The sequence below is a fragment of the Marinobacter sp. R17 genome (genome assembly GCF_003789045.1).
Classification (GTDB): Bacteria; Pseudomonadota; Gammaproteobacteria; order Pseudomonadales; family Oleiphilaceae; genus Marinobacter_A; species Marinobacter_A mangrovi.
In genome coordinates this window covers 1-57,671 of the sequence record NZ_RHGZ01000021.1, presented here as the reverse complement: position 1 = coordinate 57,671, position 57,671 = coordinate 1, and the positions used below count along the sequence as shown (strand labels likewise).

Annotated in this window: 53 protein-coding genes (1 of these 53 running past the window's edge); 31 read left to right on the top strand and 22 right to left on the bottom strand. The window is 62.2% G+C overall.

Translation table 11 applies throughout. The annotated features are described in order from the left end of the window. The 4 genes from EB809_RS14840 to EB809_RS14825 all read right to left on the bottom strand — a co-directional run. Positions 1–665: the 5' portion of a type 1 glutamine amidotransferase domain-containing protein gene (locus tag EB809_RS14840; RefSeq protein ID WP_123635611.1), read on the bottom strand. 16 nt of this gene lie to the left of the window's left edge; the window shows 665 of its 681 coding nt (coding positions 1–665); its start codon is at positions 663–665; its stop codon lies beyond the left edge, outside the window. A 153-nt stretch (positions 666–818) separates the two neighbouring features. After that, positions 819–1,625, bottom strand: a complete 807-nt coding sequence (locus tag EB809_RS14835) for a phosphotransferase (protein ID WP_123635610.1) — start codon at positions 1,623–1,625, stop codon at positions 819–821. Positions 1,626–1,669: 44 nt separating this feature from the next. Continuing rightward, positions 1,670–2,803, bottom strand: a complete 1,134-nt coding sequence (locus EB809_RS14830; protein WP_123635609.1) for an HD-GYP domain-containing protein — start codon at positions 2,801–2,803, stop codon at positions 1,670–1,672. A 140-nt stretch (positions 2,804–2,943) separates the two neighbouring features. After that, positions 2,944–3,390 carry an acyl-CoA thioesterase gene (locus tag EB809_RS14825; protein ID WP_123635608.1) on the bottom strand — a complete coding sequence of 149 codons (447 nt, stop codon included), beginning with the start codon at positions 3,388–3,390 and terminating at the stop codon, positions 2,944–2,946. A 224-nt stretch (positions 3,391–3,614) separates the two neighbouring features. On the opposite strand from EB809_RS14825, the gene EB809_RS14820 reads away from it, so the two are divergent. Next, complete coding sequence (locus EB809_RS14820; protein ID WP_317848726.1) at positions 3,615–4,646, top strand: GGDEF domain-containing protein; 1,032 nt, start codon at positions 3,615–3,617, stop codon at positions 4,644–4,646. On the opposite strand, the gene EB809_RS14815 is transcribed toward EB809_RS14820, so the two are convergent. Next, the gene (locus tag EB809_RS14815; RefSeq protein WP_123635607.1) at positions 4,567–5,967 is read right to left on the bottom strand and encodes an MATE family efflux transporter; all 1,401 of its coding nucleotides are present in this window, start codon (positions 5,965–5,967) and stop codon (positions 4,567–4,569) included. The two genes, EB809_RS14820 and EB809_RS14815, sit on opposite strands and share 80 nt — an antisense overlap. Positions 5,968–6,145: 178 nt before the next feature. On the opposite strand from EB809_RS14815, the gene EB809_RS14810 reads away from it, so the two are divergent. Continuing rightward, the gene (locus EB809_RS14810; RefSeq protein ID WP_123635606.1) at positions 6,146–7,060 is read left to right on the top strand and encodes an alpha/beta fold hydrolase; all 915 of its coding nucleotides are present in this window, start codon (positions 6,146–6,148) and stop codon (positions 7,058–7,060) included. Here EB809_RS14810 and EB809_RS14805 read toward each other — a convergent pair. Next, positions 7,047–8,441, bottom strand: a complete 1,395-nt coding sequence (locus EB809_RS14805) for an ATP-binding protein (RefSeq protein ID WP_123635605.1) — start codon at positions 8,439–8,441, stop codon at positions 7,047–7,049. The genes EB809_RS14810 and EB809_RS14805 overlap by 14 nt on opposite strands. Next, complete coding sequence (locus EB809_RS14800; protein ID WP_123635604.1) at positions 8,441–9,127, bottom strand: response regulator transcription factor; 687 nt, start codon at positions 9,125–9,127, stop codon at positions 8,441–8,443. Before EB809_RS14800 ends, EB809_RS14805 begins: the two co-directional genes overlap by 1 nt. 135 nt (positions 9,128–9,262) lie before the next feature. Here EB809_RS14800 and EB809_RS14795 point away from each other — a divergent pair, with 135 nt between their 5' ends. The 12 genes from EB809_RS14795 (at position 9,263) to EB809_RS14745 (ending at position 21,279) form a co-directional block, all read left to right on the top strand. Beyond that, positions 9,263–9,949 carry a thermostable hemolysin gene (locus EB809_RS14795; RefSeq protein WP_223807983.1) on the top strand — a complete coding sequence of 229 codons (687 nt, stop codon included), beginning with the start codon at positions 9,263–9,265 and terminating at the stop codon, positions 9,947–9,949. Beyond that, positions 9,933–11,438 carry an AMP-binding protein gene (locus EB809_RS14790; protein WP_190294921.1) on the top strand — a complete coding sequence of 502 codons (1,506 nt, stop codon included), beginning with the start codon at positions 9,933–9,935 and terminating at the stop codon, positions 11,436–11,438. The genes EB809_RS14795 and EB809_RS14790 overlap by 17 nt, the downstream gene beginning before the upstream one ends. Positions 11,439–11,461: 23 nt before the next feature. Continuing rightward, positions 11,462–12,145: a TenA family transcriptional regulator gene (locus EB809_RS20975; protein WP_165495774.1), complete on the top strand. Its 684-nt coding sequence runs from the start codon at positions 11,462–11,464 to the stop codon at positions 12,143–12,145. Continuing rightward, positions 12,132–12,917 (top strand): SDR family oxidoreductase, encoded by a 786-nt coding sequence (locus EB809_RS14785; RefSeq protein WP_123635603.1) that lies wholly within the window; start codon positions 12,132–12,134, stop codon positions 12,915–12,917. Before EB809_RS20975 ends, EB809_RS14785 begins: the two co-directional genes overlap by 14 nt. Next, positions 12,914–13,555 carry a hypothetical protein gene (locus EB809_RS14780; RefSeq protein ID WP_223807982.1) on the top strand — a complete coding sequence of 214 codons (642 nt, stop codon included), beginning with the start codon at positions 12,914–12,916 and terminating at the stop codon, positions 13,553–13,555. Before EB809_RS14785 ends, EB809_RS14780 begins: the two co-directional genes overlap by 4 nt. A gap of 268 nt (positions 13,556–13,823) precedes the next feature. Next, a complete protein-coding gene (gene folE, locus EB809_RS14775; protein ID WP_123635602.1) occupies positions 13,824–14,519 on the top strand; it encodes a GTP cyclohydrolase I FolE in 696 nt (231 codons plus the stop codon). A gap of 259 nt (positions 14,520–14,778) precedes the next feature. Then, positions 14,779–15,657 carry a carboxylate/amino acid/amine transporter gene (locus EB809_RS14770; RefSeq protein ID WP_123635601.1) on the top strand — a complete coding sequence of 293 codons (879 nt, stop codon included), beginning with the start codon at positions 14,779–14,781 and terminating at the stop codon, positions 15,655–15,657. A gap of 438 nt (positions 15,658–16,095) precedes the next feature. Beyond that, complete coding sequence (locus EB809_RS14765; RefSeq protein ID WP_123635600.1) at positions 16,096–16,395, top strand: hypothetical protein; 300 nt, start codon at positions 16,096–16,098, stop codon at positions 16,393–16,395. Between the two features lie 75 nt (positions 16,396–16,470). Beyond that, positions 16,471–17,172 carry a response regulator transcription factor gene (locus tag EB809_RS14760; protein ID WP_123635599.1) on the top strand — a complete coding sequence of 234 codons (702 nt, stop codon included), beginning with the start codon at positions 16,471–16,473 and terminating at the stop codon, positions 17,170–17,172. Positions 17,173–17,175: 3 nt separating this feature from the next. After that, positions 17,176–18,681: a sensor histidine kinase gene (locus tag EB809_RS14755; RefSeq protein WP_123635598.1), complete on the top strand. Its 1,506-nt coding sequence runs from the start codon at positions 17,176–17,178 to the stop codon at positions 18,679–18,681. A 76-nt stretch (positions 18,682–18,757) separates the two neighbouring features. Next, positions 18,758–19,948 (top strand): peptide-methionine (R)-S-oxide reductase MsrB, encoded by a 1,191-nt coding sequence (gene msrB / locus EB809_RS14750; protein WP_123635597.1) that lies wholly within the window; start codon positions 18,758–18,760, stop codon positions 19,946–19,948. A 338-nt stretch (positions 19,949–20,286) separates the two neighbouring features. After that, positions 20,287–21,279, top strand: coding sequence for a DctP family TRAP transporter solute-binding subunit (locus tag EB809_RS14745; protein WP_123635596.1), 993 nt, complete (start codon positions 20,287–20,289; stop codon positions 21,277–21,279). Between the two features lie 39 nt (positions 21,280–21,318). Here EB809_RS14745 and EB809_RS14740 read toward each other — a convergent pair whose 3' ends face one another. The 5 genes from EB809_RS14740 to EB809_RS14720 form a co-directional block, all read right to left on the bottom strand. Then, on the bottom strand, positions 21,319–23,178 hold the full coding sequence (locus tag EB809_RS14740) for a methyl-accepting chemotaxis protein (protein WP_123635595.1): 1,860 nt from the start codon (positions 23,176–23,178) through the stop codon (positions 21,319–21,321). Positions 23,179–23,394: 216 nt separating this feature from the next. Further along, on the bottom strand, positions 23,395–24,705 hold the full coding sequence (locus EB809_RS14735) for a TRAP transporter large permease subunit (protein WP_123635594.1): 1,311 nt from the start codon (positions 24,703–24,705) through the stop codon (positions 23,395–23,397). Then, positions 24,702–25,250, bottom strand: coding sequence for a TRAP transporter small permease subunit (locus tag EB809_RS14730; protein WP_123635593.1), 549 nt, complete (start codon positions 25,248–25,250; stop codon positions 24,702–24,704). Before EB809_RS14730 ends, EB809_RS14735 begins: the two co-directional genes overlap by 4 nt. Before the next feature lie 80 nt (positions 25,251–25,330). Next, positions 25,331–26,374 carry a TRAP transporter substrate-binding protein DctP gene (gene dctP, locus EB809_RS14725; protein WP_123635592.1) on the bottom strand — a complete coding sequence of 348 codons (1,044 nt, stop codon included), beginning with the start codon at positions 26,372–26,374 and terminating at the stop codon, positions 25,331–25,333. A gap of 151 nt (positions 26,375–26,525) precedes the next feature. Beyond that, positions 26,526–27,983: an amidase gene (locus EB809_RS14720; protein WP_123635591.1), complete on the bottom strand. Its 1,458-nt coding sequence runs from the start codon at positions 27,981–27,983 to the stop codon at positions 26,526–26,528. Positions 27,984–28,093: 110 nt separating this feature from the next. On the opposite strand from EB809_RS14720, the gene EB809_RS14715 reads away from it, so the two are divergent. Then, complete coding sequence (locus EB809_RS14715) at positions 28,094–28,834, top strand: enoyl-CoA hydratase-related protein (protein ID WP_123635590.1); 741 nt, start codon at positions 28,094–28,096, stop codon at positions 28,832–28,834. Between the two features lie 446 nt (positions 28,835–29,280). On the opposite strand, the gene EB809_RS14710 is transcribed toward EB809_RS14715, so the two are convergent. Beyond that, entirely contained in the window at positions 29,281–30,873 is a 1,593-nt protein-coding gene (locus tag EB809_RS14710) for a class I adenylate-forming enzyme family protein (protein WP_123635589.1), read from the bottom strand. Between the two features lie 184 nt (positions 30,874–31,057). Here EB809_RS14710 and EB809_RS14705 point away from each other — a divergent pair, with 184 nt between their 5' ends. The 12 genes from EB809_RS14705 (at position 31,058) to EB809_RS14650 (ending at position 42,845) form a co-directional block, all read left to right on the top strand. After that, positions 31,058–31,843 (top strand): SDR family NAD(P)-dependent oxidoreductase, encoded by a 786-nt coding sequence (locus EB809_RS14705; protein WP_123635588.1) that lies wholly within the window; start codon positions 31,058–31,060, stop codon positions 31,841–31,843. Further along, complete coding sequence (locus EB809_RS14700) at positions 31,843–32,286, top strand: PaaI family thioesterase (RefSeq protein WP_123635587.1); 444 nt, start codon at positions 31,843–31,845, stop codon at positions 32,284–32,286. Before EB809_RS14705 ends, EB809_RS14700 begins: the two co-directional genes overlap by 1 nt. A gap of 53 nt (positions 32,287–32,339) precedes the next feature. Then, a complete protein-coding gene (locus tag EB809_RS14695) occupies positions 32,340–33,551 on the top strand; it encodes an acyl-CoA dehydrogenase family protein (protein ID WP_123635586.1) in 1,212 nt (403 codons plus the stop codon). Between the two features lie 15 nt (positions 33,552–33,566). Further along, complete coding sequence (locus EB809_RS14690) at positions 33,567–34,334, top strand: SDR family NAD(P)-dependent oxidoreductase (RefSeq protein WP_123635585.1); 768 nt, start codon at positions 33,567–33,569, stop codon at positions 34,332–34,334. Positions 34,335–34,341: 7 nt separating this feature from the next. Beyond that, entirely contained in the window at positions 34,342–35,427 is a 1,086-nt protein-coding gene (locus EB809_RS14685) for a phosphotransferase (protein WP_123635584.1), read from the top strand. Further along, positions 35,424–36,206 (top strand): 5'/3'-nucleotidase SurE, encoded by a 783-nt coding sequence (gene surE / locus EB809_RS14680; protein ID WP_123635583.1) that lies wholly within the window; start codon positions 35,424–35,426, stop codon positions 36,204–36,206. The genes EB809_RS14685 and surE overlap by 4 nt, the downstream gene beginning before the upstream one ends. A gap of 49 nt (positions 36,207–36,255) precedes the next feature. Then, entirely contained in the window at positions 36,256–37,920 is a 1,665-nt protein-coding gene (locus EB809_RS14675; RefSeq protein WP_123635582.1) for a long-chain fatty acid--CoA ligase, read from the top strand. Between the two features lie 340 nt (positions 37,921–38,260). Continuing rightward, entirely contained in the window at positions 38,261–39,124 is an 864-nt protein-coding gene (locus EB809_RS14670) for a branched-chain amino acid ABC transporter permease (RefSeq protein WP_123635581.1), read from the top strand. A gap of 23 nt (positions 39,125–39,147) precedes the next feature. Continuing rightward, positions 39,148–40,155, top strand: coding sequence for a branched-chain amino acid ABC transporter permease (locus tag EB809_RS14665; protein ID WP_223807981.1), 1,008 nt, complete (start codon positions 39,148–39,150; stop codon positions 40,153–40,155). Beyond that, positions 40,148–40,915 carry an ABC transporter ATP-binding protein gene (locus EB809_RS14660; protein ID WP_123635579.1) on the top strand — a complete coding sequence of 256 codons (768 nt, stop codon included), beginning with the start codon at positions 40,148–40,150 and terminating at the stop codon, positions 40,913–40,915. Before EB809_RS14665 ends, EB809_RS14660 begins: the two co-directional genes overlap by 8 nt. Beyond that, positions 40,902–41,609: an ABC transporter ATP-binding protein gene (locus tag EB809_RS14655; RefSeq protein ID WP_123635578.1), complete on the top strand. Its 708-nt coding sequence runs from the start codon at positions 40,902–40,904 to the stop codon at positions 41,607–41,609. Before EB809_RS14660 ends, EB809_RS14655 begins: the two co-directional genes overlap by 14 nt. A gap of 81 nt (positions 41,610–41,690) precedes the next feature. Next, positions 41,691–42,845, top strand: coding sequence for an ABC transporter substrate-binding protein (locus EB809_RS14650; RefSeq protein ID WP_123635577.1), 1,155 nt, complete (start codon positions 41,691–41,693; stop codon positions 42,843–42,845). 340 nt (positions 42,846–43,185) lie between these two features. On the opposite strand, the gene EB809_RS14645 is transcribed toward EB809_RS14650, so the two are convergent. Beyond that, entirely contained in the window at positions 43,186–43,641 is a 456-nt protein-coding gene (locus tag EB809_RS14645; RefSeq protein WP_123635576.1) for a MaoC family dehydratase, read from the bottom strand. A 121-nt stretch (positions 43,642–43,762) separates the two neighbouring features. Between EB809_RS14645 and EB809_RS14640 the strand changes: the two genes are divergently transcribed. Next, the gene (locus EB809_RS14640; RefSeq protein WP_123635575.1) at positions 43,763–44,797 is read left to right on the top strand and encodes an NADP-dependent oxidoreductase; all 1,035 of its coding nucleotides are present in this window, start codon (positions 43,763–43,765) and stop codon (positions 44,795–44,797) included. Between the two features lie 119 nt (positions 44,798–44,916). On the opposite strand, the gene EB809_RS14635 is transcribed toward EB809_RS14640, so the two are convergent. From EB809_RS14635 to EB809_RS14625, 3 genes are all read right to left on the bottom strand, one after another. Further along, the gene (locus EB809_RS14635) at positions 44,917–45,678 is read right to left on the bottom strand and encodes a class II aldolase/adducin family protein (RefSeq protein ID WP_123635574.1); all 762 of its coding nucleotides are present in this window, start codon (positions 45,676–45,678) and stop codon (positions 44,917–44,919) included. Positions 45,679–45,991: 313 nt separating this feature from the next. Continuing rightward, positions 45,992–47,134 carry an acyl-CoA dehydrogenase family protein gene (locus tag EB809_RS14630; protein WP_123635573.1) on the bottom strand — a complete coding sequence of 381 codons (1,143 nt, stop codon included), beginning with the start codon at positions 47,132–47,134 and terminating at the stop codon, positions 45,992–45,994. Positions 47,135–47,144: 10 nt separating this feature from the next. Next, positions 47,145–48,341: an acyl-CoA dehydrogenase family protein gene (locus tag EB809_RS14625; RefSeq protein WP_123635572.1), complete on the bottom strand. Its 1,197-nt coding sequence runs from the start codon at positions 48,339–48,341 to the stop codon at positions 47,145–47,147. 444 nt (positions 48,342–48,785) lie between these two features. Between EB809_RS14625 and EB809_RS14620 the strand changes: the two genes are divergently transcribed. Next, entirely contained in the window at positions 48,786–50,117 is a 1,332-nt protein-coding gene (locus tag EB809_RS14620; RefSeq protein WP_223807980.1) for a DcaP family trimeric outer membrane transporter, read from the top strand. A gap of 157 nt (positions 50,118–50,274) precedes the next feature. Here the strand turns inward: EB809_RS14620 and modC are convergent, their stop codons facing one another. From modC to EB809_RS14595, 5 genes are all read right to left on the bottom strand, one after another. Next, a complete protein-coding gene (gene modC / locus EB809_RS14615) occupies positions 50,275–51,378 on the bottom strand; it encodes a molybdenum ABC transporter ATP-binding protein (protein ID WP_123635571.1) in 1,104 nt (367 codons plus the stop codon). After that, positions 51,368–52,069, bottom strand: coding sequence for a molybdate ABC transporter permease subunit (modB, locus tag EB809_RS14610; RefSeq protein ID WP_123635570.1), 702 nt, complete (start codon positions 52,067–52,069; stop codon positions 51,368–51,370). Before modB ends, modC begins: the two co-directional genes overlap by 11 nt. A gap of 6 nt (positions 52,070–52,075) precedes the next feature. Next, entirely contained in the window at positions 52,076–52,852 is a 777-nt protein-coding gene (modA, locus tag EB809_RS14605; RefSeq protein WP_123635569.1) for a molybdate ABC transporter substrate-binding protein, read from the bottom strand. Positions 52,853–52,926: 74 nt separating this feature from the next. Continuing rightward, a complete protein-coding gene (locus EB809_RS14600) occupies positions 52,927–53,304 on the bottom strand; it encodes a winged helix-turn-helix domain-containing protein (protein ID WP_123635568.1) in 378 nt (125 codons plus the stop codon). Between the two features lie 264 nt (positions 53,305–53,568). Further along, positions 53,569–54,774 (bottom strand): 3-oxoadipyl-CoA thiolase, encoded by a 1,206-nt coding sequence (locus EB809_RS14595; RefSeq protein WP_123635567.1) that lies wholly within the window; start codon positions 54,772–54,774, stop codon positions 53,569–53,571. Positions 54,775–54,956: 182 nt separating this feature from the next. Here EB809_RS14595 and EB809_RS14590 point away from each other — a divergent pair, with 182 nt between their 5' ends. Both EB809_RS14590 and EB809_RS14585 read left to right on the top strand, forming a co-directional pair. After that, positions 54,957–56,303, top strand: a complete 1,347-nt coding sequence (locus EB809_RS14590; RefSeq protein ID WP_123635566.1) for a hypothetical protein — start codon at positions 54,957–54,959, stop codon at positions 56,301–56,303. A 368-nt stretch (positions 56,304–56,671) separates the two neighbouring features. After that, positions 56,672–57,487 (top strand): IclR family transcriptional regulator, encoded by an 816-nt coding sequence (locus EB809_RS14585; RefSeq protein WP_123635565.1) that lies wholly within the window; start codon positions 56,672–56,674, stop codon positions 57,485–57,487. The last annotated feature ends 184 nt before the right edge of the window (positions 57,488–57,671 follow it).

Sequence of the window (57,671 nt, the reverse complement as noted above, 5' to 3'; positions counted from 1 at the left end):
TTGATGACCGCTTTTGCGGCGTCTTCCGACGATGCCGGGTTCTGGCCGGTAATCAGGTTGCCGTCGACCACCACGTGAGAGCCCCAGTCGTCGGTCCGACTGTAATCACCACCGCTCTCCTTGAGCATGTCTTCCACCAGGAACGGAACCACATCGGTCAGCTGAACCGCCGCTTCCTCGCTGTTGGTGAACCCGGTCACCTTGCGGCCTTTGACCAGGGCTTCGCCGTTGGGCCCCTTGACGTGACGGAAGACACCGGGGGCGTGACACACCGCGCCGATCACCGTGCTGTTGCCCGCCGCTGCTTCCAGCAGCGTGATGGACGTCGGGTCCTCGGCAAGATCCCACAGCGGACCGTGACCGCCCGGATAGAAAATGGCGTCGAAATCGGATGAGCTGACGCTGTCCAGCTTCAACGTATTGGCCAGCGCCTTGCGGGCTTCGGTGTCCTGTTTGAAGCGGCGCGTGGCGTCGGTCTGGGCGTCTTCGGCGTCGCTGTTGGGGTCAACCGGAGGCTGGCCGCCGGCAGGGGATGCCAGGGTGACGTCGATGCCGGCGTCCACGAAGGCGTAATAGGGGGAGGCAAATTCCTCGAGCCAGAAGCCGGTCTTGTGCCCGGTGTCGCCCATCTGGTCGTGCGAGGTCAGTACCATCAGTACTTTCATGTTGTTCCTCCTGAGTGCGTCATTGAATACCGTGGTTCAACGCTAACGTATATTAGACCGGTCGTCTAATAGCTGGTTGCCGGTATATTTCTGCCTCTATAGAAGTATATAGGGACCGATACCGCCGTTATTCAACCCGTCACGTCGGGATGATCAGTTCGCCTCGATCCATTGTCGCAGGCGGAGATAAGCGTCATCCGTCAGGGTCGGGTTGGCGGCAAACCAGAGCCGTTCCAGTGCGGTCATGATCGCGCTGGCCCGTTTCAGTTCCGATACGCCGAACCCGGTCATACGGCTCAGTGTGGTGATCTGATCACTGTTCAGTGCGAAACCGTTGATGGCGCCGCCCACATCCAGGCGCGGATCGCCGGCGCCGGCGAACTCCCAATCCAGCAGCGTCCAGCCGCCGCGACCGATCAGCAGGTTCCCCGGATGCCAGTCGTGGTGGCAGAGGACCCGGCAGTTGGGCGGCTGGTAGTGAGTCAACAGGGCATCGACACGCCGTTGTGCAGCGGACGCATCAGGGCCGCAGCGCCGTGCCAGTCGGGTCATCTGCTCCGGAATATCGATGACAGGCAGCGGCGTCGTGATGGTGTGGACGCTTTCCAGGGCGTGAGCCAGCCAGTGGAGCCGGGTCGATGCGCCACCCAGGGGCGCTTCGCCGTGCATCCATTCGCTCAGCATGCTGTTGGCATCGTGGTGATGGACGATGGGCGCCCAGGGCTGTCCGGCGATGGTGTTGAGCACCTGCCGTTCCCGGGCAGTATCGATCCCCAGCGCATCCGGGTGCGGATGGTTCAGGCGCAGTGCAAACACGCCTTCGTCGGCGGTGAGCCGATACACCTCATTGCACAGACCCGCATTGACGCGAGCGGCGTGGGCATGGCGCAACCGGCGTTGCCAGTCCTCCGGCAGAGGGGCAAGCAAACGGTCGATGTCGGGGGGAGGCGGTGACGTCATGGCGGATCCGGCAGAAAGCTCTGGCCGGTGTTATCGCACAGCAGTCAGTGACGATCAAATGACCAGAGTTGGCCGTAGTCCATGGACGGCAGCATTTCCGGGACTTCCACCTGCTGAATTTCGTATTCCGGGCGGGAGCAGTCGCGCCTGAAGGCGCCGATGTAGCGGTTGCCGGTGGGGCTCATGATGGCCTGGGCCTGGGTGCCCTGCAGGCCGGAGGCGCGATGGGTCACCACCGCCACTTCGCCGTTGGCCAGCCGCACCAGTGAGCCCGGCGGATAAGCCGTAATGGCCTTGAGCAGGGCGTCGTGGATACTGCGGTCGTGCAACCCGTGGCTGGCTTCGGCCAGTTCGGACCGGGCCTGGGTGATGCTGAAACGGTCGCGGTAGGCGCGCCGGGTGATCATCGCGGTGTAACGCTCGGCCAGCGCCAGCATACGCGCTTCCGGCAGGATGTCCCGGCCGCTGAGGCCCTCGGGATAACCGGAACCGTCCGGCTGTTCATGGTGCTGGCTCACGATTTTCAGCAGCAGACGGTTGTCGATCCCCGCCCGTTCCAGGGCGGCAACGCTCAGGATGGGGTGCTTGCGGATGATAGCGCGCTGGTCGTCGCTCAGCCGGCGCCGGGACTGGTTGAGCTTGTCGAGGATCGGCAGCAGGGCGAGGTTGGCGGTCAGGGCGGCGCCCAGCAGAACCAGTACCCGTTTGTCGTCCATTCCCAACTGCTGGGCCGTGAAATAGCAAATGATGGCGTAGAACAGGGTTTGTTCGTAGGCGGTTGGCTCCACAGAATACAGGTGCACCAGCGCCAGGCACGGATCCGGTGCTTCCCGGCAGCAGCGGACCACCAGGTTGGCCAGGCCAATCACCCGGCGCTGGGCATCCGGTGACTGGTTCTGCACCGACTGCAGCGTCACTTCCAGGGTCCGCAGGAGTTCCGGGTAGTCGCTGAAGGGGTTGCGGGGCCGGATGTCTTCCTCGGGTTCCGGCTCCGGTTCGGGGGCATCGCTGCGGCGGGGATAGAACAGGCCGCGCTCGAACAGCTGCTCCAGCTGGACGTCGGTCTGGATGACGTATCCCTGGGTCAGCAGTACATTGCCGTCCGCGTCATAGACGGTCCACGGCAGTGGCTTGCCGATAATCAGGGCGCCAGGGGCGATTCGGACTAGGTTTGGCACAACGCGCACGCTTTCCGGAGCTTATTATAATTGAGGCCTTCCAGAGGCCCATCCGACCAATTTAGCCTATTTCTTTCCGGGTTGTAATAGACCGGACGCGCGAAAGACGCCCTGTAACAAGTTTTTGCTTTCCGGAGGGCTCAGCCGGTCTCACCGGCGTGGCTGATCACCGTCTCGGGGGCGCCGTCGGCCAGCTGGCGGCGGATGGCCTCGGGGATGGGCGTCTTGCCGCCGACCCGGGCGTCGATCAGGACGTAAGTGATGTCGGCGGTCATGACGAGGCGCTGCTCGCGGTATTCCACAAACGCGATGTGCAGGCCGAACGACGTGTTGCCGATCCGGCCCGGCTCGATGCGGGCGCAGAGGACGTCATCGAAGTGGGCGGGGGCGTGCCAGTTCTGGTTCAGGTTGACCACCTGGATATCCACCCCCTGGTCCAGCAGGCGCTGGTAGTCGCCGAACAGCGTGCGGATGTACTCGTTCATGGCGATATCGACATAGTCGCCGTAGCGGGCGTTGAACACCACGCCCTGAGTGTCGCATTCGCCATAGCGCACCCGCAGGCGGTATTCAAAAGGCTCAGGCATGCGGTCATGCTCCTTTCAATTATGGGATCTGCTTCGTAACATTTGGTACAAGAGGCTACCCTTTTTTCCGGAACCGACTACGCTGTTGACAGATTCCGGGCGGATCACGGAAGGACTGTGCGCCGTGTCATGGCGCAAGGTCGGGTCGCCCACCGACAATAACCAATAATAATCGGGACACCGCCGTCCCCGCTTTGGCTGGCTTGCGCACCATGTTCTATCGATTGAGACACGACTTTCAACTGTCGATCATTACCCTGCTCGGTGCCTGTGCGGTTTTTGGCATTACCCCGTTTGCCGTGTTCCGTTTCCTGACCGGGAACGTCACCGCCGGCATTACCGACCTGCTGATCCTGGCTTCCATCTGCGCCGCCGTGGCGTACGCCTGGCTGACCGGCGACAATCGCCGCGCCGGCTTATGTCTGGCGGTGTTCACCTGCACGGGTGGCGTGATGGTGGCCTCGTTGCTGGGAGATGAAGGGCTGTTCTGGCTGTTCCCCGCCCTGGTCACCAGCTTCTTCCTGGCCACACCGATCGTGGCGGTGGTAGTGAACAGCATGGCCCTGGCGGCGTTGATGATTGACGGTTCCGCCTTTGATTCCCATGAACAGATGCTGTCTTTCGTCACCACCTGCATCGTGGTCAGCAGTTGCGCCTACATCTTTGCCCGGCGCAACGAGCATCAGCGCGAGCGCCTCGAACGACTGGCGACCCACGACCCACTTACCGGCGTGAAGAATCGTCGGGCCATGGAGGAGGAGATGCAGGCAGCGGTGGCCAACCACATCCGCAATGACATGCCCTACGCCCTGATCATCTTCGATCTCGATCACTTCAAGCGCATCAACGATGCCTACGGACACGCCCGGGGGGATGAGGCGCTGGTGGAGTGCACCGACCTGGTCCGGCGCTGTACCCGCCGCAGCGATCAGCTGTTCCGGTTTGGTGGAGAAGAATTCGTCCTGTTGATGCCCGGTGTACAGGCCAGCGGCATCCAGGCGGTGGCGGAAAACCTGCGGCACAAAGTGGCCAGCGAACTGCAGACGCCCACCGGTCCGATCACCGCGTCATTCGGTGTCTCCTGCCTGCAGCCGGGGGACGATGCCGAATCCTGGCTGGCCCGCGCCGACGACGCCCTCTACGAAGCCAAGAGCCGCGGTCGCAACCAGGTGGTGATCAGGCTGTTGCCGGCTGAGCCGACACCCGGAAGCGAAATAGCCTCGTCCCCAGCATCAGACCAGCGGATACCAGGCTGACCGTCAGCCCGACCCAGAACCCGGCCGCGCCCATGGGCTCGGCGAACGTATCGGTGAACGTCAATACCCAGCCCAGCGGCAAACCGATCCCCCAGAACGAGAATACCATGATCACCATGGGAACGCTGGTGTCCTTGTAACCGCGCAGCGCGCTGATGCAGGTGACCTGGGTGACGTCGGCGATCTGGAACAGGGCGGCGAACACCAGCAGGTGCATCGACACCGCCTGCACCGCCGGATCGTTGGTGTAGAGGGCGGCGATCAGGCTGTTGCCCAGCCACAGGATCGAGGCGAAACACAGGGCAATGGCGACCGACAGTATCAGCGTACTGCGACCGAGCAGGCGTGCAGTGTCCGTCTCGCGGGCGCCTACCAGGAAGCTGATGCGCAGCGTCAGGGCCATGCCCAGACTGAGCGGCACCATGAACACCAGCGACACCACGTTCAGGGCAATCTGATGACCCGCCACCACCACGGGTCCCAGCGGTGCCAGGAACAGCGCGATCACCGAGAACATGCTGGCCTCGACGAAGATGGTGAACCCGATCGGTACGCCCAGTCGCAGGACTTCGTTGATGATCTCCCAGTCCGGCCTGGCCCGCTCCCGCCACAGGTGAAAGTGGTGGAAGACCCGGCTGCGATTCAGGTAGACCAGCAGGCTGAGCATGGCGATCCAGCTGGATATCGACGTGGCCCAGCCGCAGCCGACGCCGCCCATGGCCGGCATGCCCAGCTTGCCGTAGATGAAGATGTAGTTCAGGGGCAGGTTGATCAGCGTGCCCAGCACCGAAAACGCCATGATCACATGCGTATGGCCCAGCCCGTCCGTCAACCCACGCAGGGCAGTCATCAGCAGGATGGCCGGCACGCCCCAGCAGAAGGCGTCCAGGTAGCCCTGGGTCAGCAGCGCAGTGTGCAGGTCCAGCCGCAGCAGGTTGAGAACGGGCCGCACGTTGAGCAGCAGGCCCACCATGATCAGCGCGGCGCCCAGCCCGATGTAGATGCCCTGCCAGGTGACCGGCATGATCTGCCCGAAGGCCCGGGCGCCCCGGTGACCGGAAACGATGGGCTGCAGCGCACCCAACACACCCATGAACATCAGGAACAGCGGCACCCACAGGCTGCTGCCGATGCCCACCGCGGCCAGGTCTTCGGCGCTGGCGTGGCCGGCCATGACCGTATCGATCACGCCGTTGGCCACCTGGGCGATCTGAGCGATCAGGATGGGGCCGCCCAGAAGCGCCAACGTCTTCCACTCCGCCAGGGTGCGGGCCACGGTGCCTTGCCGGGCTTCGGGAATGGGCTGATGGGTGTCGTCCACGGGTCTTGCGTCCAAGGTGAAAGGGCGGTTCAGGGAGATAGAGCGCGGTTGAGACTATCATGAAGCCACACCGCAGAGCTGACTCAGGTCATAGTGGAATCTACGGATGCCCGGACACCTGCTAGACTGCGGAAGTCCCGTTGTGTCGGGTCCGCCGGCACCCACCGTCACAAGGAAGATGACCATCAACCGCTTTGTCCAGTTTCGAAGTCACGACGGCCGCCTCTCGCTGCGAGACGGTCGCGATCTGGTCTACACCGACCTGGGGGATCCTCAGGGTACGCCGATCCTGTTTGCCCACGGTATGCCCGGCTGCCGCATGGAGGGCTGGTTCTTCCATCGCCAGGCCCGGCGCCACGGGTTTCGCATCATCACGCCGGACCGGCCGGGGATTGGCGGCTCCACGTTCCAGGCGGACCGCGTGCTGTTGGACTATCCCGATGATGTGGCCCAGCTGGCGGATGCGCTCGGCATCGACCGGTTTATCCACATGGGCTGGTCCAGCGGCGGCTCGCGGACCCTGGCCTGTGCCTATGCCATGCCCGAGCGGGTCCGGCTGGCGGTGTCCCTGTCCGGGTATACCAATTTCGCCGAATACGACGGCCGCAAGGTGTTGCTGGAGGCCACCCGCTGGCCGGGTCCGATGCTGGCGCGGATCAGCCCGACGCTGCTGCGGTTGGTGGTGCGGGTGGTGATGCGCCTGTCACGCCGCCATCCGGGCCTGTACATGCGTGAGGCCCGTCAGCTGATCAGCGCCGACGATCGGGCACTGCTGTCGTCCTTCATGCGCACCCAGCTGTTCCGGGCGGATCAGATCACCTGTCTGGAAAGCGGGGGCCGGGCCATCGCCCAGGATTTGATGACCGAACTGGTGGACTGGGGGTTCCGTCTGCGGGAAGTCGGCGTGCGCACGCTGATCTACCAGGGGCGCGAGGATCCGTTCGTGCCGGTGGCCTATGCCCGTCACCTGGCGGAGAACCTGCCCAATGCGGATGTCCGCCTGCTTCCGGACGCTGGGCATCTTTATCCGCTGTCTGAAACTTTCCAGGCTGAGCTGTTCGAGCGTCTGCGGGAAATCGTCAAAGCCGCGTGAGGGGCAACATGACCCGGACGCAGAGTCCGGGGCGCCCGTCGTCCCGGTCTTCCAGCACAAGGCGGCCGCCGTGGAGTTCGGCAATCCGGTTGGCGATGGCCAGCCCCAGACCGGCGCCGCTGCCCTGGCGCTGATCCAGTCTTACGAACCGTTGCAGGGCCCGTTCCCGAGCCTCCGGGGCAATGCCCGGTCCACTGTCGCAGATCCTCAGGCAGGTGTCGGCGCCCTTTTCCGTTAATTGCAGGGTGACTTCACTGCCGGCCGGGCTGTACTGGATGGCGTTGGCGGCCAGTGACCGCACCAGGGTGGCAATCAGCGCGCTGTGGCAGAGAACCCGGTCGCTGTCGACGCGATCGTCGAGAATCAGTTCCACGTTGTCCCGGAGCGCCACCGGGGCCACATCGGCCACGGCCTGGGCCACGATGTCCGAAATGCTGTCCAACTGGGGTTCGCCGGGGGCGCCAGCGTCAATGCGACTCAGCAACAGCATCTGTTCGACCAGGTGATTCATCCGGTCTACCGACGCCAACAGGTCCGCAAATTGCCCGGGAGATTTTTCGCTGGCCTCTTCCAGGTTCAGGCGCAGGGCGGCCAGCGGTGTGCGCAGCTCATGGGCGGCATCGGCGGAGAACTGGCGTTCCCGCTCCAGCGCCTGATCCAGGCGTCGCAGCAGGCCGTTGACGGCACTGACCAGACCATGGACTTCCGGCGGAGCCTGCTTTTCGTCGAGGTGGTGAATGCGTTCCGGCGCCATGTTGCGGATCGGGCGTTCCAGTTGGCGCAGCGGCCGGAAGGTCCAGCGGATGGCCAGGACCACCAAAACCAGCAGGACAGGCAATACGATCAACAGCGGCAGCACGTTGCTCATGGCCAGTTCACCGCTCAGTTCGCTGCGGATATCCTCGCGCTGACCGCTCAGGATCCACAGGCCGGTTTCCGGATCGCGCAGCGTGAAGGTGCGCCACTGGTAGCCGCCGGATTCGGCCCACGCATAGCCGGGCGAGGGCCGGTCACTCTGTTCGGTGAGGGCGGGCGACGACAGCAGGGGGGTGCTGTCCTTCGCCCAGATCTGGAAGGCGATTTTCTTCTCGTATTTATGGCCCAGCTGATTGGGCAGGGCTTCATCGCCGTCGTCCGGGTCGTCCACGCCGGGCGGCAGTTGCAGCGAGTCTTCCAGCGCGTCCTTCAACTGGCCCAGTGGCTGATCGTGAGAGAGGTGGTGAACCAGACCCTGAACGATCCGGGCGCTCTGGGCCAGTTCGGCATCGAACACTTCTTCCAGTTCATGGTTGCTGCCCAGATAACTCCAGACGGCGGCAACCAGGGCCAGGAACAGGGTCAACAGGGCGACGGTCAGGGAAAGCTTGCGGGTCAGGGACATCAGGACACGGCATCGGCGTTGCGGGCTTCATTGGAGTCGAGCATGTAGCCGACCCCGCGGACAGTGCGAATCAGCGTCTTGCCGATTCGCCGGCGCAGGTGGTGGATGTGGACTTCCAGGGCGTTGCTTTCGGCGCCGTGGTCCCAGCCGTACAGCTGGTCTTCCAGGCGTCGGCGGGTGGCGACCTGGTCCGGGTGGCGCATCAGGTAGTGCAGGATCTGGAATTCCGCCCGGGGCAGGGTCACGGCACTGTCGGCGAGGAACAGCTGGCCGTGTTCGGGATTCAGCTTCAGGTGGCCGACGACCAGGCTGCTGTCGGCCTTGCCTTCGGCGCGGCGGGTCACGGCACGGATGCGGGCTTTCAGCTCGGCCATGACGAATGGCTTGGTCATATAGTCGTCGGCGCCGGCATCCAGTCCTGTGAGCTTTTCATCCATATCGCCACGGGCAGTGAGGATGATGATCGGCGTTGGAACGCCGCGCTTGCGCACGTCCTTGAGGACGTCCAGCCCATCCTTGCGGGGCAGGGTCAGGTCCAGCAGGACGAGATCGAAATGCTCGTCGGCAATGGCATTGGCCGCTTTCTGGCCATCGTCGATCCAGTCGACGGTGTCGTGGTGTTCCCGCAACATGCCCAGCATGGTCCTGGCCAGGTGGTGATCGTCTTCGACCAGCAGTATCCGCATTCCTGAATCCTTTTCCCGCAACGCCCGCAAGGCTTCCACAGAAAGCTTAAGTATGGCTTAAGAAACCGATGTCGGCGGCTTAAGTTTTCATTAAGGCGGCTCCTCTAGTCTGTGTAAACCTGACGAGAGAGACCGATGACCATGCCTGATACCTTGCCTCATCCGGACCGGCTTTCATGGCCCGAGGATTTTCGCCCCGAGCTGAGCCTGGCCGGTCGTAGCCTGTGTTCCGTCAGCCCGGATTCCCCTGCCGAAGAGCAGGTTGTCCGATTCATTCAAAGTCGCTTCCTGGATGCCTATGGTGCGCGACCACGCCTACGTATTGCCAGCCTGATGGCCCTGCTGAGTCCCGAAAACCGGGTGTCCGCTGCGGTGGGTGTCCGTTGCGCCGCCGAAGAACGCCTGTTTCTCGAGGATTACCTGGACGGGCCGATCGAGTCCGCCATTCCGGACGGTTCCGCCCGCTCTTCCATTATCGAAGTGGCGCACCTGGCCGGGGTCGAGCCCGGCGTCAGCCGGTTCCTGTTCCCGCTACTGACCATCTGGCTCGCCGACCGCGACGTGCAGTGGATCGCCTTTACCGGCACGTCCCACCTGCGAAACAGCTTCGATCGGATGGGCATCCGCACCGAGATCGTCGGCAACGCCGATCCTGCGCGCCTGCCTGACAAGGGCCGCGGCTGGGGCCGCTATTACCAGCACTCGCCCATGGTCATGGTGGCTCATGTGCCCTCGGGCCATGATGCCCTCACGCGACTGGGCCTGCTGCGGCACATCCACCGGGTGCCAGCTGCGGGAGGGCGCTATGAGCTCACTGCTTGATACCGTCTTGCAGCGGGTGATGGAGCAGCCCGACGCCATTGCCCTGAAGTCGCCGGATGAAAGCTTCACTTACGAAGAACTGATGACCGCCGTGGAAGTGCTGGCAGAGCGCCTGCGTGAGAGTGGCCTGCAGCGGCTGGGTCTGTGTGGTGACAACAGTCCGGGGTGGATCATTGCGGATCTGGCCTGCCGTCTGGCCGAGCTGGTGTGTGTGCCGGTCCCCGGTTTCTTTTCGGAGAAACAGGTGCAGCATCTGTGCGACAGCGCCGGATTACAGGGGCTGCTGTTCGGTCGCCCTGCGGATTTGCCGTCAGGCGATATCGAATCGGTCCCGATCTGGGGGCCGGTCTGCCTGCGGACGCTGCACACGACCGGCGTTGAAGGCCATGTGCCGGCAGGTACGGCCAAGATCACCTTTACCTCTGGCAGCACGGGCACCCCACGCGGCGTCTGCCTGTCCGGCGAGCATCAGGATGCGACGGTCCGGGCACTGGCAGAGCGGGTCGGCTCCCTCGGCATTCGACGCCACCTCTGTGTGCTGCCGCTGGCGACGCTGCTGGAGAACGTCGCCGGCGTCTATCTGCCTTTGTCCCTGGGGGCGACGGTCCATGTCTGGCCAGTCAGCCAGCTGGGCTTCACCGGCAGCAGCCAGCTGGATGTGCCGAAGTTGCTGCAGGCCTTGCACGCCTGTCAGCCCGATTCGCTGATCCTGGTGCCGGAGCTGGCCACGCTGCTGGTGACCGCCGCGGAACAGGGCGCACTATCGGGACTGCGCTTCCGCTTCCTGGCTGTGGGAGGCGGTAAGGTCTCGACGGCGTTGCTGGATCGCGCCGACGCTCAGGGCCTGCCGCTCTATGAAGGCTATGGCCTGTCCGAGTGTGGCTCGGTGGTGGCACTCAACGGCCCCGATGCCAACCGGCCCGGTTGCGTGGGCAGGCCGCTCTCCCATGTCGAGGTGTCGGTGAGCAATCTGGGCGAGATCCTGGTGCGCGGCAATACCCACCTGGGGTATCTGGGCGATGAACGACGTCCCCGGGAGCCTCTGGCTACCGGCGATCTGGGCCAGTTCGATGACGATGGCTTCCTGGTCGTCAACGGCCGTTCCAAGAACCTGCTGATCACCAGCTACGGTCGCAATATCAATCCCGAGTGGCTGGAGAGTGAGCTGGTGCAGTCTGTCGGCGCGCGTCAGGCGCTGGTATTTGGTGACGGTGAGCCGAGACCCCGTGCCCTGTTGGTGATAGCCGACAGCCGGGACAGTGACGCCGTGGCGCGTGCCGTGGCGGAGCTGAATCGGACGCTTCCGGACTACGCCCGCTTGTCACAGCTCTATATCCGCCGTGAACCGTTGTCACCGCATCAGGGGCACGTTACTCCCAATGGCCGCCTGATCCGGCCCCGTTTAATGGCCGATCTCGGTGAGCTGCTGGCGGCCGCTGAACAAAGCGATCCGGCCGCCATCACCCTATCCGAAGCCCGTTGCGGCTGATCCAGAACCACGAGGAATGATCCATGGCTTTCTTTGACCAACTCCAGGCACAGACCGAACCGGACCGGGCGCACGTGATCGGCGCACCGGTGATGGGGGCCATCCAGGAAGGGCGCTTTACCCTGGACAGCTACACATACTTCCTGAGCCAGGCCTATCACCACGTCAAACACACGGCGCCGTTGATGATGGCCTGTGGCGGTCGTTTGCCGGAGCGTCTGGAACACGTGCGCAAGGCCTTGGTGGAATACATCGAGGAAGAGTACGGCCACCACGAGTGGATCCTGAACGACCTCACCGCCTGCGGCGCCGAGGCTGACGCCGTACGTCACGGCACGCCGGATTTGCCGATCCGTCTGATGGTGTCCTACCTGTATGACCTGATTGCCCGGGGCAACCCGGTTGGTCTGTTCGGCATGGTCCAGGTGCTGGAGGGCACCAGCGTGTCGCTGGCCACGCCGATGGGCCAGCAGATCCAGAAGCACCTGGGGCTGCCCAACCAGGCCTTCAGCTACCTCTATTCCCACGGCAGCCTGGACCAGGACCACTTCGACTTTTTCCGCAACCTGATGGACAGCATCACCGACCCGGCTGATCAGGCGGCGATCGTGGACACCGCCAAGGTGGTGTACCGGTTGTACGGCGACATGCTGCACGCCATTCCGTTGCCCGACCAGGAGGAGAGTCGACTGTATGGAACTGCGTAACCGCGTTTTCCTGCTGCTGGGCGGCAGTGGCGGCATCGGCCAGGCCCTGATCCAGCCGCTGGTGGAAGCCGGCAGCCGGGTCATTGTGGCCAGTCGCCACCCCAAGCCGATGGTCGGTCGGGCCGATGGCGTGGAGCAGGTCAGTCTCGACCTGGCTGCGCCGGACCTGCCCCGGGTGCTGGCGGATCTGTCGAAAGCCTATCCCGACATTGACGGTGTGATTCACTGCGCCGGGCAGAACATCTTCACCGGTATCGAGGACCTGCCGGTGGCGGCGCTGGACAGCCTGCTCAGCGTCAACCTGCGCAGCGCTATCCTGGTGGCCCATCACTTCGTGCCGCGTTTCCGGCGTCAGGGTCGCGGCGCGTTGGTCTTTGTGGGTTCCACCTTCGGCAGCATCGGCTTTCCCGGCTATGGCGTCTACTGCGCCACCAAATTTGGCGTGCGGGGCTTCAGCGAATCCCTGCGTCGGGAACTGGCGGATACCGCGATACAGGTGCTTTACGTTGCGCCCCGGGCGACCCAGACGTCGATGAATCCAACCGCGGTCAACGAGCTCAATGCCGCCCTGGGCAACCGGATGGATTCGCCGGAAGCCGTTGCCGGGGAGATCCTGGCCGCCATGAAGAGCGACCAGCAGCGTCGTTACCTGGGCTGGCCGGAAAAGCTGTTCGTTCGTCTCAACGGGATACTGCCACGGCTGGTGGATCGCGCCATGCTCAAACAGTTGCCCATTATCCGTCGTTTCCTGCAATCCGGAGTGTCTTCATGAAAACCCTGATCCATTGGACGGCCGCACTGGCCCTGACGCTGCTGGCCTTTGGCCAGGCCCAGGCCGCGAACCTCGACCAGGACCTGCTGAAAGTCCAGCGTGACTGGGCCCACGTGAATTACGAAGTGAAAGGCGACGATGCCCGCGAGAAAGCCTTCAAGGATCTTGTCCCCGAGGCGGAAGCCTTCGTGAAGGCCTACCCGGACCGGGCTGAGCCGCTGATCTGGCAGGGCATCATTCTCAGCACCTATGCCGGCGCCAAGGGCGGCCTGGGTGCCCTGGGTCTGGTGAAGGACGCCAAAGCGTCCCTGGAAAAGGCGCTGAAGATCGATGAGAACGCGCTCGAGGGATCCGCCCACACCTCCCTTGGCAGCCTCTACTACAAAGTGCCGGGCTGGCCGATTTCCTTCGGTGACGATGAAAAGGCGGAAGAGCACCTGCGAGCCGCCCTGAAGATCAATCCGAACGGGATCGATCCCAACTACTTCTACGGGGATTACCTGGTCGACCAGGACCAGCCCGAGCGGGCCAAGGTCTACCTGGAACGCGCCCTCGCCGCACCGGATCGGCCTGAGCGGCCGGTCGCCGACGCCGGCCGCCGCCAGGAAATCCAGGCGCTGCTCAAAGATATCCAGTGAGTCTTGCAGCCGGTTGATAGCCGCAACCGGCTGGTCTTCCCTTCGTCGCATAGGGCCTGACTATCGCGGTCTTATGCGATCTTTTTTTGCGCTTCTTTCCCGTGACAAGGATAATTGCCGCCTTTCTCCGGAACACCCCAACGGGGTCCGGCAGGCTGGCCTGGTTTACGCGATCCAGGTCAACGGCGGTGGCCGTCAAAGTAATCCACCTGCGGGCGCCAGCGTAGATAGCGTCAATGTGTGCAGAAATCAGGGCAGAGGCTTTCCCATGTCGCAGCAATTGCAGACCTCATCCTTTCTTGACGGCCAGTCCGTAGCGGTATCCAGCTTGAGCCAGGAAGCGCTGGCGGTGCGATCGGCGTTGGTGGAACAGGGGCTGGAAACACCGATGGTGGATAACCGCTTGTCCCGTGACCAGAAAGTCGAGCGCATCTCGGACCTGATGGCCCGGGTTGCCGAGACGCTGGGACTGGACCTGACCGACGACAGTCTGATGGACACGCCGGCGCGCATCGCCCGCATGTACGTGGACGAGATCTTCGCCGGCCTGGACTACAGCCAGTTCCCCAAGATCACCCAGATCGAGAACAAGATGGGTGTGGACGAGATGGTCAAGGTGCGTGACATCAGCCTGACCAGCACCTGCGAGCACCACTTCGTGACCATCGACGGCCTGGCCCGGGTGGCGTACCTGCCGAAGGACAAGGTGATCGGCCTGTCCAAGATCAACCGCATCGTGCGCTTCTTTGCCCAGCGTCCCCAGGTTCAGGAGCGACTGACCCACCAGATCCTGGTGGCGTTGCAGACCCTGCTGGAAGTGGAGGACGTGGCGGTTCACATTGACGCGACCCACTACTGCGTGAAAGCCCGCGGCGTGCAGGACACCAGCTCCAGTACCGAGACAATGGCGCTGGGCGGTCGCTTCAAGACGGATCCGCAGTATCGTCGCGAGTTTCTGGCCTGACGGTCGTCGCGACACTTCCCCTCTCAATCCCGTATACTGCGCGGCCTGAGAAGATGCCGTGCGGTTGGCGTTTCGATGTAGCCGACGCTTCAGCTTCGGAGGGCCCGCCAGGGCCCCGGGTATATCGGCAGGCCTGCGGCCTGCTCGGAAGCTGAAGCGTCCGCTACATCGACTCAAGCGAGAATCGAACCCGTTCCCATTGATCCCGCCGTTGCTGCATTTCCGGGTTATCCACCTTTCGCCGTTTAGGGAGTTTTCTGTGGCGCTTCTGGTTTTCGTAACGGTTCTCTGGGCCTTTTCTTTCAGCCTGATCGGTGAATTCCTGGCTGGCCAGGTAGACAGCGACTTTGCGGTCATGAGCCGAGTGGTGCTGGCTGGCCTGGCCTTCCTGCCGTTGACCCGCTGGCGTGGCGTGCGCTGGGAGCTGAAAACCGGCGTGACCGTCGTCGGCGCGCTGCAGTTCGGGATTACTTACCTGTGCCTCTACCGCTCGTTCGCCTATCTGAGCGTGCCGGAAGTGCTGCTATTCACCATCTTCACGCCGCTCTACGTCACCCTGATCGACGACGCCCTCAACCGGCGCTTCTCGCCCATGGCCCTGGTGGCAGCCGCAATTGCCACCCTCGGGGCGGGCATTATCCGCTACGACGGCTTGAGTGAGGACTTCCTCACCGGCTTCCTGTTGCTGCAGGTGGCCAACGCTACATTCGCAGCGGGGCAGGTGGGTTACAAACACCTGATTCAGCGCTTCCCGACTGACATCCCACTCTACCGTTTCTTTGGCTACTTCTACGCCGGTGCGCTGCTGTTCGCCCTGCCGTCGTTCCTGATCTTCGGTAATCCAGACAAGCTGCCGCACACCGCGTTGCAGTGGGGCATCCTGACCTGGCTCGGGCTGGCCGCCTCCGGTATTGGCCTGTTCCTGTGGAACCGCGGGGCGTGCCTGGTGGACGCCGGCACACTGGCGATCATGAACAACGCGCTGGTGCCGGCCGGGTTGCTGGTGAACCTGCTGATCTGGAACCGCGATGCCGATCTCGGCCGGTTGCTCGCGGGCGGTGCGGTGATGGCGCTGTCGCTGTGGGTCAATGCGCGGTTTTCGCGGGGGCGGCTGGCTTTGGATGGGGCGGCGAAGTAGAGTCCTCCGGAAAAGCGTTCTCCCCTCTCCGATGCGTCGGACCGCGCAGCCCCCGTCCCACCAAGGGGAGAGAGTATTAGATTTCAGGGAAGATCCGCATCGCTTTTGAAGTAGCTGCGGTATCTCAAAGGTTCGATGGAAGCGAGTGAGTGCCCTTGCCGAAGGAAGGACAGGGACGTCCTGGTCGGATTAGCGGCCACGGATGGCCTTCTAATCCAGCGAAGGCAAGGGCGCCCACTCGCTTCCCGGCACGAGATTGCAAGCTTGCCCAACTCCCACATCCCCGTATCGTCCAATCCCTTGCCCGTGATGTTTTTGTGATCTTTCCTTTATAGAGTCTTTAGGCCCCCGTGATGGGCCTGTGAGTGCTGTCCTTCATCCTGCATCGTGACACCCACGGCATGCGGCCGCGGGCTCGGATGACAAGGAGAATGCACGATGAAAACACTGACCCCGATCGCCTTCGCACTCACCACCGCCCTGTTCGGCCTCGGCGCCGGCCTGGCGCAGGCGGACGACATGATGAAAGGCGACAAGAGCCATGACGATAGGATGCAGGACGACAGCATGCACCATGACGACATGAAGAAAGACAGCATGATGCAGGACGATGGCATGCATCACGACGACATGAAAAAGGATGAGATGATGCAGGACGACATGCATCATGATGATATGAAAAAGGATGACATGATGAAGGACGACATGATGTCCGACGACAAAAAGGACAGCATGTAACCGGCCGGGGGCAGTGCCACCGGCGACGGAACCGGTGGCACGCTCTTCCGGTCCGCCTGCGACAGAGACGTCTCCATGACCCGAACCGTATTGATCATCGAAGACAACCCCGGCATCGGCCAACTGGTCAAGATGCACATCGAAGACCTGGGCTGCGAAGCCATCCTGATGACCCGGGGCGACGACGGCCTGGCCCGTTACCAGGAAGGCGGCATCGACCTGGTGGTCCTCGATCTGATGCTCCCTGGCCTGGACGGCCTGTCCATCTGCCGGGAAATCCGCTCCGGCCCCGGCTATGTGCCCGTGCTGATGCTCACCGCCAAGACCACCGAACTGGACCGGGTACTGGGCCTGGAAATGGGTGCCGACGACTACCTGACCAAGCCCTTCAGCGTGGCGGAGCTGGCGGCCCGCATCAAAGCGCTGTTTCGCCGCGTGGACGCCCTGTCTGCTCCCCGCGAGCCGGAAGCTACCGGCGGTCGGATCGAAGTGGACGGCCTGACCATCGACCCGGACCGGCGTAAAGTCACCGTGAACGGCGACGAGGTGGACCTGACCGCCCGCGAGTTTGACCTGCTGTTCCACTTCGCGCGCCAGCCCGGTCGCGTGTTCAGCCGCACCCAACTGCTGGATGCCGTCTGGGGCTACAACCACGAAGGCTACGAGCACACCGTCAACACCCACATCAACCGCCTGCGCGGCAAGATCGAGCGCGACCCTTCCGACCCCTATTATGTCCAGACCGTCTGGGGGGTGGGCTATCGTTTCCGGGACTGACCCATGCTGAAATCGTTGTACACCCGCCTCGCCGCGGGTCTGATTGTTCTGCTGATTGCCGTGGGGCTGGTGTACACCGTAGTGAGCACCTTTTCCCTGCGGGAGTACTACGCCTCCGTCAACCAGGAACTGAACCGGGACCTGGCCCGGGATCTGGTATCCGACCGCAACCTGGTGGACGAAGGGCGCATCGATCAGTCGGCTCTGAAAAAGCTGTTCGCCCTCTATATGACGATCAACCCCAGCATCGAGATCTACCTGCTCGATCCCCAGGGCAAGATCCTGTCCTATTCCGCGGACCCGGCCAAAATCAAGCGCAATCGCGTCTCCCTGGGCCCGATCCACAAGCTGCTCGACGACAGGAAAGCGTATCCGGTGCTGGGCGATGATCCCCGCAGCCACGACCGGCAGAAAGTGTTTTCCGTGACCCCGGTGCCCTCAGCTAGCAACCTGGAGGGGTACCTCTACGTGGTCCTGCGCGGCGAGGAATACGACTCGGTGGAAATGATGGCGCGGGAAGGCCACTTCATCAGCATGAGCGCCTGGGCCATGGCGGTCAGTCTGCTGTTCGGGCTGCTGGCCGGGCTCTGGGTGTTCCGTCTGCTGACCCGCCGGCTCACCCGCCTGACCCGACTGGTGGAGCAGTTCGAACAAGCCGACGGCCTGCGTCCGGATCGCCTGCGCTGGGCGGACGAGCGCGGCCGGGGCCACGACGAGATCGACTACCTGGGCATGACCTTCGACCGCATGGCGGATCGCATTGCCTCCCAGATCGAACAGCTCCAGGAAAAGGACGCTTTGCGCCGGCGCCTGATCGCCCAGGTGTCCCACGACCTGCGCACGCCGCTGGCCTCGATGCAAGGTTATGTGGAAAGCCTGCGCATGAAACGCGACAGCCTGTCGCCCGATGAACAGGCCCGTTTCCTGGATATCGCTCTGGAAGAGGGGCGTCGTCTGAGCCATCTGGTGGATGAACTGTTCGAGCTGGCCGCCCTGGAAGCCCGGGAGAAGCAGCCCCGGCTTGAACCCTTCGTGCCGGCTGAGCTGATCCACGACGTGGCCCAGAAGCATGGCCACGAGGCCGCCAAGCGGGACATCCGCCTGCAGGTCACCGGCTCCATGACGTTGCCCCGGGTGTTGGGGGATCTGGGCATGACCGAGCGGGTGCTGGATAACCTGATCCGCAACGCCCTCGAATACAGCCCGTCCGGGCGTGAGGTCACGCTCGATCTGGCGGCGGACGACGACTGGCTGACCGTCACCGTGTCCGATGCCGGGCCGGGCATCAGCGAAGCGGATCTGCCCCACGTCTTCGACGCCCTGTATCGCGGCGAGAATCGAGATGAACCGGGTCATGCCGGCCTGGGCCTGGCGATTGCCAAACGTATCATGGTGCTGCAGGGCGGCCGCATCGACGTGCGCAACCGACCTGAAGGCGGCGCCGCGTTTACGATTCAGCTGCCTCTGGAATCCGCCGTCCGGGAAACCGAAGCCGTTATGAATTCGTAACATCCGGGGGAAAACCGCGTGAAATTTTCGCGCGAAAGTAGAGTCTCAACCCTTGAGACCCCATGAGGTGAGTAGCATGAAACGGACATTTGTGGCCGCCCTGTTGATCCTGCTGGCCAGTCTGGCCGGGCTGCAGGTCAGCATGGCGGATGATGAAAAGGCGGATGGCGAATACGCGCCGAACGATCCGTCACTGAAAGTGGCGACCTTCGCGGGTGGCTGCTTCTGGTGTGTTGAAGCCGGTTTCGAGAAGATTCCCGGCGTGGTCGAGGCCGTCTCCGGCTATACCGGTGGGGACAAGGAAAATCCCACTTATGAGGAAGTCTCTTCCGGCACCACCGGGCACACGGAATCGGTCCAGGTCTACTACGATCCAAAGAAGATCACGTACGAGGGGCTGCTCCAGGGCTTCTTCCGATTTATGGATCCGACCGACGCCAAAGGCCAGTTTGTCGACCGCGGCAACCAGTATCGCCCGGCGATCTTCTATCACAATGCCGAGCAGAAACGGCTGGCCGAAGCCGCGGTCAAGGCGTTGGACGAGTCCGACCGCTATGACAAACCGGTAGTGATCGAAATCACGCCTTTCAGCACGTTCTACGTGGCGGAAAAGTACCACCAGGACTACTACAAGAAGAATCCGGTGCGCTACAAGTTCTATACCTTCAACTCTGGCCGTTACCAGTTTATCGACCGGGTCTGGGGCGAGGACCAGAAAGTCGACTGGTCGAAGTACCGCCCGGATAACATGGCGGCCGGCGGTGAAGATCAGGCGAAAGCCGGGGCCGATAGCCTGGGCTTCAAGGAAGCCAGCTTCGTCAAGCCGAGCGACAAGAAGTTGAAGTCGACGCTGACGCCCATGCAGTACAAGGTGACCCAGGAGGACGGCACCGAACCGGCGTTCGATAACGCCTACTGGGATAACAAGAAAGAAGGGATCTATGTGGATGTGGTCTCCGGCGAGCCGCTTTTTTCCTCGGCGGACAAGTATAAATCCGGTACCGGCTGGCCCAGTTTTACCCAGCCGATCGAGCCCGACGCGGTGGTGGAAAAAGAGGACAAGTCCTTCTTCATGACCCGCACTGAAATCCGCAGCCGTGTGGCGGACTCCCATCTGGGGCACGTCTTCAAGGATGGCCCGCAACCCACCGGACTGCGTTACTGCATGAACTCGGCGGCCCTGCGATTCATTCCCAAGGATCAGATGGCGGCGGCCGGCTACGGCGAGTATCTCGACAAGGTGGGCCCGCCCCACGGCAAGATGTAGTCGCTCCCTGACCAATCCGTTCGCGAATGGGTGGGTTTCCACCCATTCGCTTCCCCCGTCCAGGCACCGCTTGTTCGCTCGCTTTCCGGATCGCTCTACTTTTCCATGGCTCCAAAGAATGGGTGGATGTTCGCCCATCAATACTGGGTAATGGGTGAATAGTCACCCATTTCAGCCGGTTGCACGTGTCCGTTTGTTGCTGAATGAATCCATTACGTAACGCAGCGGTTGCCAGCGGCGGTTAAGGCCGCTGTTCCTGTGACTGGTCTCACAATTGCTACCGGTTAGAAGCCTTTTGGCAGTCCCGATAAAAAGAAACAAGACTCAGGAGCAAATTGATGACACGGATTTTCCCCCGGATGGCGCTGGCGGTTCTGCTGGCGTTGCCTCTCGCGCTGTCTGCTGAACCCCGCACGCTCGTCTTTTCCCACGTCGTGAGCCCGGATACCCCCAAGGGCAAGATGGCGGAGATGTTCAAGAAGATTGTCGAGCGCAAGATGGGCGATCGTTTTCGCATCGAGATCCACCCCAACGGCACCCTGATGGACGACAACGAGGCGGTCAGTGCGATCGCCGACGGTCGCATCCAGTTTGCGGCGCCGTCGGTCTCCAAGTTCGATGCCTACACCCAGAAACTGAAAGTCTTCGATCTTCCGTTCCTGTTCCCCAATATGGACGCGGTCGAGCAATTCCAGCAGAGCGCCACCGGCCAATCCCTGCTGACCAGCATGACGCAGGAAGGCATTGTCGGTCTGGGTTACCTGCACAACGGGCTCAAGCAGCTGTCCGCCAACAAGCCGTTCCGCGAGCCGGGCGACCTGGCGGGCCTGCGCTTTCGAATCATGAATTCCGACGTGCTGAAGAAGCAGTTTGAGACCATCAATGCGGTGCCGGTGCCGATGGCCTTCGCGGATGTCTACCAGGCGCTGGCAGATGACCGAATCCAGGGACAGGAGAACACCTGGTCCAACATCTACTCCAAGCGTTTTTATGAGTACCAGCCCTACATCATGGAATCCAACCACGGCGTGCTGGATTACATGGTGATCACCAACGCGACCTTCTGGCAGAGCCTGACCGACGACGAGCGTCGCCACTTCAGTTATGCCATGAGCAATGCGCTGGGCTACGGCAATGCGGTGGCCAAGGCCAAGAGCATGAACGATCGTGAAGCGCTGAAGAACGCCCGTGGCGTCACCCTGGTGAAGCCGACACCCCAGGAGCTGTCCGACTGGCAGGCGGCGATGAAGCCGTTGTGGCAGGAGTATGCGTCTGCGGTAGGAGAGAAAACATTGCAGGCAGCGGAACAGGCGGCTGCACGTACCAACTGATCAACGTTGGCCGGCCCGTGGGGCCGGCCGCCATCCTGCCTATTGTACGCTGAACTGCGCCACCTGACGGCGCAGGTTCTCGCCCAACTGCGCCAGCTCCGTCGAGGACGACGCCACCTGGGTGGCCGCCGTGGCGGACTGGTCGCTGATGTCCCGGATGCTCGTGACGTTGTGGTTGATGTCCTCGGCCACCGACGACTGTTCTTCCGCCGCCGTAGCAATCTGACTGTTGAGTTGGCGGATCTGTTCCACCGCGCTGGCAATCGCTTCGATGGTCTGGCCGGTGGTGCGTGCGCTGTCCAGGGTCTGCCCGGCCAGGCGGGTGCCGGATTCCATGGCCGTCACGGAACTCTCCGCGCTGCTGACCAGATTGGTGATCAGCGTCTCGATCTCCGTCGCCGAGCTCTGCGTGCGCTGGGCCAGGGAGCGTACTTCGTCCGCGACCACCGCAAAACCGCGCCCCTGTTCGCCGGCACGGGCTGCTTCGATCGCCGCGTTCAGCGCCAGCAGATTGGTCTGTTCCGCCACCGACTTGATGACGTCGAGCACGGTACCGATGTTCTGGGTGTCCGCCTGCAGGCCATTGAGCTTCTGCATGACGTCCTCAACCAGTGTGTTCAGTTCGCTGACGTAAGCCAGGGTTTCGCCCACCGCGGTTTCCCCGTCGGTGGCGGTCTGGCTAGCCTGGTTCGCGGCGGAGAAGGCTTCCTCCGCGCTGCGCGCCACTTCGCTGACGGTGGCCACCATTTCATTCATGGCGGTGGCCACCTGGTCGGTCTGATCGCGCTGCTGGGTCATGCCCAGGCTGGTCTGTTCGGTGACCGTGGACAATTCGCCTGTTGAAGCGGCGATGTCGTTGGAGCCCTGGTCAATGCCCTGCACCAACGCGCGCAGGTTCGTAACCATGCCGCCCAGGGCGCTGAGCAGTTGACCCAGCTCGTCCTTGCGGTTGCTGCTGACCTGCTGGCGCAGGTCGCCGGACGCCACCTTGGACGCCACATCCACCGCTTCGCGAATCGGACGCACGATGGAGCGACCGAGCACCCAGGCCAGCCCGATGCCCATCAGGATCACGATCACCATGGTCACCGCAATCATGACGATCGCCGACTGGTGATCGCTCTTCATCTTCGCCAGCTGGTCCTGCTTCATGTCGTTGGTCGCCTGCAGGATTGAACGCGCCGTATCGATCATGTCCTGCTCGAGCGTGTGGGTTTTGCGGACCTGATCAACGGCTCTGTGGAAACTGTCGCTGTAAGCCTGGAACAGGCCGCTGACTTCCTCTTTGACGGATTTGTCGACAAAGGAGGATTTGACGGATTTCAGGGCCCGGCTGTTCGCATCGTCAAATGCCTTGATGGCCTTGTCGTCGCCCTCGATCAGGAAATTGCGCTCACTGCGGCGCATCTGCTTGAGGGCGGCACTGGCGACGTAGAGCTGATCTTCGGTACTCAGGCGGCTCTCGGTTTTGCGGGCGTCGACTTCAAGCTTCTTGACGGTCTCGTCGCGTGACGTCTGGGTAGTCGCAACCTCGGCCAATAGATCGCCGTAGTGGGCAGAGCCGTCAATGACCGTGGCGAGTCGGGCCTGGTCTGTGCTGTTGCTCACCTGATGACTCAGGGATTCGGCCATCTGGCCGGCCGCGGCGCTTTGCTTTCGGGCTTTGGCCAGGTCGTCGTCGGCGGCTTCCATCAGGAAGGATTTCTCCGCCAGACGGGCCTGCAACAGGTTGGTTTCCATGGCGCCGACCAGGCCCACCACATCACCGCGATCGGCGTAGTTGTCCAGGGCGGTGAGGCCGATTGAGCCGGTAATAACCGAGAGAATGATCAGGACCGCAAAGCCGATACCGAGTTTGCGTCCAATGGAAAGGGACGTGAAAATTTGGGGCAGTCGCATGATGAACTTCCTGGAACGGGGCGTCATCGAGCGTGGGGCTGCTCTGAAGCGCTAGCGTTTTTGGTTATCAGTCGTTTGGTTCATAGTGTGATCGGAGTATCACTATTTAAGTTTGAAAATTGAACAGAATCAATGAGTCATGCGTAACAGAATGCTACCGCAAATCCGGCGTTGAGCCGCCGCTGCCGGTGGCAACAGCGGCTCAACGGTCGCGGCTCAGAAGAACAGGTCCGGCAGGTAGGTGGCGATATCCGGGAACACCATGATGACCCCCATGCCCAACACCTGAACCAGCACGAACGGAATAATCGACTTGTAGATGTCCTGCATGGTGATGCTTGGCGGCACCACGCCTTTCAGATAGAACAGGTTGAAGCCGAACGGCGGTGTCATGTAGCCGATTTCCATATTGATCACGAACAGGATGCCGAACCAGATCGGATCGAAGCCCAGACCTTCCACGATGGGCATAAACACCGGCAACGTGATCAGCATGATGCCCACCGGATCCAGCACCATGGCCAGCAGGAAGACAATCAGCATCATCGACAGGATGACGCCCCAGGGACCGCCCGGGATCATTTCCATCAGGCCTTCGATCAGCTCCTGCGCGCCCATGCTCTGGTAGGCGGCACTGAACGCGTGGGCCGCGAACAGGATCCACATGATCATGCCGGTCAGCTTGAAGGTGCGAATCGCCGCCTCGTGCATGAGTGACCAGGTGAACTTGCGGTAGACCACAGCGGAGATCAGCGCGCCCAGCACGCCCACAGCGGCGGCCTCCGTCGGCGTGGTGATCCCGCCGATGATGGAGCCGAGCACCATCACCACAATGGCGATCGGCAGGATGACCGCCCGCAGGGCGCGGAACTTCTCGCCCCAACTGGCCCGCTCTTCCGGCGGCAGGGCCGGCGCCAGGTGCGGCTGCAGGTAGCAGCGGATGATGATGTAGGCCGTGGTCAGCACCATCAGCAGGACGCCCGGCAGGATACCCGCCGCAAACATCTTGCCCACGGACACGCCGGTAATCAGCGAATACAGGATCATCAGAATGCTGGGTGGAATCAGGATGCCCCAACCGCCGCCGGTATTGATGCAGCCCAGCGCCATGTTCTTGTCGTAGCCCCGTTCCAGCATTGATGGCAGCGCGATGGTGCCCATGGCCACCACGGCCGCGCCACTGATGCCACACATGGCGGCAAACAGCGCACAGATCCCCAGCGTACCGATGGCCAGGCCACCGCGAACGCCGCCCCACCACAGGTGCATCATGCGGTAGAGGTCATTGGCGACGCCGGTGCGTTCCAGGATCATCGCCATGAAGACGAACAGCGGAATCGCCACCAGCGTAAAGCTTTCCATGGTGCTCCAGATCTGCGAAGCCACCATAAAGAAGGAGTCGAAACCCCAGGTGAAATAGAGGAAGACGACGGACACGCCGCCCAGGACAAAGGTCAGCGGCAGGCCGAGGACCAGGAAGAACAGCAGCGCGCCGAAAAACAGCAGGGTCAGGACTTCAATGCTCACAACACGTCTCCCTGCTCGTCATCGGTCTCGGAAGGTTTGTAGTAATCCAGGTCCAGGGCAATGGCGATGTCCTGCAGCAGCTTGACCACGCCCTGCAGGATCAGCAGGCCAGTGCCCAGGGGAATCGCCACCTTCACCGGCCAGATCGGCGGGTTCCAGGCGGAATAGGTGGTTTCGAAACTGGCCACGGATTCACTGGCCATGTCGTAACCGAAGTAGAACAGCGCCAGCGTAAACGCGAAAAACATGGTGGACGTGAAGATGTCGAGCCCGGCCTGGACCCGCGGGCCCAGATGGGAATAGAGGAGATCGACATTCACGTGCCCCCGGTGGGCCATGATGTAGCCGCCGGACATAACGGCGTAGACACCAAACAGCATCTGGGTCAGTTCGTTGGTCCAGACGGTGGGTGAGCCGAGCAGGTAGCGGAAGCCGACCTCAAGGAGCAGGAAGGCAAACATGGCAAAGACGAGCAGGGAAACCCAGCGCCCAATGAAATCATTGAGTCGGGTGACCCCATTCATGAATGCGGTCAGCGCACGCATGGTGTCCTCCGGGGGAATATCGGGTCTTCAGGAACGGGAAAAACCGGCGAGCGGGGCCCGCCGGTCTGTGTTGACGGGTGTTACAGGTAACCCAGCTGACGCAGGTAGTCTTTCAGCATAGCCAGTGCTTTCTTGGAGCGCTCGCTACGCTCGCCTTCCTCGTCCCACATTTTCTGGGCGACCTGGGTCAGGCGCTTCTGGACGTCGTCCGGCAGGGTGTTGACCTGGACACCTTCTTCTTTCTCGGCCTTGGCCAGGGCCAGCTGTTCTTTGTACTGGTACTCGTTGGTGCGGAACCAGAATTCTTCTTCCAGCGCCTGCTTCACAACGTCCTGCAGGTCCTCAGGCAGCTTGTCCAGAGCCTTCTGGCTGACGATGATGACGTCGGTGCCGGCGATGTTCAGGGCCGGCTTCACGTGGTATTTGGCCACTTCATACAGACCCATGGAGTACGCACCCTGGGCCGCGCCCCAGTGAGCACCGTCGACCACGCCACTGTCCAGGGCCGGGTAGAGTTCGCTGCCCGGAATATAGGACGCGGCGGCACCGGCTTCGGTCAGGAATTTCTGCAGGGCACCGGAGGAGCGCAGTTTCAGGGACGTGAAATCATCCCAGCTCTTGATCGGCTTCTTGACCACCATCTCGGTCGGGTAGACTTTGTCGGTGGCCCAGTAAACGCCGTATTGAGCGGCTTCGTCACGCAGCATCTGCTCGAAGCCGAGGCCCTTGTGGAAGTAGGCCGCTTCCCACACGTGGCGGAAGGCAAACGGCAGACCGGAGGCGATGCCAGCCAGGGTCATCTTGTCCTGGGCGTAGGACGGGGAAATGGTGCCCATTTCCAGGATGCCGCGGCTGACCGCGTCGAAAGTCTGCTTGGCTTTGAACAGCGCGCCGGCTTCGTAAAGCTTGAGCTCCAGGCGGCCGTCGCTGCGCTCTTCGATGACACGCTTGATGCGCTCCAGGCTGTCGGTGTAGGAACTGCTGGAACCCGGCCAGTGAGACTGTACCTTCCAGGTGATGGTGTCGGCGGCAGCAGCGCTGCCACTGAACAACACGCCCAGGCTCAGGGTGGCCGCTGACGCGAACACCGTCAGTTGCTTGCGGAACAGGGTTAGCGATGGCATGACGTGACCTCTTTGTTGTTGTGTCATTCGTTATGTTTCGCTCTGCGGTACTTGTGACTGCAGAATGAATCTTTGTTTTCCGAATTTATCACACGCATCACGTTTTGCAATAGGACGCGGGTGGAATCTTCCCGCGTCCCGAGCGATCAACTTACAGCCGGGGGAAGGGGAGGCCGTCCGGGTGCAGGTGCCGGGCCAGGAGCTGCCCGATCCGCAGCAGGTTGCGATCGCTGTAGGCCGGACCGATCAGCTGCACGGCCAGCGGCAGTCCCTCGTCAGAATAGCCCACAGGCAGGCTCAGGGCGGGCAGCCCGGAAATCGCCGCAATGCCGGCCCACACGGTCACGTCCATGTAGGGCTGGGGCTGGCCGTTGATGGTCAGGGTGCGCTCGGTGGCGGCGGTTTCCTGATCGTGTGGGAAGGCCAGCGTGTTGACGACCGGACACAACACCACGTCAAAACGCTCGAAGAACTGCCCCCAGCGGTGTTGCAGCTGGGCCCGCTGTTCGTCGCCGGCCATCCAGTCGGCATGGGACTGCAGGGCGCCGCGGGCAAAGCGGCTGCGGTAGTCGTCGGCATCGGGATCTTCGGTGAGTGGCTGCAGCTTCTCCCGGATTTTCGGCGTCAGGCCGGCGCCCATGGCCGCCGCGAGCAGGTTGTAATAGAGGTCGTGGTTGGCTTTCAGCGTCAGTTGATCCGGCCGAGCCTCTTCATCGACCCGCGCCCCTTCGGCGCGCAGCACGTCCACGCAGCTCTGCAGGCCGTCCCGCACCGCTTGATCGATCGGGCAAAACACATCATCCAGCCAGGCGGCCACGCGCAGATCGCCCAGCGTGTCCGTCGTCGGTTCGGGCAGCTCGATCCGCCAGGCCGGCGCGTCCGCCTCGTCCGGCCCGGCCAGTAATGCCAGTGCCTGGTCCAGATCTTCCAGATGGCGCCCCATGGGGCCGGCGACCGCAATATCGCGCTTGCCCCGGCTGCCCGGCGTGCCCGGGACGTGGCCGCGGGTGGGCACAATGCCGTAGGTGGTTTTCAGGCCGTAGATGCCACAGAACGCCGAGGGCGTGCGGATCGAGCCGCCAATGTCACTGCCCAGCTCCAGCGGGGTCAGGCCGGCGGCCAGGGCCGCCGCGGCGCCGCCGGAGGAGCCCCCGGGTGTACGCGAGGTGTCCCACGGATTGTTGCTGGTGCCATAGATGCTGTTGAAGCTCTGCAGGTCGCCGGCCAGTTCCGGCACGTTGGTCTTGCCCAGGATAATGGCGCCGGCGGCCTGGAGCCGCTGCACGGCCGGCGCGGTGCGGGTTGAGACGTGGTCACGCAGCTTCTCGAAGCCCGCGGTGGTGGGCCAGCCTTCGATTTCGAAGGTTTCCTTGATGGTCATGGGCACGCCGTGCAGCGACCCCCAGTCCTCGCCCCGCTCCGCCGCGGCATCGGCGGCTTCCGCCTGCCGGCGTGCGTCGTCGGCGCGCAGCACCACGATGGCGTTGAGATCCGGGTTGAAGCGCTCGATGCGATCCAGGAAGTGATCGAGAACGGCGACCGCGGTAAATGTGCGGCTGCGAATGCCGTCCGCCAGGGCGAAACTGCTCATCTCATGGAATGGGGGCATGGGGTTGGCTCCTTGTTGTTGTCGCTCACAAACATAGAATAAATGGCATTTTTGTGAAACAGTATTTCGCAAAATGAATACGCCATGCCCCAACAATGAGGAGAATCGGCATGATCGAGGTGACCCGCGAACCCGGCATCGTCCGGCTGACCATCCGCCGTCCGGAAAAAAAGAACGCCCTGACCCGCGCCATGTACGATTCACTGTCCGAGGCCGTGGATGCCGCGGCTGCGGATGCGGGTGTGCATGCCATTGTACTCACAGGCTGCGACGGCCTGTTCACCGCCGGTAACGACCTGGACGACTTTCGCGCCCGGGCCGTCGATCCGGACCCCAAACCCTCTGCCGGCCTGGCCTTCATCGAGCGACTGATGCGGTGCGATACGCCGGTGATTGCCGCTGTTGAGGGTATTGCCATCGGCATCGGTACCACCCTGCTGTTCCACTGTGACACGGTGATTGCCGCCGCCTCGGCCCGCTTCCGCACGCCGTTCGTGGATCTGGGGCTGTCTCCGGAAGCGGCGTCGACGGTGATGGGGCCGCTGCGGATGGGGTTGCGACAGGCCACGGACCTGCTCGTTTTCGGCGAAACCCTGGATGGCAAAGCCGCTGTCGAAGCCGGACTGGCCACCAGCTGCGTGCCCGATGGTGAGGCGGAAACCGTGGCTCTGGCCAAGGCCCGCAAGTTGGTGGATCAGCCCCGTGACGCATTGCGGGCCAGCAAACGGTTGATGCGCGCCCCCTGGGAAGACCAGGCGTTTGCGGCCCTGGAACGGGAGCGCGATGTGTTTGCCGAGCGGTTGCGGTCGGATGAATGCCGGGCCGTGCTGGACCGGATGGGGAAGCGATAACCCCTCCGATGTTTTTTGAAATGTAGCCGACGCTTTAGCTTCGGAGGGCCCGTCAGGGTCCTGGCCTTCTCCACTTATGCCTGATCGAAACCAATGGATGCCATCGCAGAATGCATTCAAAACACATCGGGAGTCTGAAACCAATGGGTACCATCGCTTCCGTCGCCTAAGAGGGCCGTCCATGGCCGCTTATGCGACGAGGACATCCTGTCCTCTGCTCCAGCGATGGTACCCATTGGTTTCGATCAGGCTTTCTTGCCATACCTTCATCCGATTTTTGGGATGCCTATGCTTTGCATAGGGATGAGGTCAGCGATGAGCCTGTAGCCGACGCTTTAGCTTCGGAGGGCCCGTCAGGGCCCTTTTGTTGACGTTAAGTCTGGGGGATAAAGGCCGCCCGTTGGGCGGCTCAGAAGCTGAAGCATCTGCTACAGGTGTGTGGGGGATCACTGCTCCCAGTACGGCGCCCGCAGCTCCCGCTTGAGCACCTTTCCGATGGTGCTGCGTGGGAGTTCGTCGCGGAACTCGATGCCGGTGAGCCTTTGGCTTTTGCCCAGCTTGCCGTTGGCCCATTCCAAAAGCTCGCTTTCCGTCAGACTCTCGCCCGCCTTGCGCACCACCAGTCCCAGTGGCGTTTCGCCCCAGTGCTCACTGGGGATGCCGATAACCGCGGCATCCGCCACGGCGGGGTGTTCCAGAAGGACCTTTTCCAGGTCCACCGCATAGATGTTGAAGCCCCCGGAGATGATCATGTCCTTGCGGCGGTCGAGGATATAAAGGAAGCCGTCGGCATCGAGCCGGCCCATGTCGCCGCTGCGGTAGAAACTCAGACCCTCCGGACTGGTCCAGAGCATGGCGTCGGTCTGTTCCTGGCGATGGTAGTAGCCGCGCATCATCGCGCCGGCCCGGCCCACGATTTCACCGATTTCACCTTGTGGTAGCTCATGACCGTCTTCGTCGATGATCCGCACTTCGGCACCTTCGGTGGGCTGGCCCACGGAATCCCACTTATCCGGGAATGCACCGCAGTCGAGGCTGGTGGAGATGCCACCCTCGGTCAGCCCATAGACTTCACGGATATTGCCCGGCCAGCGTTTCATGGCCTGTCCGATGACGTCGGCCCGTAACGGTGCGCTGGTGGACAGCTTCAGCTGGAAGCTGGATAAGTCGAAGCGGTCGAAGTCCGGCTCCGCCAGGATTCGCTGATACTGCACCGGCACCAGCATGGCGTGGGTCACCCGGTGCTGCTCCGCCAGTTCCAGGAACCGGTGGGCGTTGAATTTGCCCATCAGCACCAGGGTGCCCCCGTGGAACAGGGTGGGCAGGGCGGAGACCAGCGTGGTGTTGGAATACAGCGGAGTGGACACCAGATTGATGGTCTCGCTGTTCAGCCCGTAGCTGCCCATACGCCGCATCTGACGGTAGCGGAACCGGTGATCGTGCAGAATGCCTTTGGGGGTGCCGGTGGTGCCGGAGCTGTAGATGATGTTGAACGGATCATCCAGCGACAGCGGTGCCGGGTTGGCGGTGTCGTCAATGTCGCCCAGCCAGCTGTCGAGCGTTACTGCACTGTCCGACGGTGCGTAGTCGATGCCAATCCGCAGGTCGGCCGTGACGTTTGCGAGCTGATCGCGAATCTCGTCATATAAAGACGCGTTCTTCTGCGAAACGAACAGGAAGCGGGCGTCGCAGTCGTTCACCATCAGTGCCAGCGTTTCGCCGCTCGCCATGCCCGACAGCGGCACCATGCAGCCACCTGCGGTCAGCACACCCAAATACAGCATCATGTAGTCGGCACTGTTCTCCGACAGGCCCGCGACCGTGTCGCCGGTTTTCAAGCCGGCCGCGCGCAGCCGGTTGGCGATGCGGTTCACGCGGGACACCAGGCCAGCCCAGTCGGTGTCGCCTTTCTCGTCGATCAGGGCGATTTTGTCGGGTTGGGTGCGGGCGAAGGTCTGGATCTGTTCCCCGATGGCCAGGAGGGTTTCATCGGCAACCAGCGGGGCGTGTTGGGGCATGCTTTTCACATAGTCGTTCATTTTGACACTCATGATGATTGTTGTGTTTTAACTAGTGAAATTAACTTCCGAATATATTGACTCAAAAGTGTCAGGCGTGACAAATTAAAACCCGAATTCCTATTTTCGGTTCCCGGATTCGTGATCTGGCACGGCTGGGAGGCCCTTTATAAGGGTGACCAAGAACAACAAAAGGAGCATCCGCATGATGCGTTTCAAGAGACGGGTGGCGATGGTCACCGGCGCGGGTAGCGGTATCGGACGAGCCACGGCCCTGCGACTGGCGCGGGAAGGGGCTTACCTGGTTTTGGTGGATCAGGCCGAAGCCGGATTGATGGAAACCACCAGCGCTCTGCCGGAAGGTACCGAGTACCTGCGCAAAGTCATGGATGTGTCCGACGAGGCGGCTGTCGAGGCGCTGGTCAAAGACACCATCAAGCGCTGGGGGCAGATCGACGTCCTCTGCAACAACGCTGGCGTGGCGGGTTCGCACCCGCCGATCACCGACCAGAATCGCGACGAGTGGGAGCGCATCCTGGGGGTGAATCTGATCGGGCCGATGCTCTTCATCAAGCATGTGGCACCGCACATGCAGTCCCGCCGTCTGGGCAGCATCGTCAATACGGCATCCGTAGCGGGGATCCGCTCCGGAGCGGGCGGCAATGCCTATAGCGCGTCCAAAGCCGGCGTGATCAACCTGACCCAGACTGCTGCCTGCGACCTCGGTGGCGACAACGTCCGCGTCAATGCGGTGTGCCCGGGCCTGATCGAAACCGGCATGACCCAGCCCATCTTCGATTACGCCCGCGCCAACGAGAAAGCCCACAAGCTGGGCGCGCGCTGTGAACTGCGACGCTACGGCAACCCCGAGGAAATCGCCGCCGCCATCCTGTTCCTGGCCAGCGACGATGCCAGCTACATCACCGGGCAGGCGCTGCCCGTGGACGGAGGCAATACCGCCTCCCTGAATCTGCCGGGAATGAAAGTCTGATGTCTGACGTCACTACCCCTGAATATCTGGATAGCAAGGATCTGCCGGGTTTCCACAAGGTGCTCGGCTATGAGCAGGCCTCCTGGGAAGAAAGCGAAGCGGTGATCACTGTAAAGCTGCAGCCGCATCACCTGAATCTGGCCGGCGTCATCCACGGCGGGGTGCTGACCTCGCTGCTGGATATCGCCCTGGCCCAGGCCGGTACCTATTGCCCGTACCCGGGCCGCATGCGCAAGGCCATTACCCTGTCCCTGACCACGTCGTTCACCGGTCAGTGCAGCGGCGGCACCATCACCGTCACCGGCACCAAACGTGCCGGCGGCAGCCGCATTTTCAACAGTACCGGCGAAGTCCGCGATGACCGGGGCAACCTGCTGGCCATCGGCGAAGGCACGTTCCGTATCCGTTCCGGCAGTGAATCACCGGAAGGCGTGCCCATCTGACGGCGTCACCACCCCTGAATTGCCCCAACAACGACAGCAAGAGGCACAACGACATGTTTGAACTTTCCGAGAAAGCTCAGGCTCTGCGCGAGCAAGTGCTGGCCTTTATGGACGAGCACGTTTATCCGAACGAGCACCTGCACCACGAGCAGATCGAGAACGCGGAAAACCGCTGGGCGCCGACCGCGATCCTCGAAGAGCTGAAAGGCAAGGCCAAGGCCGCCGGTCTGTGGAACCTGTTCCTGCCGGAAAGCGACTACGGCGCCGGCCTGACCAATTTCGAATACGCCCACCTGTGCGAAATCATGGGCCGCTCCCATATGGCCCCGGAAGTGTTCAACTGTTCGGCGCCGGATACCGGCAACATGGAAACCATCGCCCGCTACGGTTCCCCCGAGCAGCAAAAAGAATGGCTGGAACCGCTACTGGCCGGCGAGATCCGGTCCTGCTTCTCCATGACCGAGCCGGCGGTAGCCTCGTCCGACGCCACCAACATTGGCTGCGAGATCCGTCGCGAGGGCGACGAGTACGTGATCAACGGCCGTAAATGGTGGTCCTCCGGTGCCATGACCACCACCTGCAAGATCGCCATCGTCATGGGCAAGACCGATCCGGACGCCGAGAAGCACAAGCAACAGTCCATGATCCTGGTGCCGCTGGACACCCCGGGCGTGAAGATCATCCGTCCGTTGACCGTGTTCGGCTACGACCACGCGCCGCACGGCCACGCCGAGATCGAGTACAACAATGTCCGCGTGCCGGCCAGCAACATGCTGCTGGGCGAGGGTCGCGGTTTCGAGATCGCCCAGGGTCGTCTGGGGCCGGGCCGGATTCACCACTGCATGCGCACCATCGGCGTCGCCGAGCGGGCGCTGGAAGCCATGTGCCAGCGGGTCAACGAGCGGGAAGCCTTCGGCAAGCCGCTGGCCCAGTTCGATTCCATCCGCAAGGACATTGCCCGCTCCCGTCTGGAAATCGAGCAGTGCCGTCTGCTGACCCTGAAAGCGGCGCACATGATGGACACCGTCGGCAACAAGGTGGCCCGTCAGGAAATCGCGATGATCAAGGTCGCCGCACCGAGCATGGCGCTGCGCATTCTGGATCGCGCGATCCAGGTCCACGGCGCCATGGGCGTGTGTCAGGACTCCTTCCTGGCGGCGGCCTGGGCCCAGGTCCGCACGCTGCGTCTGGCGGACGGTCCGGATGAAGTGCATCTGGATTCCATCGCCAAACTCGAACTGCGTAATTACCCGAAAACACACTGATCAGGAGGCCCGAGCATGACCAATCCATTGTTTGATATGACCGGCCGGGTGGCCCTGATCACCGGTTCCACCAAGGGCATCGGTCGCTCCATTGCCGAGGAAATGGCGCGCGCCGGTGCCAAAGTCGTGATTTCCAGCCGTAAGGCCGAGGTCTGTGAACAGGTGGCCGGCGAGCTGAAAGAGCAGGGCTTCGAGGCGATCGCCGTGCCCTGCCACGTGGGTCGCAAGGACGACCTGCAGAACCTGGTGGACAAGACCCTGTCCGCCTGGGGACGCATTGATGTGCTGGTGTGCAACGCCGCCACCAACCCGGTCTATGGCCCCACCCAGGACATGACCGACGACGCCTGGGACAAGATCATGGACACCAACGTGAAGGGCACCTTCTGGCTGACCCAGATGGTGCTGCCGCACATGGCCGAGCGCGGTGATGGGCAGGTCATCCTGCTGTCCAGCATCGCCGGCATCCGCGGCAACACCGTGATCGGTACCTACGGCGTGTCCAAGGCGGCGGAAGCGGCCCTGGCCCGCAACCTGGCGGTCGAGTGGGGGCCGAAGGGCATTCGCGTCAATTCGATTGCCCCGGGCCTGGTACGCACCGACTTCGCCAAGGCACTGGTGGAAGATCCGGAACGGCTCAAACGGGTGGAAGAGAAAACCCCGCTGCGCCGGATTGGTGAGCCGGTCGACATCGCCGGGCTGGCGGTCTTCCTGGCAACACCGGCCAGCGCCTACATCACCGGTCAGGTGATCGTGGCGGACGGCGGCGAAACCGCGGGTTGAGGTGACGATGTCTGTGCACGCGAATCTCGACCCGGAGCTGGTGGACGTCCTCGACGCCCACCGGTTCGACGAGCAACAACTGAAAGCCTGGCTCCGGCAGGCGATGCCGGACATCGGCGATCGGCTTGAGGTGAAGCAGTTCCAGGGTGGGCAGTCCAATCCCACCTTCCTGCTGGATACCGACAGCGGGCGCTACGTCCTGCGCAAGAAGCCGCCGGGGAAGACTCTGCCGTCCGCCCACATGGTGGAGCGTGAATACAAGGTGATCCGGGCGCTGTCCGATCACACCGATGTGCCGGTGCCCCGGGCGCGGGTGCTGTGTGAGGACGCGTCCATCATCGGTACGCCCTTCTATATTATGGATTTCACGCCGGGCCGGGTGGTCAGCCACCCGGCGCTGCGGGCGCTGGATCGGGAAGAGCGCCGGCCGGTTCATGAGGCCGCGATGGACACCCTGGCCCAGCTCCACGCCGTCGATGTGAACGCGGTCGGGCTGGGTGACTTCGGTCGCCCCGAAGGCTACGTCGCCCGTCAGGTGTCCCGCTGGACCAAGCAATACCTGGCCGCCAAGACCGACGAGATGCCGGCTATGGACAAGCTGATGGCCTGGCTGCCGGACCATCTGCCGGCCACCGACGAGACGGCCATCGCCCACGGCGACTACCGCCTCGGCAACCTGATGCTGGCACCGGATGAACCCCGGGTGGCAGCCATCCTCGATTGGGAGCTGTCCACCCTCGGTCACCCGCTGGCGGATCTGGCGTATTACTGCCTGCCTTATCACTTGCCCATGGATCTGGAAGGCTCCCGCGGCATTGTCGGTGAGGACCTGGAAGCGCTGAACATTCCGGACGAGCAGGAAATCATTGAACGTTACTGCCGCCAGTCCGGCCGCTCCGGCATTGCCGACTGGCACGTGTTCCTGGCGTTTTCCCTGTTCCGTCTGGCGTCCATCGTCCAGGGCGTCTACGCCCGGGCCTTGCAGGGGAATGCGAGTAACGCCGATGCCCTGCAAGTGGGCAAGCGGGCGAGCATGCTGGCCGACGCCGGCTGGCGGATCGCCCAACAGGGCAACCGGGGAGTCGCGGAATGAGTGAACCCATTGTACGTCGCATCCTGATCACCAACGATGACGGCATCAACGCGCCGGGGCTGGCGGTCCTGGAAAAGATCGCCCGTCATCTGGCGGAAGAAGTCTGGGTCGTTGCCCCGGAGCACGATCGCAGTGGCGCGGGGCAGAGCATTTCCCTGCATTCACCGCTGCGGCTCTACGCCCAGGACGGCAGCGAGCGCCGGTTTGCCCTGTCGGGGACGCCGGCGGACTGCGTGCTGTTTGCCATGGCGGAATGGTTCGGCGAAACGCCGCCGGACCTGGTGCTGTCGGGCGTGAACTGCGGCGCCAATATCAGTGACTCGGTGCAGTATTCGGGCACCGTGGGCGCGGTACTCACCGCCCAGCATATGGGGGTGCCGGCGATGGCCCTGAGTCAGGCCTTCCTGAATCGCGACGGCATCGACTGGTCGCCGGTCGAGCAACATGGCGAATCCGTGATCCGATCCTTGTGGGCGCCGGACGAGCACTCGCAACCCTGCTGGAACATCAACTTCCCCGCCTGTGCGGCCGGGGAGGTCAACGAGGTGCGCTGGGCGCGCCAGTCCAGCGGCTCCATCCAGCGCACGCGACTGCTGCCCGGCCAGGACGGGCGCAGCCTGCCCTACTGGTGGCTCAGCTTCGAGCGCAGCTCCAAGCATATTATCGCGCCGGATATGGACGTCACCGTCCTGCGCGACCAGGCCGTGGCCGTCACGCCACTGCGTAGCCAGGCACCGCTGCCCGGTGGTCCGGCCGCGTTTGCCATTGAATCGGTTTAACAGACGATAGTTGGTCCGGCTGTCCGGCCGGAGAGGGGAGAACAACACTATGTTTACACGACACCATGGGGTCTGGCCGAGCGATCTGCCCAAGACCATGACGCTGCCCAACACCAGTGTGTTTACCAACCTGGCGATTTCCGCCCTGCGTTATCCGGATCACCCGGCCATCATCTACTACGACACGGTGATGACCTACCAGCAGCTGCTGGACGAGGTCGAGGCCCTGGCCGGTTACCTGCAGGCGCAGGGCCTGAAGAAGGGCGACCGGGTGCTGCTGTACATGCAGAACTCGCCCCAGTACGTGATCGGTTACTACGCCATCCTGCGCGCCGATGCGGCGGTGATTCCGGTGAACCCGATGAACCGGGCCGCGGAGCTGGAACACTACATCAGCGACACCTCGGCGGAGTTCTGCCTGGCCGGCCAGGAACTGGCGGGTTTCATCGCGCCGTTGGTGGGGGAAACGCACCTGAAGGAAGTGGTGGTCACCGCCTACAGTCGCTACGTGACCGAAGAGACTGATCTGACCCTGCCGCCGGAAGTCGCAGCGCCGGCCCAGCCGGTCGAGGGCGACGGCATGACCGACTGGCAGGACGCGATCCGCGCGAACAAGGCGCCGGCACCGCACACCGCCGGTCCGGACGACATCGCCGTGATTCCCTTCAGCTCCGGCACCACCGGCGCGCCGAAAGGGTGTACTCACGTCCATCGCGGTGTGATGGCGACCGCCGTACACCGCGCCTTCTGGAACCTGAGCACCGCGGACACGGTGCAGCTGTCCACGCTGCCGTTCTTCCACGTGACCGGCATGACCGGGTCCATGAACAGCCCGATCTACAGCGGCTCCACGTCCGTGATCATGACCCGCTGGGAACGCAACACCGCCGCCAAGCTGATCGAGCGGTACCAGGTCACCGGCTGGACCAACATCGTCACCATGGCGGTGGATTTCCTGTCCAACCCGGACCTGGGTCAATACGACATCAGCAGCCTGAAAACCATCGGCGGCGGCGGTGCGGCCATGCCGGCGGCGATCGCTGACAAGCTGAAGAAACTGACCGGCCTGGACTACATCGAGGGCTACGGCCTGTCCGAAACCATGGCCGCGACCCACATCAACCCGTCGGAGGCGCCCAAGGCCCAATGCCTGGGCATTCCAGTGTTCGACGTGGACTCCCGCATCATCGATGTGGAAACCCTGCAGGAGAAAGGCCCGGGTGAAGTGGGCGAGATCGTCAGCAACGGTCCGCAGGTGACCATCGGTTACTGGAACCGGCCGGCCGAAACGGAAGCGGCGTTCGTCGAGATCGACGGCAAGCGTTTCTTCCGCACCGGCGACCTGGGCTACTACGACGAGGAAGGCTACTTCTTCATGGTCGACCGGGTGAAGCGGATGATCAACGCGTCCGGCTTCAAGGTCTGGCCTTCCGAAGTGGAAAGTCTGATGTATCGCCACCCGGCCATCCATGAATGCTGCGTGATCTCCGCGCCCGATCCCAAGCGGGGCGAGACGGTCAAGGCCTGCATCGTGCTCACTCCGGAGGCGGAAGACACCACCACGGTGGACGACATTGTCGGCTGGTGCCGCGAGGAAATGTCCGCCTACAAGGTGCCCCAGCTCATCGAGTTTGTTTCCGAGCTGCCCAAGTCCCCCACCGGCAAGGTGATGTGGCGGGCGCTGCAGGAGCAGGAGTGGCAGAAAGAGGCCTGAGCACGCGCTGAGCGCTTGATTTGACGGGCTTTTTCCCATTACCCCGATGGGCTTTACCCCGGTCGGCCGGCTTTGCCGGCTGTTCCGGGCTATGGCCCCTTTTGCCCCGATTCAGTTTCACTATAACGGTAAAAAACTTATCAGTGGTCCGCACAGTGGAATTGCATTCTGTATATTGACAGGGTGGCTGCGCGGTGTACTCTTGAGAAAAGGTGAAATCAAAAACTAAAACGTCTCAAAACAGAAAACCAAACCTGCGGTTCCAATTTCGACAATAACTTCCGCTGGTCAAAAAACCTGCGGCATCCAATAACAACAACTTGCCAGGAAGGAGGCTGATTTGAACCTCTTTTTCCAGAACATCGTGAACGGGCTGACGCTCGGGAGTATCTACGGACTCGTAGCTCTCGGTCTGACGCTGGTCTACGGTATCCTGCATATTCCCAACTTCGCCCATGGCGCGCTCTATATGGTCGGCGCGTTCATGTCCTACTTCTTCATGGTGGATCTCGGTGTCCATTACTGGATCGCCATGTTGGGCTCGGCCGCCGTTGTCGCGGTGCTGGCCATCCTCTGTGAGCGTCTGGTCTTCCACCCCCTGCGCAACTCGCCACCGATCCACGACAAGATCGCAGCCATCGGCATCCTGTTGTTCCTGGAAGCGGTGGTGCAGATGTTCTGGGGCGCGGATTTCCGCCGCATGACGTCACCATTCACCGGTATCATGCGCTTTGACGGCCTGATCATTCCCGAGCAGCGGGCCCTGATCATCGTCGGCGCCATTGTGCTGGTCATTGCGCTGCAGCTGTTCCTGCGCAAGACCATGACCGGCGCCACCATCATCGCCATGGCACAAAGCCGGGAGGGGGCCTTCCTGGTGGGCATCGACGCCAACCGCGTGGCGATGATGACGTTCGCCATCTCCGGCATGCTGGCCGCCTTTGCCGCAACTCTCTACGCACCGATCAACCTGGTCTACCCGGCCATGGGACACGTGGTGATCATGAAAGCCTTCGTCATCATCATCCTCGGTGGCATGGGCAGCATACCCGGCGCCATCGTCGGCGGGATGATCATCGGCTTCGCCGAGGCCTTCGGCGGCTTCTACATCTCCAGCAGCTACAAGGACATCATCGCCTTCGGTCTGCTCGTGGTGATCCTGTCCGTTCGTCCGCAAGGCCTGTTCGCGAAGGGGGCGCACTGATCATGTTGAAATTGGCTTCCTTTATGACCCGTCCAGCAGCGAAATACCTGCTGATCGTGCTGGCGCTGGTGTTCCCGCTGATCGCCAAGAACGAGTACCAGGTTTACGTCATGGCCTCGGCCTTTATCTGGGCGATCGCCGTGTACGGCCTGAACATCATCACCGGTTACTGCGGCCAGCTGAACCTGGCACACGGCGGCTTCTTTGCCCTTGGGGCCTACACCCTGGGGCTGCTGACGGCGGATTACGGCTGGAGTTTCTGGCCGGCATTCGTGGGAGCGCTGCTGATGACGGCGTTTATCGGCTTCCTGGTGGGCGTGGTGTCGCTGCGCCTGAAGGAACACTACTTCGCCATCTTTACCCTGTGCGTTGGTTTCATCATGTACATGCTGACCGACAAGTGGGAGGAGCTGACCCACGGCCCGATCGGCGTGCGTGACATCGCTGCGCCGCACGGCTTCGGAATTGTGGATTTCACCGAGACCACGCCCTTCTATTACCTGGTGCTGGCGTTCCTGATCTTTGCCATCTGGTTCATGGGCAAGCTGTCCCGCTCGCTGCTGGGCCGCACCTTCATGGCGATCCGCAACGGGGACGACCTGGCGCAGTCGCTCGGCATCAACCTGATGCGCAACAAGACCCTGGCGTTCGTGCTGTCCACCACCTACGCGGGGATGGCCGGAGCGCTCTACGCGGGCATGGTGCGCTTCATCGGGCCCGAGGACGGCAACATCCTCCACACCTTCGACATGATCACCTACCTGCTGGTGGGCGGTATCGGCACCCTGTCCGGTCCGCTGGTCGGCACCGTGGGCATCGTCTGGCTCACCCAGTCCCTGCAGTTCCTGGAAGAGTACCGGATGATTCTGTTCGGCCCGCTGTTGGTGGTGCTGGTTATCTTCTTCCCCCGCGGCATCGTCGGCTCCTTCCTGGGCTGGCTGCATCGCAAGACGCTGGACGCCGGCTTGCCGGCGGCGAAGAAGAAAGAGAGCCGCATCGCCACGGGTAAGGAGGTCGAGAACAATGCTTAAGATCGAGAACCTGACCAAGATGTTCGGTGGCCTGGCGGCGGTGAACGACGTGTCCGTCGAGTTCGAGGCCAACCGCATCAACGCCATCATCGGGCCCAACGGCGCCGGCAAGAGCACCTTCTTCAACCTGGTGGCCGGCACCCACAAGCCCACCTCCGGGCGCATCATCCTTGACGGTGAGGACATCACACCGCTGCGCTGCGACTACATCGCCCAGCGCGGCGTGGGCCGCACCTTCCAGACCACCAACCTGTTCGAGCAGGCCTCGGTGCTGGACAACCTGATCGTCGGCCACCGGCTGCGCACCAAGTCCGGCCTGTGGGACGTGCTGATCAACTCCAAACGCCTGCAGTGGGAGGAGAAAGCCTGCCGCGACAAGGCGCGGGAAGTGCTCGACTTCGTCGGCCTGAACCATGTGGAAAACCGGCTGATCGCCGACATCACCCAGGAAGAGCGCAAGCGCGTGGCCTTTGCCCTGGCGCTGGCCACCGATCCCAAGATCGTGCTGCTGGATGAACCGGCGGCTGGTGTGAACCCGGAGGAGACCGAAGGGCTGGCCGACCTGATGCGCAAGATGGTCGACCACGGCCTCACGGTCTGCCTGATCGAGCACAAGATGGACATGATCATGGGCTTGGCCGACAAGATCATGGTGCTGGACCACGGCGAGAAAATCGCCGAAGGCACCCCGACGGAGATCCGGGAAAACCCGGTTGTGATCGAAGCCTACCTGGGGAGTGACGAAGATGCTGCAGCTTAGGAATGTGGATGTCTGCTACGGCAGCTTCAAGGCACTGACTGACATCTCGATGAGCGTCGACTCCGGCGAGCTGGTGGTGCTGCTGGGCGCCAACGGTGCGGGTAAATCGAGTCTCTTCAACGCCATCAGCGGTCTCAACAAGCCGGCCGCGGGCGAGATCGAGTTTGAGGGCAAGCGTCTGGACGGCCTCAAGCCCAGCGGAATCGTGTCGTCGGGCGTCGTGCAGTGCGCCGAAGGCCGCAAGCTGTTCCCGATGATGAGCGTCCAGCAGAACCTGATGATGGGCGCTTACGTCCACCGTCGGGACAAGGCGGGTAACAAGCAGCGGCTGGAAGACGTGCTCGAGCTGTACCCGATCCTGCGGGAGAAGGCCGACCAGCCGGCGGGTTCCCTGTCCGGCGGTCAGCAGCAGATGGTCGCCATCGGCCGCGCGCTGATGAGCCGGCCGCGGTTGCTGATGCTGGACGAGCCCTCGCTCGGTCTGGCGCCGCTGATCGTGCGCCAGATGTTCGAAACCATCCAGAAAATCAATCGTCTCGGCACCACCGTGCTGCTGGCGGAACAGAATGCGTTTGCCGCCCTGAAGATTGCCACCCGGGCCTACGTGATGGAAAACGGCCAACTGGTCATGGAAGGCGACCGGGACACCATGTTGGGCAATGAAGAGGTGCGCAAGGCATACATCGGCGCCTAGTGTGCCGACGACACAACGTGATCTACCTGGACAAGCGATAAATCCAACAACAAGACAGACGCAATACCCTAGGAGAAAACAATGAAAATGCTGAAAACTCTTGGTCGTGCGGTCGCTGTTGCGGCACTGGGTGCGGGCCTCTCCGCCGGGGCCATGGCGGAATCCACAGTGAACATCGGTTTTACCGGCCCGCTCAGTGGCGGCGCCGCGCTGTACGGTGAAAACGTCCTGTCCGGCCTGCGCATGGCCGCGGGTGAAATCAACGACAACGGCGGTTTCAAGATCAATGGGGAAACCTACAAGGTCAACCTGATCTCCCTGGACGATCGCTATTCCCCGGCTCAGGCGGCCACCAACGCCAAGCGTCTGAAGCAGGAATCCGACGTGCCGGCCATCTTCGTGCCGCACTCTGGTGGCGTGTTCGCGCTGCAGGATTTCAACGAGAAAGACGACTTCATGGTGATGGCGTACACCAGTGTTCCGACGGTCACCGAGAAGGGCAACAGCCTGACCATCCGGATTCCGCCGACCTTTGACGGTTATGTCCGCGCGTTCAGTGACTATGCCCTGAAGCACGAAGGCAAGAAACTGGCCATGGGCGGCGCCACTCACGAGTACGCCAAGATCTGGGCCAAGATGATCAAGAACCAGTGGGAGTCCAAGGGTGGTGAAGTCGTGGCCGAGAACGCCATGGACTACAACAAGTCCGCCGACTTCTACACCGGCGTCAGCCGTCTGGTAGCGTCCGATCCGGACGTGATGTTCGTCGGCGGTGCCTCCGAGCCGACCGGTCTGGTCGTTCAGCAGGCGCGCCAGCTCGGCTTCCAGGGCGGCTTCATCGTGATGGACCAGGCCAAGCTGGACGAAATGGCTGATGTCGCTGGCGGTGTGGATCAACTGGAAGGCGCCATTGGTGTGGTGCCGCTGTCCACCTACGGTACCGACGCAGCGAACGATTTCATCAAGCGCTACAAAGCGGAATACGACAAGACCCCGGGTTCCGAGGCGGCCTACAACTACTCGGCCATGTACGGCCTGGTGAAGGCGATGCAGCTGGCGGGTAGCACGGAAGCCAAGGCAGTCCGCGCCAAGATGAGCGATGCCATGAAACAGCTTGACGAAGCGCATAACCCGTATCAGGTCACACAAGTGACCGACAAGGGGGGCTTTGTCACGGAAACCACGCTGGCTGTGGTGGAAGACGGCAAGATCGAGCAGAAGCCGATCGAGGAGTAAGTCGCTGATACGAAAAGGGGCCTTTTGTGGCCCCTTTTTTGTGGACGCTGAGCGGCGGTTGATGGGGCGGGCAGCCCTGCAGGCTGCTCCGAAGCTGAAGCGTCGGCTACACCGTTACGTTAGGGACGTAGGTTGGGCTGACGCAGGAAGCCCAACAATAAGCCGGCACCGGACATTTCCCTTATCGCAGGCATGCTTGGAGCATGGGTTCTTAAAACCGGCTTGGCGCCTATTGGATGGAATGAGACTGGTCGCAAACCCGGCCTGTTGGGCTTCCTGCGTCAGCCCAACCTACGATACTGAGGCGCCGTAAGGCGCCCCGATTGGCTTGGATCCGGGCTCAGCGCACGTACATCACCAGGTTCTCAGCCACACAAGCCGGCTTGTCCTCACCGTCGATCTGCACCGTGGTGGTGTAGGCGGCCAGCACGCGCTGATCGTCCACGGCGGTGACCTCTTTCAGGGTCACTTCCGTACGGATGGATGAGCCGGACTTCACGGCGGCGGGAAAACGCAGCTTGTTGAGGCCATAGTTGATGCTGGCGGACGTGCCGGCCACGTGCATCACGCCCTGGTTGAGCAGGGGGATCAGCGACACAGTCAGAAAGCCATGGGCCACCGGGCTTTTCCACGGGGCTTCCCGTTTGGCCCGCTCGACGTCCACGTGGATCCACTGGTGATCGCCGGTGGCGTCGGCAAAAGCCTGGATCATGTCCTGGGAAATGGTTTTCCAGGGGCTGTGACCGATCCGTTGGCCGGTGTGTTGAGAGAGGTCATCCAGGGCAATCTCTTTCATGTCGCATCCTGTTTTTGTTGGAGTTAATTTCGCTCTGTAAACCTTGATTTCAAATTCATTGTCGCCAACCGAATCGCCGTGTGCAACCGGTTTGGCATCACCCTCAGAGGAGAACATGACCATGGCCACCAATCAGCAGATTATCCTCGCCGCCCGGCCCACCGGCATGCCGGACGAAAGCCACCTGGTCCTGCAGGAAGCGCCCATGCCGGAGCCTGTGGATGGCGAAGTGCTGCTCAAAACGATCTACCTCTCGCTCGATCCTTACATGCGGGGGCGCATGTCGGATGCGGCCTCTTACGCCAATCCGGTGGCTGTAGGCGACGTGATGACAGGGGGCACCGTCAGTGAGGTGGTGGAGAGCCGCTACGACGGACTGGCGCCGGGCGACATCGTACTCAGCCATGCCGGCTGGCAGGCCTACTCGACAGCACCGGGGATGGCACTGCGCAAACTCGATCCGAAGGCCGCGCCGATCAGCACCGCTGTGGGCGTGATGGGCATGCCGGGATTCACGGCCTATGTCGGCCTGCTCGACCTGGGCCAGCCGAAAGCGGGTGAAACCGTGGTCGTCTCTGCGGCGGCGGGTGCCGTCGGGCAGGTTGTCGGGCAAATCGCGAAGATTAAGGGCTGCCGCGTGGTCGGCGTGGCCGGTGCCGAAGACAAGTGCCGTCATGTGGTGGAGGCTTACGGCTTCGACGCTTGCGTGAACTACAAGGACGATGACTTCGAAGCGCAGTTGGACAAGGCCTGCCCGGACGGTATCGACGTCTATTTCGAGAACGTCGGCGGCAAGGTGTTCGATGCCGTTATGAAGCGGGTCAACGTGTTTGCCCGGATTCCGGTCTGCGGCCGTATCGCCCACTACAACCAGACCGAACTGCCGGAAGGGCCGGACCGCCTGATCCCGTTCATGGGCAAGGTGCTGGTCAAGCGGTTGATGTTGCGGGGCTTCATCCAGACCGATCACATCGAGCGTCAGCCGGACTTCCTGAAGGACATGGCGGGCTGGATTCAGAGCGGTCAGGTCAAGTATCAGGAGGACATCGTGGACGGGTTGGAGAACGCGGTGAGTGCGTTTCAGGGCCTGTTGGAAGGGAAGAACCGGGGCAAGATGCTGGTTCGGGTGGCTGAGGACCCGACTCGCAAGGCCTGATCATAGCTTTTAATGTAGCCGACGCTTCAGCTTCGGAGCGGACGACAGTCCGCCGGGGTCATTCGGGAGCCTGACGGCTCCTCCGAAGCTAAAGCATCGGCTACATCCTCTGGGACGCCTTAAACGGCGTACCCCGGGTTTTTGCTGTCCAGCATCCGCAACAGCGCCGGCCAGGTCAGCTTGGCCGCTTTGCCCAGCGATTGGGACTGCTCGCGGGTGGTCTCGATCGCCGCCTCCGACGGCATGAAGGTCGGTCCGCAGGCCTGCGCCTTCACCTGGATTTCGCAGGCTTTCATCAGGAAGTAGAGGTAAGTGAAGGTTTCCGGCACATCGTGACCGGCGGTGAGAATGCCGTGATTGCGCAGGATCAGCATCGCCTTGTCGCCCATGTCGTTGATCAGGCGCTCGCGCTCGTCCAGGTTCAGGGCGACCCCTTCGTAGTCGTGGTAGGCCACGTGGTCCAGGCACAGCATGGCGGTCTGGCTCAGCGGCAGCAGGCCGTCGCGATGGGCCGATACGGCCACGCCATCGGAGGCGTGCAGGTGCATGACCGCGCCGGCGTCGTCCCGCCCCATGTGAATCGCACTGTGAATGGTAAAGCCCGCCGGATTGACCCGCGCCAGCCCGCCGGCCTCCACCACATTGCCGTCCTGATCCACTTTCACCAGCGAGGACGCGGTGATCTCGTGGAACAGCAGGCCATAGGGGTTGATCAGGAAATGGTGCTCCGGTCCGGGCACCCGCGCGGACAGGTGGGTGAACACCAGATCGTCCCAGCCAAACAGCGCCACCAGACGATAGGCGGCCGCCAGATCACAGCGGGCCTGCCACTCCTGCTTCCGTAATGCCTTGTCTTGCTCTTGTTCTTGATGGACTTGCATAAGGCCTCCTTGATGAGGTGTGCCGGTTGAACGGGTCGCGTTATCTCAACAGTCTGGGGAAGCGAATGGAGACTCTTGCCGAAGGAGGGACAGGGACGTCCCGGTTGCATTAGCCGGCCAGGGACGGCCGTCTAATGCAACGTAGGCAAGAGTCTCCATTCGTTTCCCTGCACCGAGTTCAGCAGGCCCAAAATGACCCGCCACTGCCATAACTAAAAAAGGGCAGCAAAAGCTGCCCCGAAATGGGTCTCTAAGGGGTATGACATCCAGAGGATGTCTGAGACCCGGCTCCTCGCACAGAGAACGTGCCTGGTTACGAGGCCTGCAGCAGGCTCGCGTACTGTTCCAGGTGGAAATCGTCATCACCGAACTGGTGATTGATCATGATCAGACGCTTGGCGTAATGCGCCAGGCTGTATTCCCAGGTCATGCCGATGCCGCCGTGCAGCTGAATGGACTGCTCGGCGATGAACTGACCGGCGCGGCCGATCACGTTCTTGGCCGCGGCCAGGATGCGGTCGCGCTCCTCGCTCGCCTCGTCGTTGGCGACGCTGGCGGCCAGAATGGACATGGACCGGGCCTGCTCCAGTTCGGAGCTCATATCCACCATGCGGTGCTGCAGCACCTGGAACTTGCCGATGGGCACACCGAACTGCTTGCGGGTCTTGAGGTAGTCCAGGGTCAGCTTGACCGCTTCTTCCATCGCGCCCACCGCTTCCGCGCACAGGGCCGCCACGGCACGACCGGCCTGGTAGCGGATGACGGCGCCGGCCTGACCTTCGTCACCGATCAGCGCGTCGGCACCGACCTGGACGTTGTTCAGGAACACGTCGCAGCCCTTGGCGCCGTCCATGGTCGGGTAGACCCGACGTTCAACGCCTTCGGCGTTGGGATCAATGGCAAACAGGGACAGGCCGTCCGCATCGCGGCTGCCGCCGCTGGTACGGGCAGAGACCAGGATCACGTCGGCCGCGTGACCGCCGATCAGGACGCTCTTGCGACCGTTCAGAACGTAGCCGCTGCCGGATTTCTCGGCGCGGGTCTCGACGTCGTTCAGGTTGTAGTGGCTCTGGGGCTCGTCGAAGCCGACGGCGATTTTCAGTTCACCGGTGGCAATGCGGCTCAACCAGTCCTCTTTCTGGCTGTCGCTGCCGGCCTGGCTGATCAGGCCGCCGCCGAGGACGACGGTCTGCATGTACGGCTCCAGGCACAGGCCGCGGCCCAGCTCGGTCATCACCGACTGCACGTCGACACCGGAGCCGCCGAAGCCGCCCAGCTCTTCCGGGAAAGGCACGGCACACAGGCCCAGCTCGCCCAGTTGCTTCCAGAAATCCTCACTGAAGCCCAGGCCGCTCTCGCTGTACTTCAGGCGTTTTTCGAATTCGTACTCACCGCGGACCAGGCGCGCCACGGTATCCTGCAGCATCTGCTGCTCTTCATTCAGATTGAAGTCCATGGGTGCCTCCTTACAGTCCGAGAATCATCTTGGTGACAATGTTCTTCTGGATCTCGTTGGATCCGCCAAAGATCGACAGCTTGCGCATGTTGAAGTACTGCGGTGACAGCGCAGCGCCGTCCGGATCGGACAGGTGGTCGCCTTCAAATTCCAGAGCCAGCTCTTCTTCCACGAACGGCTGGGCGTAGGGACCTAGGGCGCGACGGGACAGATCGGTAATGGCCTGACGCAGTTCCGTACCACGGACTTTCAGCATGGAACTCTCGGCACCCGGAACACCGCCGCCTTCGACAGAAGCGATGATGCGCAGGTTGCTGATGGAGGCCGCCATCAGGTCGATTTCCACCTGGGCCACGCGCTGGGCAAAGGTCGGATCCTCGATCAGCGGACGGCCGTTCTTCTTCTGGCGGCCGGCAATGGCTTTCAGGTGGCTCAGGGCCGCCTTGGAAGCACCGATGCCCGCCAGACCGGTGCGCTCGTAGGTGAGCAGGTACTTGGCGTAGGTCCAGCCTTTGTCTTCGTCACCGACGAGGTTTTCAACAGGCACTTTGACGTCGTCGAAGAAGACTTCGTTGACCTCATGCTCGCCGTCCAGGGTGATGATCGGACGGACGGTCACGCCCGGGGTGTTCATGTCGATCAGCAGGAAGGAAATGCCTTCCTGGGCCTTCACCTCGGTGTTGGTGCGCACGAGGCAGAAAATCATGTTGGCGTGCTGACCCAGGGTGGTCCAGGTTTTCTGGCCGTTGACGATGTAGTGGTCGCCCTCGCGCACCGCGCGGGTCTTCAGGGACGCCAGGTCGGAACCGGAGCCGGGCTCGGAGTAACCCTGACACCACCAGTCCTCACCGCTCAGGATGCGCGGCAGGTAATGCTGCTTCTGCTCTTCGCTGCCGAACTTGATGATGACCGGGGCGACCATGTTGACCCCGAATGGGATTGAGCGGGGCGCGCCGTAACGGCAGGACTCTTCGTCCCAGATGTGCTTCTGAACGGCGGTCCATTTCACACCACCGTACTCTTCCGGCCAATGGGTGGCGTACCAGCCCTGCTTGACCAGGATCTGTTGCCAGCGCTCGTGGTCGTCGCGGCTCATGCGACGGCCTTCTTTAACCTTGGACGCAATATCGGCCGGCAGTTTCTCCTCGAGGAAGGTCCGGACTTCATCCCGGAAGGCCAGTTCGTCGGCCGTGTAGTTCATGTTCATTGATCAACCTCTCGGTTCATTGTTCTGTCTGTCGACATGTTCACGCCATCAGCGGCGCTTATGTCTATTGTGAAAGCTAATACCGCATAGCAGAATTAAGTGAAGGATGAATCATGATTAAGCGCGTGTCAATCGCCTCGAATGCGCCGAATCGTTGCCTGGAATACGTCAAAGAGCAAAATTTAGTTTTAAAAGGTTGTGGATGAAAACGGGTTTGACTATATTCGGAATTACGGAAGCTGGTGTTGCTAAGCGAAATGAATGTCTATTTACATACCGCTTAGCGAAACTTAACGTTGAATAACAAACTAAAAGCCGGCCGAAGTAACAAAAACAAAGACGCATCCCACAGGAAGCCGGTCCCGCCCCGGTGCCCAGAGCATCGTCAAAAACGGGCAGGACACAGCGCTTCCGAATACAACAAGAGATAAAACGAGGTTTGCAATGACAACAAGAAACGCGTCATTCAGAGCACGTCCCCTCACCCGCGCCATCGCCCTGGCAGGCCTGCCTCTGATGGCGGCCATGTCCACCGCGACCCTGGCCCAGGATTCCCAAAGCGCACAAAGCGATGAAGTGGAGCAGCTGCGCCAGCGGGTGGACCAGTTGGAAAAGTCGTTAAAAGGTGCGGTCGCTTCGGCGCCGGAGCTGACTGAGGACAACCCCTATATCCTGCGCGAAGGGGACGGCCTGAAGATCGGTGATACCACCATTTCATTCGGTGGCTTTATAAAGGCCGACGCCATTTTCGGCTCGGGTGGTGACGGGACCATCAATACCTATTCCACCGGTCTGCCGCGCAACTTCGCGTCCTACGCCGCGTCCGGCAACAATTCCTGGAAGACCGGGTTCTCCGCCCGGGAATCACGGTTCAGCTTCGGTACACAGACGGACGACGTTGCAGGCCACACCCTGCGGACCTATCTGGAAATGGACTTCAACCAGGGCGACGATGCCCCGGGTAACGAGGTGGTTTCCAACAGCTACGCGCCGCGTCTGCGCCAGGCCTATGGTAACTGGAACGGCTGGGACTTCGGTCAGACCTACACCACCTTTACCGATCTGGCCGCACTGCCGGAAATCCTGAACCAGGGCAAGATGGCCGCCTTCATCTATGTCACCCAGCCGATGATTCGTTACAACATGGCGGCGCCGGGCGGCAAGCTTATGGTGGCGCTGGAGAACCCGGAAGACGGCTTCGGAACCACTTCCTATGACGACCAGTCCTATCCGGACTTAACGGCGCGCTACCAGATTCGCGGTAAATATGGCTTCTATTCCATTGCCGGTATGTTGCGCAATCTGGAAGACGACGCATCGGATGACGAGAAACTGGCTGGTGCGGTCTCCCTGAGCGCTCGTATCCCGACGATCGGTCGTGACGATCTGCGCATGCAATACAGCTATGGTGCGCTGGGTCGCTATATGGGGTTGTTTACCTATCCCGATGTTGATCTGGGTGCACAGGCTGCCGGCAAGGTAGAACCGCTGACGACATACGGTGCAACCGTTGCCTATCGACACTTCTGGACCCCGACCTGGCGTTCAAGCTTTGTGGGCTCACACACCGAGATCGTGGATGACCTTGAGTTTTCGCCAAGCGGTACTCTGAGCTACTTCGATTCCTCGACGTCGGCTCACGTCAACCTGATCTGGCAGGCCAGTCGCAAGCTGTCACTGGGCGTGGAATACGCCTACTGGGACTTCGGCAACATTGCTGACGGCGGCAGCCAGCAGTATGAGCAGGTGATGGCGTCCGCGAAGATGAACTTCTAAACGCTCATATAACGAACGAAAAATGCGTTAAACGGGCCGGAACCACCGGCCCGCCTTCAGGTTACTCTGTTGTTTTGCCTATTACGCCCCGACTCTGCCTCGGGGCTTTTTTGTGGGAGGCATACGCTCAACGTCATCGTACGTTGACCTTTGTGTCTCAGCGCCGCAAAGCGAAGGCAACCGTCTTCACAAGTACCGTTACGGTCTGCCCCAGATCCAGCGCCATTTCCTCGAATGACTTCCGCGTTAACCTGGCTCGCAACGACTGGTTCCCCAATTGCAACCGGACTTCGATCGCGGTCGGGTTATCGGGCAGTACGGCCGTGTCCGTGATGGTTGCCTGCAATTGGTTGCGGTAGGAGGAGCCCGCGTGGGGAGCAAGGGCCAGTGCCACGTCGCGGACCGGAATCCGCAGGCGCAGCCGTTCGCCGATGTCGGCGTCGACGGCGGGAATGGTCAGGCGTTGGCCATCGTTCAGTGCCAGTTGCGTCAGGCCGTAGTCGACATCCTGCGCGGCCACGTCCGCCTCGATCACGGAAGCCGCATCGAAACCGCCCAGCTCGCTGGTCAGATCGAAACGCATCAGCAGGTCGTCCAGGGGGCCATTGGCCAGCACGCGGCCTTCACGCATCAGGACCAGGTGGTCGGCGATGGCCGTCAGTTCCTCCGGGTCGTGACTGACATAAAGGATGGGAATGGCGATTTCGCGGGTCAGGCGCAGAATGAAGTCCAGTAACTCCTGCTTGCGCGGTCCATCCAGGCCGGTCAGCGGTTCGTCCATCAGCAGCATGCGCGGTTCGCTCAGCAAGGCGCGACCGATCGCGACGCGTCGGGCCTCGCCCCCGGACAGCGTGGCCGGGAAACGATCCAGCAGCTGGTCGATGCCGAGCAATTCGACAATGGACGCAAACCGATCCGGATCCGGTCGGGGCATGCCGTAGGTCAGGTTGCCACGAACCCGGTAGTGCGGGAACAGGCGGGCTTCCTGGAAGACCACACCTAAACGCCGTTTGTGGGGCGGGAGGAAGGCGCCGGTGTGAGTATCCACCAGGCAGTCGTCCCCCAGGCAGATAACCCCGCTATCGGGCCGGTCCAGCCCGGCGATGAGTCGCAATAGACTGGTCTTGCCACTGCCGGAGACACCGAACAGCGCCGTCACGCCATCCGCGGGGAGTGTCAGTTCGGTATGCAGATGAAAGTTGCCGGGACAGTGGTCGATCCGGATCTGCAACCCGTTGGCTGAAAGTGGTTTATCCGTCATCCCGGCCTCTCAATCGTTGCCGGGCTCGTCGGGCGAGCCATTCGGACATCATCAGCGATGCCATGGCGATGGCGATGGACAGGACGCACAGTCGGGCCGCGGCATCCTCGGCGCCGGGCGTCTGGATCAGGGTGTAGAGCGCGAGCGGCAGGGTGCGGGTTTCGCCGGGAATATTGGAGGCAAAGGTGATCGTCGCGCCGAACTCCGACAGCGCCCGGGCGAAGGCCAGTACGGCGCCGGTCAACAGGCCGGGCAGGGTGAGCGGCAGCGTGATGGTGCGGAACACGCGCCAACGGCTGGCGCCCAAGGTGCTGGCGGCCGCTTCCAACTGCGTGTCCACGGCTTCCAGCGATAGGCGAACGGAGCGCACCAGCAGGGGAAAAGCCATCACACCCGCCGCGACGGCGGCCCCCTGCCAGGTAAAAGGCAGCTGGATATCAAAAGTCTGGTCGAGCCACTGTCCGATGAAGCCGCGCCGACCCAGGGCAATCAGCAGCAGGTAGCCGACCACCACCGGCGGCAGGACCAACGGCAGGTGCAGCACGCCGTCCAGGAGCGACTTGCCGGGAAAATACCGGCGCGCCATCAGCCAGGCCAGGGCGATGCCGGGCACGATGATCCAGGCGACGGCGCTGCCAGCGACCTGCAGGCTGATGCGGATGGCGTCCCACTCGGCGGCACTCAGCATCATGGTCGGTCAGTGGCCTTGGCCGGGCATCGGCGAGAAGCCGAAGCGCTGGAAGATGGCCATCGCCTCAGGACCGGCGAGCCATGTGCGAAAATCGCCCAGGGCGTCACTGTGAGCCGGACCGATCAGGGCGGCGGGGTAGGTGATGGTCTTGTGGCTGTCTTCCGGGAACAGGCCCAGTTGGCGGACGGCTTGGCTGGCTTTGGCGTCGGTCTGGTAAACGATGCCGACCGGCGTTTCGCCGCGTTCCACCAGGGCCAGGGCGGCACGGACGTTGTCGCCACGGGCCAGCCGATCCTCAAGGTCTTTCCATTCGCCCAGGCTCTGTAGGGCCTGCTTGGCGTAGATGCCGGCGGGGACGTGAGCCGGATCGCCGACGGAGACGCGTTCGCCCTTGTGCAGCAACGAGGCGATCGGTTTGCCGGCACCGGGTGTGAAGTGCTCGACCGGGCTGTCTTTCGGGGCAATCAGGGCGAGTCGGTTTTGCAGCAGGTCGCTGCGGTCGGTGAGCTGGATACCCTGCTCACCCAGCCAGTCCATCCACTTTTCGTTGGCGGAAACATACAGGTCGGCCGGTGCGCCGTTGGCGATCTGCCGGACCAGGGTGGACGATGAGGCGTACACCGGAACGATATCCACGTCGTGGTTAGCTTCATAGGCGCTGGCCACGGCGTCCATGGCGTCAGTCAGGGAGGCGGCGGCATAGACGCTGATGCTTGTCGCGGCCAGGGTTGGCGTCGCCAGACACAGGCTGGCCAGGAAGAGTAAAAGAGCGCGGACGAACATGTTGGATTCCGTTATGTATAAATGGAAATAGCGGGATCACTATAGCCGCTTATGTCTTCAGCGCCAAATCGGGGTTATGGATCCGGTGCATCCGCTGGCGCGAGCAGGTCCAGCAGTGCCTGGGTTTCGGGGGCGTTTTCGGCGGTCAGGCGAGCCTGCAGGGCCCGGTACTGCTCCAATACCCGGTGACCGAAATCGGTCAGCTCGGCCCCGCCTCGCTGGCTGCCGCCGGAGACGGTGGAGATGACGGGTTCGGCGAAATGCTCGTTCATGGTGTTGATGAGTTGCCAGGCTTTCTTGTAGCTCAGGCCCATTTCCCGGGTGGCGCTCGATATGGAGCCGGTGCGGCCGATGGCGTCGAGCAGGTCGGCCTTGCCGGGGCCGATCACGACATCCTTGCCGGACACCAGCCGGAGCTGGAAGCGGGGATGTTGATGGTGCGTACGAGTCATGGGGTGTCCGCGTTGGAAATGTCTGGTTCTAACACGGATGGAGAACGATAGACAGGAAAACGGTGTTGAGAGCGTTGCAGTCAACGTTGAGCAAATGGGTCGTTAGCTCGTGCCGGGAAGCGAATGAAGACCCTCGCCTACGCTGTATTAGACGGCCGTCCGTGGCCGCTAATACGACCAGGACGTCCTTGTCCTTCCTCCGGCGAGGGTCTCCCTCCGCTTCCGGTCAGCTTCGGCGTTGTCTGTACCGATGTTGGGGGCTGCTTATTCCGCAACCCGTTCAATCACCGCCGCTATCCCTTGGCCAACCCCAATGCACATGCTGATCAGGGCGTAACGGCCGCCGGTGCGTTCCAACTGGCGGGTGGCGGTGAGGGCGATGCGGGCACCGGAGGCGCCCAGCGGATGGCCAACGGCAATGGCGCCGCCGTTCGGGTTCAGGCGGGAATCGGTCGGGTCGATGCCCAGCCGGGTGGTGCAGCCGAGTACCTGGGCGGCAAAAGCTTCGTTGATTTCGATAACGTCCATATCGGCCATGGTCAGGCCGGCGCGGGCGAGGGCTTTTTCGCTGGCCGGGACCGGGCCGTAGCCCATCACGCGAGGTGAGACCCCGGCGATCGCGCCGGACACGATCCGTGCGCGCGGACGGACGCCCGCCTTTTCGCCGGCTTCCCGGGAACCGATGATCAGCGCTGCGGCGCCGTCGTTGACGCCGGAGGCATTGCCTGCAGTGACGACGCCGCCCTCGAACAGCGTGCGCAGGCCGGACAGGGCTTCCAGATTGGACTGCGGACGCGGATGCTCGTCTTTGTCCACCAGGACCGGTGGCTTCTTGCGGCCCTGGGACACTTCGATGCTCAGAATTTCCTCATCGTAGAAGCCGTCTTTCAGCGCCGCGTCGTAGCGGGCCTGGCTCTGGGCGGCGAAGCGGTCCACGGCGTCCCGGGACAGGTCCAGTTCCCGGGCGATGTTGTCCGCCGTCTGGGGCATGGTGTCGTTGCCGAACTGGTTCTCGACCCGCGGGTTGGGGAAGCGGGCACCAATGGTGCTGTCGAACATGCGGAAATCGCGGCTGTAGGGGGCTTCGCCCTTGGCCATCACGAACGGCGCCCGGCTCATGCTTTCGGCGCCGCCGGCGACAAACAGCTCGCCTTCATCGCAACGGATCGCGCGGGCCGCATCGATAATGGCCGCCAATCCGGAGCCGCAGAGGCGATTCACTGTCAGGCCGCCGGTCTCGACGGGCAGGCCTGCCATCAGGCCGGCATGACGGGCAATGTTGCGGGCGTCTTCCCCGGCCTGGTTGGTACAGCCGGCAATCACGTCTTCATAGAGTGCCTTGTCGAAATCGTTCCGTTCGATCACGGCCTGGATCACACTGGCCAGCAGGTCGTCCGGCCGGACTCTGGCCAGGGCGCCGGCGTGGCGTCCAAACGGGGTTCTCAGGCCGTCGTAGATATAAGCGGACATGGCATCTCCCATCCTCTATGCCCGGCCCGATGTTTTGATTCGGTGCGGGGCTTGTGTCGGCAAAAATGATACTGTAAATGTTACCTATGTTTCGCTAAACGAAACTAAGTTTTGTAATTGATTTAGATTAAAGCGGAGACCCATCGAATGCAAGTGCAGACAGCGGTGGCCAGGGGCCAGTTATGACAGGGTATTTCCTGGCGTTTGCGGTGGTCTGTGAGTTGTTGGCGTTGTTGACCGGCTTCAACACCCTGAGTCTGCTGTCCGGCGGCATCTTCCTGTTCTATTTCCTGCTGCATATCCCACGTCTGGAAGGCTACGCCCGCTACCTGATGCTGGTTACCGTCGCGGTTCTGGCCGGGTTGACGATGTCCGGTCGCCTGTCGGCGGCTGAGCTGGCCGATTCGGCGCGGGCTGCGGCTTTTTACGGGGCCTTCCTGGGCAGTCTGGGGACCATGCAGTGTCTGGTGCGCCGGTTTGAGGTGCTGCAGCGGATTCACGACGTGTTGCTCGGCGGTCGTCCGGGCTGGCTGTATCCGAAATACGCCCTGACCAGTTGTGGCATTGCTTCGGTCCTCAACTTTGGCGTGATGAACCTGCTCTGCGGCGCGCTCTCCGAAACGCTGGACCAGCGGGGCATCACCGGCGACGCGCGGCTGCGCTGGTTGCGGTCGGTCCTCACCAGCACCCTGCGGGGCTTTGCCCTGGTGCCATTGGTGGCACCCACCAGTGTGGCGGTGGCGATCATTACCCGGGAAGTGACGACGCTGACCTGGTCGCAACTGATTCCGTTCAGTCTCTGTGCGGCCTTGCTGTTGATCGCCGTGGGTTGGTCCCTGGAGTACGGGCGATTCAGTCAGGTCAGCGCCGAGCGTACCCGGATGGAGGGCTGGCCCCCGGGTAGCGGCCGGTTGGTGATGGTGGTCTGTGCGGTGTTCGGGTTGATGGCCCTGCTGGTGCTGCTGACGCCGCTGAATGTGTCCCGAGCCGCCATGCTGGCGGTGCCGGCGGTGACCGGGTTGTATATGTGGCATCGGGAAGGGCGCATCCGGCCCGTGGTCGCTGAAGTCACCGAGAACATGGCGGGGCTGCACAACGAGATCTGTATTTTTGCCGCCTCGGCGGCGTTGGGCATCGCCCTGTCGAGCCAGGTGCCGCCGGAGGTGTTGGCCAGGCTGATCGACGGCCGCGCCAGTGAGTTCATGCTGATCGCGGCCGGCGTGCTGATTCTGCCGGCCTTTGCGGCCGTGGGCATTGCCCCGATCACGGTGCTCAGTTTCCTGTCCGGACTGTTGGGGCAGCTGGTGACAACCGGTCTGGAGCCCTTGCTGGTGGCCGTGGCACTGGTCATCGGCTTCTCTCTCGCGATGATGCTGTCGCCCTTCGGGCCGTCGGTGATGCTGCTGTCCCGGTTTGGAAAGATTTCCCGATGGGTGGTGGCGTTCGGCTGGAATGGACGTTATGCACTCATCGCCGTGCCCCTGATGCTGGCGTTTCTCTGGGTGTGCCAGATGCTTCGGATGGCGTAAGGGACTTGCCGGACTGGAAAGGTTGCTAAAGTCAGCTAACCTGTTTCGCATAACAGAATGAAGTGTCGGCCATAGCGATTTATGTATCGCAGTTGCTCTTTGATGGAATCGTAATGAAACAAAAGGGAAGAGTGTTTCATCTTTGGCACGACTTTTGATTAAAAGTCGGTGGTACTTGAATCGGACTCACCGTAAAATAGGACAAATTTCCAAACTTCGGAGCACGTGACTCACTGGAGCTGCTGGACGGTGGAGCCATGAGGCCGGAATCCTCTGGTGGTCATCGAACAGAGTCGGTGTGGCGGCTGTCGCGACAGGGTGTCGTTTCAGCGTCCATGCTGTAGCTGTGGGGGAACACAAGGCGACTTATGACAGCAAAAGAAAAGTTCAAGGCAGAGCTGAGCCTCGACGGCAAGCCGACGGGCCCTGAGAAGGATCGTAAATTCGTGGAGGCCCTGTCTCGCGGTCTGGATGTGCTCCGGGCGTTCAGCCAGGGATCGGTGATCCTCGGCAACCAGGACATTGCGCGTCTGACCGGCCTGCCCAAACCGACCGTGTCGCGGATGACCTACACCCTGACCAAGCTGGGCTACCTGAGCTACAACCCGCTGCTGGAGAAGTACCAGCTCAGTTCCGGGGTTCTGGCGTTGGGTTACGCCTACGTGTCGAACCTGAAAGTGCGTCAGCTGGCCAAGCCGTACATGGACGAGTTTGCCCGCCGCACCAACATGTCTGTCGGCCTGACCTGCCACGATCGCCTGCACATGATCTACGTGGAAAACCGCATGCCGCCGGAAGCCACGCTGCTGCGCATGGAAATCGGCCTGCGCCTGCCGATGGCGACGACCTCCGCCGGTCGCGCCTACTGCGCTGCGATCAGCGAAAGCGGCCGCAAGATCCTGATGGACGGCATGGCCAAGAAGTACGGCGACCAGTGGCCGGAAAAGAAAGAAGGCCTGGAGCGCGCCATGGAAGAGTACAAGACCTCCGGGTTCTGTCTGTCCCTGGGCGAGTGGGACCGCAACATCAATTCCGCCGGTGTGCCGGTTCATCTTGAAGACGGCACCATTATGGTTCTGACCTGCGCCGCCCCGTCCTACCTGATTTCCGGCGAGAAGCTGCGCGAATCCATTGCCCATCAGCTGGCGATGCTGGCAAGCGATATCGAGGCGCTGGGCGTCTGACGCGTCCTCGAGTCACCGGAAAGACAAAACCGCAGGTCCCGGCCTGCGGTTTTTTTATGGTTCATCGCGGATTAGCGGGAAAAGAAAAGGAAGACGGCGGTAAAACGGGTTAAGTTTGCTTTCGCCAAAAACCAAACAAAAACCCATTCACCGCCGTCGTTATGAATGCTAATCCTCTTGCCTT

Coding starts and splice junctions, on each gene's coding strand:
- EB809_RS14835 (WP_123635610.1), bottom strand. CDS start 1,625: ATGACGTCACCGCCTCCCCCCGACATCGACCGTTTGCTTGCCCCTCTG.
- EB809_RS14825 (WP_123635608.1), bottom strand. CDS start 3,390: ATGCCTGAGCCTTTTGAATACCGCCTGCGGGTGCGCTATGGCGAATGC.
- EB809_RS14810 (WP_123635606.1), top strand. CDS start 6,146: ATGACCATCAACCGCTTTGTCCAGTTTCGAAGTCACGACGGCCGCCTC.
- EB809_RS14805 (WP_123635605.1), bottom strand. CDS start 8,441: ATGTCCCTGACCCGCAAGCTTTCCCTGACCGTCGCCCTGTTGACCCTG.
- EB809_RS14800 (WP_123635604.1), bottom strand. CDS start 9,127: ATGCGGATACTGCTGGTCGAAGACGATCACCACCTGGCCAGGACCATG.
- EB809_RS14795 (WP_223807983.1), top strand. CDS start 9,263: ATGACCATGCCTGATACCTTGCCTCATCCGGACCGGCTTTCATGGCCC.
- EB809_RS14790 (WP_190294921.1), top strand. CDS start 9,933: ATGAGCTCACTGCTTGATACCGTCTTGCAGCGGGTGATGGAGCAGCCC.
- EB809_RS20975 (WP_165495774.1), top strand. CDS start 11,462: ATGGCTTTCTTTGACCAACTCCAGGCACAGACCGAACCGGACCGGGCG.
- EB809_RS14785 (WP_123635603.1), top strand. CDS start 12,132: ATGGAACTGCGTAACCGCGTTTTCCTGCTGCTGGGCGGCAGTGGCGGC.
- EB809_RS14780 (WP_223807982.1), top strand. CDS start 12,914: ATGAAAACCCTGATCCATTGGACGGCCGCACTGGCCCTGACGCTGCTG.
- folE (WP_123635602.1), top strand. CDS start 13,824: ATGTCGCAGCAATTGCAGACCTCATCCTTTCTTGACGGCCAGTCCGTA.
- EB809_RS14765 (WP_123635600.1), top strand. CDS start 16,096: ATGAAAACACTGACCCCGATCGCCTTCGCACTCACCACCGCCCTGTTC.
- EB809_RS14760 (WP_123635599.1), top strand. CDS start 16,471: ATGACCCGAACCGTATTGATCATCGAAGACAACCCCGGCATCGGCCAA.
- EB809_RS14755 (WP_123635598.1), top strand. CDS start 17,176: ATGCTGAAATCGTTGTACACCCGCCTCGCCGCGGGTCTGATTGTTCTG.
- msrB (WP_123635597.1), top strand. CDS start 18,758: ATGAAACGGACATTTGTGGCCGCCCTGTTGATCCTGCTGGCCAGTCTG.
- EB809_RS14745 (WP_123635596.1), top strand. CDS start 20,287: ATGACACGGATTTTCCCCCGGATGGCGCTGGCGGTTCTGCTGGCGTTG.
- EB809_RS14740 (WP_123635595.1), bottom strand. CDS start 23,178: ATGCGACTGCCCCAAATTTTCACGTCCCTTTCCATTGGACGCAAACTC.
- EB809_RS14730 (WP_123635593.1), bottom strand. CDS start 25,250: ATGCGTGCGCTGACCGCATTCATGAATGGGGTCACCCGACTCAATGAT.
- dctP (WP_123635592.1), bottom strand. CDS start 26,374: ATGCCATCGCTAACCCTGTTCCGCAAGCAACTGACGGTGTTCGCGTCA.
- EB809_RS14720 (WP_123635591.1), bottom strand. CDS start 27,983: ATGCCCCCATTCCATGAGATGAGCAGTTTCGCCCTGGCGGACGGCATT.
- EB809_RS14715 (WP_123635590.1), top strand. CDS start 28,094: ATGATCGAGGTGACCCGCGAACCCGGCATCGTCCGGCTGACCATCCGC.
- EB809_RS14710 (WP_123635589.1), bottom strand. CDS start 30,873: ATGAACGACTATGTGAAAAGCATGCCCCAACACGCCCCGCTGGTTGCC.
- EB809_RS14705 (WP_123635588.1), top strand. CDS start 31,058: ATGATGCGTTTCAAGAGACGGGTGGCGATGGTCACCGGCGCGGGTAGC.
- EB809_RS14700 (WP_123635587.1), top strand. CDS start 31,843: ATGTCTGACGTCACTACCCCTGAATATCTGGATAGCAAGGATCTGCCG.
- EB809_RS14695 (WP_123635586.1), top strand. CDS start 32,340: ATGTTTGAACTTTCCGAGAAAGCTCAGGCTCTGCGCGAGCAAGTGCTG.
- EB809_RS14690 (WP_123635585.1), top strand. CDS start 33,567: ATGACCAATCCATTGTTTGATATGACCGGCCGGGTGGCCCTGATCACC.
- EB809_RS14685 (WP_123635584.1), top strand. CDS start 34,342: ATGTCTGTGCACGCGAATCTCGACCCGGAGCTGGTGGACGTCCTCGAC.
- surE (WP_123635583.1), top strand. CDS start 35,424: ATGAGTGAACCCATTGTACGTCGCATCCTGATCACCAACGATGACGGC.
- EB809_RS14675 (WP_123635582.1), top strand. CDS start 36,256: ATGTTTACACGACACCATGGGGTCTGGCCGAGCGATCTGCCCAAGACC.
- EB809_RS14665 (WP_223807981.1), top strand. CDS start 39,148: ATGACCCGTCCAGCAGCGAAATACCTGCTGATCGTGCTGGCGCTGGTG.
- EB809_RS14660 (WP_123635579.1), top strand. CDS start 40,148: ATGCTTAAGATCGAGAACCTGACCAAGATGTTCGGTGGCCTGGCGGCG.
- EB809_RS14655 (WP_123635578.1), top strand. CDS start 40,902: ATGCTGCAGCTTAGGAATGTGGATGTCTGCTACGGCAGCTTCAAGGCA.
- EB809_RS14650 (WP_123635577.1), top strand. CDS start 41,691: ATGAAAATGCTGAAAACTCTTGGTCGTGCGGTCGCTGTTGCGGCACTG.
- EB809_RS14645 (WP_123635576.1), bottom strand. CDS start 43,641: ATGAAAGAGATTGCCCTGGATGACCTCTCTCAACACACCGGCCAACGG.
- EB809_RS14640 (WP_123635575.1), top strand. CDS start 43,763: ATGGCCACCAATCAGCAGATTATCCTCGCCGCCCGGCCCACCGGCATG.
- EB809_RS14635 (WP_123635574.1), bottom strand. CDS start 45,678: ATGCAAGTCCATCAAGAACAAGAGCAAGACAAGGCATTACGGAAGCAG.
- EB809_RS14630 (WP_123635573.1), bottom strand. CDS start 47,134: ATGGACTTCAATCTGAATGAAGAGCAGCAGATGCTGCAGGATACCGTG.
- EB809_RS14625 (WP_123635572.1), bottom strand. CDS start 48,341: ATGAACATGAACTACACGGCCGACGAACTGGCCTTCCGGGATGAAGTC.
- EB809_RS14620 (WP_223807980.1), top strand. CDS start 48,786: ATGACAACAAGAAACGCGTCATTCAGAGCACGTCCCCTCACCCGCGCC.
- modC (WP_123635571.1), bottom strand. CDS start 51,378: ATGACGGATAAACCACTTTCAGCCAACGGGTTGCAGATCCGGATCGAC.
- modB (WP_123635570.1), bottom strand. CDS start 52,069: ATGATGCTGAGTGCCGCCGAGTGGGACGCCATCCGCATCAGCCTGCAG.
- modA (WP_123635569.1), bottom strand. CDS start 52,852: ATGTTCGTCCGCGCTCTTTTACTCTTCCTGGCCAGCCTGTGTCTGGCG.
- EB809_RS14600 (WP_123635568.1), bottom strand. CDS start 53,304: ATGACTCGTACGCACCATCAACATCCCCGCTTCCAGCTCCGGCTGGTG.
- EB809_RS14595 (WP_123635567.1), bottom strand. CDS start 54,774: ATGTCCGCTTATATCTACGACGGCCTGAGAACCCCGTTTGGACGCCAC.
- EB809_RS14590 (WP_123635566.1), top strand. CDS start 54,957: ATGACAGGGTATTTCCTGGCGTTTGCGGTGGTCTGTGAGTTGTTGGCG.
- EB809_RS14585 (WP_123635565.1), top strand. CDS start 56,672: ATGACAGCAAAAGAAAAGTTCAAGGCAGAGCTGAGCCTCGACGGCAAG.